At 59.3% G+C, this 47,524-nt stretch carries 42 protein-coding genes and 2 tRNA genes; 19 read left to right on the top strand and 25 right to left on the bottom strand.

Annotation, left to right across the window (positions count from 1 at the left end):
• Window positions 1–110 precede the first annotated feature (110 nt).
• A tRNA-Val gene (locus G5229_RS19930) sits at window positions 111–187 on the top strand.
• A gap of 170 nt (window positions 188–357) precedes the next feature.
• Here G5229_RS19930 and G5229_RS19925 read toward each other — a convergent pair.
• The 6 genes from G5229_RS19925 to fadR form a co-directional block, all read right to left on the bottom strand.
• Entirely contained in the window at window positions 358–2,193 is a 1,836-nt protein-coding gene (locus G5229_RS19925; RefSeq protein ID WP_421210180.1) for a sigma 54-interacting transcriptional regulator, read from the bottom strand.
• 283 nt (window positions 2,194–2,476) lie between these two features.
• Window positions 2,477–2,941: a hypothetical protein gene (locus G5229_RS19920; RefSeq protein WP_421210178.1), complete on the bottom strand. Its 465-nt coding sequence runs from the start codon at window positions 2,939–2,941 to the stop codon at window positions 2,477–2,479.
• Between the two features lie 265 nt (window positions 2,942–3,206).
• On the bottom strand, window positions 3,207–4,091 hold the full coding sequence (locus G5229_RS19915; RefSeq protein WP_421210176.1) for an AEC family transporter: 885 nt from the start codon (window positions 4,089–4,091) through the stop codon (window positions 3,207–3,209).
• Window positions 4,092–4,103: 12 nt separating this feature from the next.
• On the bottom strand, window positions 4,104–4,661 hold the full coding sequence (locus G5229_RS19910) for a YaeQ family protein (RefSeq protein ID WP_005352343.1): 558 nt from the start codon (window positions 4,659–4,661) through the stop codon (window positions 4,104–4,106).
• 187 nt (window positions 4,662–4,848) lie between these two features.
• Window positions 4,849–4,989 (bottom strand): TIGR02808 family protein, encoded by a 141-nt coding sequence (locus G5229_RS19905; RefSeq protein ID WP_005345965.1) that lies wholly within the window; start codon window positions 4,987–4,989, stop codon window positions 4,849–4,851.
• Between the two features lie 265 nt (window positions 4,990–5,254).
• Window positions 5,255–5,968, bottom strand: coding sequence for a fatty acid metabolism transcriptional regulator FadR (fadR, locus tag G5229_RS19900; RefSeq protein WP_026034983.1), 714 nt, complete (start codon window positions 5,966–5,968; stop codon window positions 5,255–5,257).
• 333 nt (window positions 5,969–6,301) lie between these two features.
• On the opposite strand from fadR, the gene nhaB reads away from it, so the two are divergent.
• Together nhaB and dsbB are read left to right on the top strand one after the other, a co-directional pair.
• Entirely contained in the window at window positions 6,302–7,882 is a 1,581-nt protein-coding gene (gene nhaB / locus G5229_RS19895; RefSeq protein WP_421207301.1) for a Na(+)/H(+) antiporter NhaB, read from the top strand.
• Between the two features lie 98 nt (window positions 7,883–7,980).
• A complete protein-coding gene (gene dsbB, locus G5229_RS19890) occupies window positions 7,981–8,502 on the top strand; it encodes a disulfide bond formation protein DsbB (RefSeq protein ID WP_005336895.1) in 522 nt (173 codons plus the stop codon).
• A gap of 79 nt (window positions 8,503–8,581) precedes the next feature.
• Here the strand turns inward: dsbB and G5229_RS19885 are convergent, their stop codons facing one another.
• The 3 genes from G5229_RS19885 to uvrB form a co-directional block, all read right to left on the bottom strand.
• Window positions 8,582–9,229 (bottom strand): DedA family protein, encoded by a 648-nt coding sequence (locus G5229_RS19885; protein WP_040069761.1) that lies wholly within the window; start codon window positions 9,227–9,229, stop codon window positions 8,582–8,584.
• Between the two features lie 178 nt (window positions 9,230–9,407).
• Entirely contained in the window at window positions 9,408–9,665 is a 258-nt protein-coding gene (locus tag G5229_RS19880) for a YkvA family protein (protein ID WP_005360976.1), read from the bottom strand.
• Window positions 9,662–11,674 (bottom strand): excinuclease ABC subunit UvrB, encoded by a 2,013-nt coding sequence (gene uvrB, locus G5229_RS19875; protein WP_421210173.1) that lies wholly within the window; start codon window positions 11,672–11,674, stop codon window positions 9,662–9,664. The genes G5229_RS19880 and uvrB overlap by 4 nt, the downstream gene beginning before the upstream one ends.
• A 133-nt stretch (window positions 11,675–11,807) precedes the next feature.
• Here uvrB and G5229_RS19870 point away from each other — a divergent pair.
• A tRNA-Asn gene (locus tag G5229_RS19870) sits at window positions 11,808–11,883 on the top strand.
• A gap of 772 nt (window positions 11,884–12,655) precedes the next feature.
• Window positions 12,656–14,341, top strand: a complete 1,686-nt coding sequence (locus G5229_RS19865; protein ID WP_005345980.1) for an aspartate:alanine antiporter — start codon at window positions 12,656–12,658, stop codon at window positions 14,339–14,341.
• A gap of 304 nt (window positions 14,342–14,645) precedes the next feature.
• On the opposite strand, the gene fabB is transcribed toward G5229_RS19865, so the two are convergent.
• Window positions 14,646–15,857 (bottom strand): beta-ketoacyl-ACP synthase I, encoded by a 1,212-nt coding sequence (gene fabB, locus G5229_RS19860; RefSeq protein WP_216978860.1) that lies wholly within the window; start codon window positions 15,855–15,857, stop codon window positions 14,646–14,648.
• Window positions 15,858–15,947: 90 nt separating this feature from the next.
• Between fabB and mnmC the strand changes: the two genes are divergently transcribed.
• Window positions 15,948–17,966, top strand: a complete 2,019-nt coding sequence (mnmC, locus tag G5229_RS19855) for a bifunctional tRNA (5-methylaminomethyl-2-thiouridine)(34)-methyltransferase MnmD/FAD-dependent 5-carboxymethylaminomethyl-2-thiouridine(34) oxidoreductase MnmC (protein WP_421210169.1) — start codon at window positions 15,948–15,950, stop codon at window positions 17,964–17,966.
• A 109-nt stretch (window positions 17,967–18,075) separates the two neighbouring features.
• Here mnmC and G5229_RS19850 read toward each other — a convergent pair whose 3' ends face one another.
• Entirely contained in the window at window positions 18,076–18,672 is a 597-nt protein-coding gene (locus tag G5229_RS19850) for a DUF922 domain-containing protein (protein ID WP_216953506.1), read from the bottom strand.
• 183 nt (window positions 18,673–18,855) lie between these two features.
• A complete protein-coding gene (locus G5229_RS19845; RefSeq protein WP_421210168.1) occupies window positions 18,856–19,320 on the bottom strand; it encodes a hypothetical protein in 465 nt (154 codons plus the stop codon).
• 195 nt (window positions 19,321–19,515) lie between these two features.
• Between G5229_RS19845 and dcuC the strand changes: the two genes are divergently transcribed.
• The 5 genes from dcuC to G5229_RS19820 all read left to right on the top strand — a co-directional run bounded on the left by dcuC (window position 19,516) and on the right by G5229_RS19820 (window position 25,960).
• Window positions 19,516–20,868 (top strand): anaerobic C4-dicarboxylate transporter DcuC, encoded by a 1,353-nt coding sequence (gene dcuC, locus G5229_RS19840; protein WP_421210166.1) that lies wholly within the window; start codon window positions 19,516–19,518, stop codon window positions 20,866–20,868.
• 91 nt (window positions 20,869–20,959) lie between these two features.
• A complete protein-coding gene (locus G5229_RS19835) occupies window positions 20,960–22,606 on the top strand; it encodes a bifunctional metallophosphatase/5'-nucleotidase (RefSeq protein ID WP_421210165.1) in 1,647 nt (548 codons plus the stop codon).
• Between the two features lie 187 nt (window positions 22,607–22,793).
• Window positions 22,794–24,437, top strand: a complete 1,644-nt coding sequence (locus G5229_RS19830) for a hypothetical protein (RefSeq protein ID WP_421210163.1) — start codon at window positions 22,794–22,796, stop codon at window positions 24,435–24,437.
• Window positions 24,438–24,581: 144 nt separating this feature from the next.
• Window positions 24,582–25,085 (top strand): M48 family metallopeptidase, encoded by a 504-nt coding sequence (locus G5229_RS19825; RefSeq protein WP_139407751.1) that lies wholly within the window; start codon window positions 24,582–24,584, stop codon window positions 25,083–25,085.
• Between the two features lie 65 nt (window positions 25,086–25,150).
• Window positions 25,151–25,960, top strand: coding sequence for a DUF2927 domain-containing protein (locus tag G5229_RS19820; protein ID WP_421210184.1), 810 nt, complete (start codon window positions 25,151–25,153; stop codon window positions 25,958–25,960).
• 177 nt (window positions 25,961–26,137) lie between these two features.
• Here G5229_RS19820 and G5229_RS19815 read toward each other — a convergent pair whose 3' ends face one another.
• Window positions 26,138–26,389 (bottom strand): DinI family protein, encoded by a 252-nt coding sequence (locus G5229_RS19815; RefSeq protein ID WP_005333426.1) that lies wholly within the window; start codon window positions 26,387–26,389, stop codon window positions 26,138–26,140.
• A gap of 74 nt (window positions 26,390–26,463) precedes the next feature.
• Window positions 26,464–28,890: a DNA polymerase II gene (locus G5229_RS19810; RefSeq protein WP_421210161.1), complete on the bottom strand. Its 2,427-nt coding sequence runs from the start codon at window positions 28,888–28,890 to the stop codon at window positions 26,464–26,466.
• A gap of 166 nt (window positions 28,891–29,056) precedes the next feature.
• Between G5229_RS19810 and G5229_RS19805 the strand changes: the two genes are divergently transcribed.
• The 3 genes from G5229_RS19805 (at window position 29,057) to G5229_RS19795 (ending at window position 31,339) form a co-directional block, all read left to right on the top strand.
• Window positions 29,057–29,548, top strand: coding sequence for a prolyl-tRNA synthetase associated domain-containing protein (locus tag G5229_RS19805; RefSeq protein WP_421210159.1), 492 nt, complete (start codon window positions 29,057–29,059; stop codon window positions 29,546–29,548).
• Between the two features lie 208 nt (window positions 29,549–29,756).
• Window positions 29,757–30,995, top strand: a complete 1,239-nt coding sequence (locus G5229_RS19800; protein ID WP_219296629.1) for a GGDEF domain-containing protein — start codon at window positions 29,757–29,759, stop codon at window positions 30,993–30,995.
• A complete protein-coding gene (locus G5229_RS19795; protein WP_421207272.1) occupies window positions 30,995–31,339 on the top strand; it encodes a hypothetical protein in 345 nt (114 codons plus the stop codon). Before G5229_RS19800 ends, G5229_RS19795 begins: the two co-directional genes overlap by 1 nt.
• Before the next feature lie 241 nt (window positions 31,340–31,580).
• Here the strand turns inward: G5229_RS19795 and G5229_RS19790 are convergent, their stop codons facing one another.
• The 4 genes from G5229_RS19790 to G5229_RS19775 all read right to left on the bottom strand — a co-directional run bounded on the left by G5229_RS19790 (window position 31,581) and on the right by G5229_RS19775 (window position 36,020).
• Window positions 31,581–32,441: a PA4780 family RIO1-like protein kinase gene (locus G5229_RS19790; RefSeq protein ID WP_216978870.1), complete on the bottom strand. Its 861-nt coding sequence runs from the start codon at window positions 32,439–32,441 to the stop codon at window positions 31,581–31,583.
• Window positions 32,442–32,636: 195 nt separating this feature from the next.
• Window positions 32,637–33,632 carry a lauroyl-Kdo(2)-lipid IV(A) myristoyltransferase gene (locus tag G5229_RS19785; protein WP_216978871.1) on the bottom strand — a complete coding sequence of 332 codons (996 nt, stop codon included), beginning with the start codon at window positions 33,630–33,632 and terminating at the stop codon, window positions 32,637–32,639.
• Between the two features lie 150 nt (window positions 33,633–33,782).
• Entirely contained in the window at window positions 33,783–34,772 is a 990-nt protein-coding gene (gene lpxM / locus G5229_RS19780) for a lauroyl-Kdo(2)-lipid IV(A) myristoyltransferase (protein WP_216953494.1), read from the bottom strand.
• 255 nt (window positions 34,773–35,027) lie between these two features.
• Window positions 35,028–36,020 (bottom strand): TDT family transporter, encoded by a 993-nt coding sequence (locus G5229_RS19775; protein WP_158112510.1) that lies wholly within the window; start codon window positions 36,018–36,020, stop codon window positions 35,028–35,030.
• Between the two features lie 102 nt (window positions 36,021–36,122).
• On the opposite strand from G5229_RS19775, the gene G5229_RS19770 reads away from it, so the two are divergent.
• Window positions 36,123–37,028 carry a LysR substrate-binding domain-containing protein gene (locus G5229_RS19770; RefSeq protein ID WP_040068074.1) on the top strand — a complete coding sequence of 302 codons (906 nt, stop codon included), beginning with the start codon at window positions 36,123–36,125 and terminating at the stop codon, window positions 37,026–37,028.
• 95 nt (window positions 37,029–37,123) lie between these two features.
• Here G5229_RS19770 and nfo read toward each other — a convergent pair whose 3' ends face one another.
• The 5 genes from nfo to G5229_RS19745 form a co-directional block, all read right to left on the bottom strand.
• Window positions 37,124–37,966: a deoxyribonuclease IV gene (nfo, locus tag G5229_RS19765; protein WP_005333444.1), complete on the bottom strand. Its 843-nt coding sequence runs from the start codon at window positions 37,964–37,966 to the stop codon at window positions 37,124–37,126.
• Between the two features lie 317 nt (window positions 37,967–38,283).
• Window positions 38,284–38,613, bottom strand: a complete 330-nt coding sequence (locus tag G5229_RS19760; RefSeq protein ID WP_005333445.1) for a YbaB/EbfC family nucleoid-associated protein — start codon at window positions 38,611–38,613, stop codon at window positions 38,284–38,286.
• A gap of 114 nt (window positions 38,614–38,727) precedes the next feature.
• Entirely contained in the window at window positions 38,728–41,319 is a 2,592-nt protein-coding gene (gene dnaX / locus G5229_RS19755) for a DNA polymerase III subunit gamma/tau (RefSeq protein ID WP_421210156.1), read from the bottom strand.
• Window positions 41,320–41,491: 172 nt separating this feature from the next.
• Window positions 41,492–42,037: an adenine phosphoribosyltransferase gene (apt, locus tag G5229_RS19750; protein ID WP_005352403.1), complete on the bottom strand. Its 546-nt coding sequence runs from the start codon at window positions 42,035–42,037 to the stop codon at window positions 41,492–41,494.
• A 134-nt stretch (window positions 42,038–42,171) separates the two neighbouring features.
• A complete protein-coding gene (locus G5229_RS19745; RefSeq protein WP_064335934.1) occupies window positions 42,172–42,549 on the bottom strand; it encodes a YbaN family protein in 378 nt (125 codons plus the stop codon).
• Between the two features lie 123 nt (window positions 42,550–42,672).
• On the opposite strand from G5229_RS19745, the gene dusC reads away from it, so the two are divergent.
• The 3 genes from dusC to G5229_RS19730 all read left to right on the top strand — a co-directional run bounded on the left by dusC (window position 42,673) and on the right by G5229_RS19730 (window position 44,949).
• Complete coding sequence (gene dusC / locus G5229_RS19740; protein WP_421210154.1) at window positions 42,673–43,617, top strand: tRNA dihydrouridine(16) synthase DusC; 945 nt, start codon at window positions 42,673–42,675, stop codon at window positions 43,615–43,617.
• A 97-nt stretch (window positions 43,618–43,714) separates the two neighbouring features.
• On the top strand, window positions 43,715–44,083 hold the full coding sequence (locus G5229_RS19735) for a TraR/DksA family transcriptional regulator (RefSeq protein WP_421210152.1): 369 nt from the start codon (window positions 43,715–43,717) through the stop codon (window positions 44,081–44,083).
• A gap of 158 nt (window positions 44,084–44,241) precedes the next feature.
• A complete protein-coding gene (locus tag G5229_RS19730) occupies window positions 44,242–44,949 on the top strand; it encodes a substrate-binding periplasmic protein (RefSeq protein WP_421210182.1) in 708 nt (235 codons plus the stop codon).
• Between the two features lie 136 nt (window positions 44,950–45,085).
• Here the strand turns inward: G5229_RS19730 and yjjG are convergent, their stop codons facing one another.
• Both yjjG and G5229_RS19720 read right to left on the bottom strand, forming a co-directional pair.
• Window positions 45,086–45,766, bottom strand: a complete 681-nt coding sequence (gene yjjG, locus G5229_RS19725) for a pyrimidine 5'-nucleotidase (protein WP_421210150.1) — start codon at window positions 45,764–45,766, stop codon at window positions 45,086–45,088.
• Between the two features lie 22 nt (window positions 45,767–45,788).
• A complete protein-coding gene (locus tag G5229_RS19720; protein WP_266135690.1) occupies window positions 45,789–47,279 on the bottom strand; it encodes a M17 family metallopeptidase in 1,491 nt (496 codons plus the stop codon).
• Window positions 47,280–47,325: 46 nt separating this feature from the next.
• Here G5229_RS19720 and G5229_RS19715 point away from each other — a divergent pair.
• On the top strand, window positions 47,326–47,524 hold a 199-nt coding region (locus tag G5229_RS19715; RefSeq protein WP_421207280.1), incomplete at its 3' end, for a hypothetical protein.

Genomic DNA, 47,524 nt, shown 5'->3' with positions numbered 1-47,524 from the left:
TATAGCTCAGTTGGTTAGAGCACTACCTTGACATGGTAGGGGTCGTTGGTTCGAATCCAATTAAACCCACCACTTCTGCATAAAGAAATAAAAGTCGCATTGCGCACCCTGCGTCCTTAGCTCAGCTGGTTAGAGCATCACCTTGACATGGTGGGGGTCGGTGGTTCGAATCCACTAGGACGCACCAGATTTGAAAAGCCCGCTCATCGAGCGGGCTTTTTGCATTCTGCCATGTAGCCACTCCCCTGCCCCGCCAATCTGTTCATCACCGACCGGGCAATGGCGCAGAACCTTGTTCCCATAAAAAACCCGTGCCATCCGATAAACGACACGGGCCGGATAGATGCCGCCAGCGCCTCAGCTCTGCACGGCAATCTCGTACTTCTTTATCTTGCGATAGAGGGTGGCAATCCCAATCCCCAGCGCCTGTGCGGCCAGTTTTTTGTTGCCGAGCCGATGCAGGGTCTCTTCTATCATCTGTTTCTCCATGCTCTCAAGGCCACTCTCACCCGGAACGGGTTCGGGTAGTTTCTCCGGCGTGGCGGCGAGCGGAGCGGCGGCAGCCACATTGAACGATGCATCCAGGTTGGTCACCGGGATCGACTGGGCGGTGACGCGATGGGGCTCCTGATTGCGGATGATGTTGGGGGGCAGCAGACTGGCGTCAATCACCTCGCCCGCCTGGCTGACGTTGACCAGATATTCGATGAGGTTGCTGAGCTCGCGCACGTTGCCCGGCCAGCGATACCCCTTGAGCAGCGCCATCACCTCGGGTGCCAGACCGGGATAGACGATGCCGATCCGGCAGGTGTGGAGGTTGAGGAAGTAGTGGGTCAGCAGCTCCACGTCCCCTTCCCGCTCCCGCAGCGGCGGCAGGTTGAGAGGGATGACGTTGATGCGGTAATAGAGATCTTCACGAAACTTCCCCTCGGCGATGTATTGATCGAGATGCTGGTGAGTAGCGGCGATGATGCGAATATCCACCGGCACCGGTCGGCTGGCCCCGATGGGGGTCACCTCCCGCAGCTCCAGCACCCGCAGCAGCTTGGCCTGCATGGTGAGCGGCATGTCGCCAATCTCGTCAAGGAACAGGGTGCCCTGATGGGCCGCCTGGATCAGACCCTGTTTGCCACCGCTGGAGGCACCGGTAAAGGAGCCCTTCACATAACCAAACAGCTCGCTCTCCAGCAGTTGTTCGGGAATGGCGGCACAGTTGATGGCGATGAAAGGCTTGTCCTGACGGGGACTCAGGCGATGGACAGCGCGTGCCACCACCTCTTTACCGGTGCCACTCTCGCCACAAATCAGCACGCTGGAGGGACTCTGGGCGATGCGGTGCAGCAGTCGCTTGAGGGTGCGCATCGGCTTGCTCTCGCCGATCAGCTGATCGATCCGCACATCCGGATCCGGCTCCTGAACCTGACCGGAGTGGGACTGGTGAAACGCCATCAGAAAGAGCTGCTGGCCCTGCACATGATGTAGCTGGCCGATGATCAGCTCCTGACGACCTTCAAAAGTGATGATGTGCTGAAGATGACCACTCAGCCCCTGCTGGGAGAAGGTGAGCGGGCGGATCCCCACTTCGCGCCCCTGCAGCTGTTCCTGCTGGCAACCCAGATGATGGAGTGCCGCCTCGTTGGCGTAGAGCAGTTGACTCTTGTCATCGAGCAGCAGGCAACCCTGATCCATATTGGTCATCAGATTGAGGAACACCTTGTTGACCCCGTCCGACAGCCCGCGTGAATCGAGCAACTTGGCCACAAAGATAGTGGAAATGTGGCGCACATAGTCGCACACATCCTGCAGATTGTTGTTGAGGCGCGCCTGCTGCTCGTCGCTGAAGGCCACCAGACTGATCACCCCTATGCAGCGCTCGTCCACCATGATGGGCACCCCGAGGAAGGCGCGCTCACGGCAGCTCTCCTTGCAGGTACAGCCGTCACACACGGGATCATCGCTGGTGTGGGTAACGATCTTCTCCCGCTGATTATCAATCACATAGCGCAGCAGGCGGGAATCCCCCTCCAGCTGACGTCCGAAGAACTTGCCATAGGGCCCGGTGCCAGCCACCCGAACCATATCAGCATCCACAATTTCGACTTCAAGCTGCAGCACACTCGCCAGCATCTTGGCAAAGCGCAAGATGGTCGGCTGGATCTGCATCAACAGACACTGGTTGCTCACGGATCTCATCCATCATTCCTTTTTGTTCTTGTTATCCTCCCCCTAAAGGGAGTCATGCTGGCCAGATACTAAGGGATATCAGGGGGAACTACTTCGGGGGGGATCACGAAAAGGGAAAATGATCCGCATCCTCCGCGACTTCAGAGGTACAGATAAAATTCAATAAAAACATAAAGATGAAAACACATGCAGTGAGATAAACCACTCGGGTCAGCCAAGCCTGCTGATCAGTGAACCCCATCGACAGATCATGCTGACTGTGGGGAAAGCGACCTCTGATATGACACTTGGCTCACGCGCCACGTACCAGTTTCAAGACTTGGCACTCATGGTCGAAATCCGCTTTATCTTGCGGCTGAATGTAACTTTGCCAGCGGGCAAACAGCTCGGCCGTCGGATAACGATGCAGACGAATACCGGTGCGATAGAGTTTGGGAAAAAGTGGGTCTGGCTGGGATCTCACGACCAGACCGCGCAGCTTCTCGCCAGAGGGAATGGCAATCACCAGCTCATCCCCCTCTTTCAACCGTATGGCCCCCAGAATACCGATGCCGCCGATGGCTATGTCGCGCACCACCACATAGGGTACCGGGTTGAGCAACTCCAGAAACCAGTTGCGACGGCGACATTCCGCCTTGTAACCACCGCCACTAAGGATAAAACGGCGGTGTCTACGCCAGTCATAACCGGTAGGCAATGCCGGGTCATAACGCGATTTTGCCTGCCCCACAGGATCAGATTGCTCACTTGTGCTCATCCGGTTTCCCTCACTGGCATTGGTTAAACAGTGTCAGTCAGCTCTTTTTCATACTATAGCTGTCGCCGTTAGGCCCGGGGCTCAGGGTTAGATAGGGGGACGACAGATTTATCACGGAGGCAATGATGGACAGAGATGGCATGGAAAAGCTTGCTGATCCTGATAGGCTAACTTTCCCCTGCAAGGATGAGATGCGAACGACTGTGACTCGGTTCGATCAAGCAATTGGCCAGTGAGTCGCACCGCCGCAGCGATGCAATCTGACTTAGCCAGGCAGATGAAGTGCCAGCCAGACCGCCAGCGGGATCACCAGCACAGAGAGGGCATTGCCGCCGAGCACGATACTGGCCACCTTGTCCGGCTGACAGTGATACTGCTCGCAGAGCATGTAATTCAAGACCGCAGGGGGCAAGGAAACCGACAACATCAACAGCGGGATCCACTCCGTCTTGAGCGGCAACAGCCAGATCGCCAGCAGCAGCGACAATCCCCCCGCCAGCAGATAGAGCAGGTTGCACTTGAGCGCGAGGCCAAGGTGATCAAGCTCCCCCTCCATCAGGCGAATGCCCAGCGCAAAGAGCATCAGGGGCACCGAGATCTGGCCGAGCAGCGAGGCCGTGGTCACCACATATTCCGGCAGCTCAATGTGCAGGTTGGCCACCAGCAAACCGGCCAGCGCGGCCCACAACACAGGGCTGCGCAGCCACAGCCAACGGGAGGTATTGGCCGAGAGGATAAACATGCCGACCGAAAAGTGCAGCAGATTGGAGAGCACAAAGAGGATCACGATGGCCCCCAGTTGCTGCTCGCCAAACGCCAGCACCATCAAGGGGATACCGAGATTGCCGGTATTTCGGAACATGGCGGGCAAGATCAGCGCTGCCCGCTCAATTCCTTTGAGTTTGAGCAGTGCGAGCAGCAGACCGGGTAACAGAATAACCAGCGCCCCCGCCGCAATCAGCGGCATATGCTCCGCCAGTGCCAGCGGAAACTTGACCAGCGCGGAGAAGACCAGCGCCGGGGTAAACAGCTCGATATTGGCTCGATTGACGTAACCGAGCGCAGCCCCCGGTCGCAATCGCCCGTAGAGGGCGCCGAGCCCGACCACACCGAACACCGGGATGACGATATTGAGCAGGGCGCTGAACATGGGCGGCGTCCGTTACAGTTCGCGGGCCGGTTTGCCCATCAGCACCACCGGATCCAGCGTCACTTCCAGCGCGCCGTTGCTGACCCAGAGCTGACCATCGGAGATAGTGCAGGTGAGCTGCATGGTGCGCTCGACCATGGCGGTCAGCGGCAGAGTCTGGCTGTCGGAGAGTTCGATGATACTGAGGTTGTCATGCTGGCTCAGCTTGCCCTGGTTCTGCTTCCACCAGACGGCTGTACCACGACCGCCGTAGAGATAGAGCACCACCTGACGGGCGCGGTTGCAGGCTTTTTTGAGCCGTTTTTCATCGGGTTGGCCCAGCTCGATCCAGAGCTCTATTTCGTCCGAGTAGTTCTTGCACCAGAGCTCGGGTTCATCATCGGCGCTCAATCCCTTGGTGAATTCCAGTCGCTCGGCAGCGTGCCAGGCAAAGGCCGCCAGCCGGATCATCATCCGCTCATCGGTTTCGGAGGGGTGGCGCGCCAGCGTGAGGGAGAAGTCCTGATACAGATTGCGATCCATATCAGACAAACTGATCTGGGCCTTGAATACGGTTGCCTTGAGAGCCATAGAAAACCTTGAACACCTGATAAGAGAAGGGTGAGTGGGAAATACGGGCGCCAGTGTAATCAAAATCGGCGGCAGGTTCGACCATACTGACCAAAGATTTCCCCTTCACTGCCGGGATAAGTGCTTTAAAAGACACAAAAAACAAATGCCAGTCCGAAGACTGGCATTTGGCGGCATGAGAAGCGACTCACTTCTCGGCGGACTGTACCCCGAACGCGTTCAGCAGCATGCAACAGGTCACTGCCACCGCCACGAATCCGCTCAGAAAGATAAAGGGCATGGCCCCGTATCCCAGTACTGTCCAGATGGTGTGTTCAAGAAGACTCATTGTTGTGTCCTTCATCCGGTGAAAGGTGTGTTCCTTCTGGCGGATATTGGCTCCGCTCTTCATGCCTCCATTTGACCTCAATCAGCGGTTGGGCCCTATGCCACCAAAGTGATAAATGCAGGGTTCATTTGCGCTGGATCAAGCTTTTTGGCCAAATATCCATGCAGTTCAAGCAATTACCATCACCAATCTAGGATAGACACAAACACGGCAGAATAAAAAAACGCGCCGGATGGCGCGTTTCTTGGAAAGCACAGACAAGGGATCAGTTGTCGCACAGATCGCTTGGCATGTCCTGACGCAGGCGGGTCCAGAGCTTGCCGGACTCGATACCGTACTGACGCACCGTCATGAACACGGCTTCGTGGTTCTTGGTCTCCGCCAGATTGAGCAGGGTCTTGTAGTAGGCATCTGCGGTCTCGCGGGCCTGCTTGTCGGAGAAGTAGTAGCTGCCGACCCGGCTGTACAACCCTTTGAAACCGTTCAGGATCAAAGCATAGATCGGATTGCCGGAAGCAAACGCCAGCTGGTGGTGCAGGCGATAATCGAACTCGGCATAAGCCTGGGCGTTGTTCTCGACCCCATCGGCGCCACGCAGGATCTCGGCGGCCTGTTCCGGATTGTGACGGATCGCCCCGCGGATAAAGATGGTGCAGATGTGGGTACGGGCGGAGAGCAGCTGAGCTATCAGATCAGGTACCTTGTCCTGATCCAGACGAGCCAACGTCTCCAGAATATTGAGGCCGGAGGTTTCCCAGAAATTGTTCACCTTGGTCGGCTTGCCATGCTGTATGGTCAACCAGCCATCACGGGCCAGTCGCTGCAGCACTTCGCGCAAGGTAGTCCGGGTCACCCCGATCAACTCGGATAATTCACGCTCGGCGGGCAGAATAGATCCGGGAGGAAAGCGATTGTTCCAGATGGACTCGATGATGTATTCCTCGGCAAACCCAGCTGGGCTCTGCGCTTTTATAACCATGAATTGACTCTGTTGTAATGCGTAAAAAGGCTGACGAATGATATCAAAGCGATGATGGCTGGCAAGCATAAGGTCAGTCCTCTGCTCACATATGGCAAATATAGTGTTGGGAATATGTATCTAATCGCCGCAGGGGAGCCAGCCAACCCCGACAAGGTGGTTATAAAACAGACACATGGGCAGAGATCCATCGGCTATCATTTATAATCGTCACGCTTTTTGATTAAAATCACGAGGAATCAGACAGATAAAGGCCAACATCCGGAGGCACAGGTCGAATCATCCTTGACTGCATAGAAGCAGATCCTAACAACAAAGTTGAGACCCATTATCATGCCAATAAGCCTAGGGCAGGCATTCGCCAAGAACTTCTTGGGCAATGCACCACAGTGGTATAAAAGCGCCATCTTGCTATTTCTGGCGATCAATCCGGTCGCTTTCTACCTTGATCCTTTCATTGCGGGCTGGTTACTGGTCGTTGAGTTTATCTTCACCCTGGCCATGGCCCTCAAGTGCTACCCCCTGCAACCGGGTGGCCTGCTCGCGATCGAAGCCGTGTTGATCGGCATGACCTCCGCCGATCAGGTCAAGCACGAGCTGGTCGCCAATATCGAAGTGCTGCTGCTGCTGGTGTTCATGGTGGCAGGCATCTATTTCATGAAGCAGTTGCTGCTTTATGTCTTCACCAAGCTGCTGATCGGCGTTCGCTCCAAGATCCTGCTCTCCCTCTCCTTCTGTCTGGTCTCCGCCTTCCTGTCAGCTTTTCTCGATGCACTGACGGTCATTGCCGTGGTGATCAGCGTTGCCACCGGTTTCTATGCCATCTATCACAAGGTCTCTTCCGGCAAGGAGTTTGGTCACAGCCATGACCATACCGACGATAAGGAAGTGGCTGAGCGCAATCGCCAGGATCTCGATGATTTTCGCGCCTTCCTGCGCAGCCTGATGATGCATGCCGCCATCGGTACCGCGCTGGGTGGTGTCTGCACCCTGGTGGGCGAGCCGCAAAACCTCATCATCGGCGAGCAAGCCAGCTGGAACTTCGCCGAATTTGCCATTCGTATGTCACCCGTCACCGTCCCCGTCTTTATCTGCGGTCTGCTGACCTGCGTGCTGGTAGAGCAGTTCCGCTGGTTTGGCTATGGTGCCCGCCTGCCGGACACGGTGCGTGCCATCATGGAGGAGTACAATCGCTACGAAGAGGCAAAACGCAGCCCGCAAGACAAGGCCAAGCTGATCGTTCAGGCGTTGATTGCGGTCTGGCTGATCGTCGGCCTGGCCATGCACCTGGCAGCCGTTGGCCTGATTGGCCTCTCGGTTATCGTGCTGGCCACCTCCCTGACCGGGATCACCGAGGAGCACTCGCTGGGTAAAGCCTTCCAGGAGGCACTCCCCTTCACCGCCCTGCTGGCAGTCTTCTTCAGCGTGGTCGCCGTCATCATCGATCAGCAGCTGTTCAAGCCGGTGATCCAGCTGGTACTGGCTGCCAAACCGGAGAACCAGCTGGCCCTCTTCTATCTGGCCAACGGGGTGCTCTCCATGGTCAGTGACAACGTCTTTGTCGGCACTGTCTACATCAATGAGGTGAAGACGGCCATGCTTAATGGTGCCATCGACCGCGCCCAGTTCGATCTGCTGGCGGTAGCCATCAACACAGGTACCAACCTGCCGTCGGTCGCCACTCCCAATGGTCAGGCCGCTTTCCTGTTTATGCTCACTTCGGCATTGGCGCCGCTGCTGCGTCTCTCCTATGGCCGCATGGTCTGGATGGCGCTGCCCTACACCCTGGTGCTGGGGCTGATCGGCTTTTTCTCTGTCGAATTGCTGCTTGGTCCTGCCACCGAATGGTTCTATCAGCACGGATGGCTGGTGATGGAGAGTGCGCTGCCAGCGGTACAGCCGGCGCTGCATTAATCCATTGAGATGGTTTCCGAGGGCCCTTTCAGGGCCCTTTTCTTTTCTGCCCCGCTCTGCTCTAATTCAGCCACTGTTTTTTCTGAGAGATCAATGAGATGATCGAGTTTCTCCGCCGTATTGCCGCCCATCGGCTGGCTTGGGGCCTGTTGGCAGCATCAGCCCTGTTCCTCGAGTTGTGCGCCCTCTTCTTCCAGCATGTGCTGGGCCTCTCCCCGTGCGTGATGTGCGTTTACGAACGGTTGGCGACCCTGGGTGTGCTGGCCGCCGGTCTGCTCGGCATGGTGGCGCCGGATAAATGGTATGTTCGCTGGAGTGCCATGTTGCTTTGGGGCTACAGTGCCTTCCGCGGCTTCCAGCTGGCCCTCAAGCATGTGGACTATCAGGTTAACCCCTCCCCGTTCAACGTCTGCAGCCCGTTTGCCGACTTCCCGAGCTGGGCTCCGCTCGATCAGTGGCTCCCCTGGCTCTTTATGCCGGAAGGGGATTGTGCCCAGATCACCTGGCAGTTCTTCGGTTACTCCATGCCCCAGTGGCTGGTCGTCATCTTCGCCGCTTACCTGTTGGTCTTCACCGTAGTGGCCATCGGCAATCTGGTGAAAGGGCGTTGCTGCAACTGATCATCATGGCCGTGTGGAGATAAAAGGGGGGAGCCATTATGGCTCCCCCCTTTCTCGTTCTGGCTGACCGTATTTCTGGTTACGCCCTGGCAGTGCTCATCTTGGCCTTGACCGCGCCAATTACCATGGGCAACAGGGAAATACCGATGATGCCGAAGATCAGCAGGGTAAAGTTGTGACGCACCACCGGCAGATTGCCAAAGAAGTGGCCGGCATAGACGAAGGAGAGTACCCACAGCAGGCCTCCAACCAGGTTGAACGCCAAAAAGCGCGGATAGGTCATGGCCCCCATCCCTGCCACAAACGGCGCAAACGTACGCACAATAGGCAGGAAGCGGGTGATGATGATGGTCTTGCCACCATGCTTGGCATAGAAAGCGTGGGTCTTCTCCAGATAGTCGCGGCGGAAGATTTTGGAGTCCGGGTTGCGGAACAACTGCTCGCCGAAGAAGTGACCAATGGTGTAGTTGACCACGTTGCCCAGCACGGCAGCGATGATCAGCACGGCCGCCAGGGTATGGACGTCCAGCACGCTGCCCACGGTAAGCGCACCGGCGGCAAACAGCAGGGAGTCACCCGGCAGGAACGGCGTCACTACCAACCCGGTTTCACAGAAGATGATCAGAAACAGGATGGCGTAAACCCAGACGCCATAGTTCTCGAACAGCTCTTTCAAATGCACGTCAACGTGCAGAATAAAGTCGATTGCAAAGAGGATCAGATCCATTTTTTCCATACCCATAAAGTGAACGGCGTGGAGTCTACGCCAATGCCATTCGGGCGACAATCACCGGCCAGCCTCTTTTTCATCCTGCAGAGCCCACCTTCAAATGAAACCGTTTTTCCGCTTCCTTCGAGGGTGGGAGCGCACAGAGTGATGTCGAGCGTGGTGTTGAAAAGGTGAACTAGGAGGCCTGTTCCAGATCGCTGCGCACTGCGGGGGGAAGACAACGCTCCCAGCCCCATAGCAACACCAGCAGCAGGGTCACATCATCGAACCAACCCAGCAAGGGCACCACGTCGGGGATAAGATCCACCGGACTGATGCCATAGAGCAGGATAAGGATCACCAGTCCCCTCGCCCACCATGGGGTACCGGGATGGCGAAAGCCCTGATAGAGACGACGAAGTCGTTGCCAAATCAGCCAGCGTTTACGGCTCATGATTCGATCAACTCGCTGCGCAAATGCTGAATCTGATCCCGCAGTGCCGCCGCCTGTTCGAACTCCAGATCCCGGGCATGCTGGAACATCTGCTCCTCCATCCGCTTGATCTCTTTGGCAATCTCGCTGGCTGAGAGGACATGGTATTCCCCTTGCTGCTCGGCTGCCTTGCGCATCCCCTTGCCTGGTTTGCCTGCCGTGCGGCTGCCGCCCATGTCCATCACATCGCCAATGGATTTGTTGAGCCCTTTGGGGGTGATCCCATGCTTGAGGTTATGGGCATGCTGCACGGCGCGACGCCGCTCGGTCTCCTCAATGGCGACCTTCATCGAGTTGGTGATGGTATCGCCGTAGAGAATGACCTTGCCGTTGAGGTTACGCGCCGCCCGGCCTATGGTCTGGATCAGCGAGCGGGTCGAGCGCAGGAAGCCCTCTTTATCCGCATCCAGAATCGCCACCAGCGACACCTCCGGCATGTCGAGACCTTCCCGCAGCAGGTTGATGCCCACCAGCACATCGAACTTGCCAAGGCGCAGATCGCGGATGATCTCCACCCGCTCGACCGTATCAATATCGGAGTGGAGATAGCGCACCTTGACGTCGTGCTCCGCCAGATACTCGGTCAAGTCTTCCGCCATCCGCTTGGTCAGGGTCGTGACCAGTACCCGCTCCTCCACCGCCACCCGCTTGCGGATCTCGGAGAGCAGATCATCCACCTGAGTAGTCACAGGACGGACCTCGATCTCCGGATCGAGCAGGCCGGTTGGGCGCACCACCTGCTGCACCACATCGCCGCCGGACTTCTCCAGCTCGTAGGGGCCCGGGGTGGCCGAGACAAACACCGTCTGCGGCATCAGCGCTTCAAATTCGTCGAACTTGAGCGGCCGGTTGTCCAGCGCCGAGGGGAGCCGGAAGCCGTACTCCACCAGGGTCTCCTTGCGGGAGCGGTCCCCTTTGAACATGGCGCCGATCTGCGGCACCGTAACGTGGGACTCATCGATGATGAGCAGGCCATCCCCCGGCAGGTAGTCAAACAGGGTGGGCGGCGGCTCCCCCGGCGCACGGCCGGAGAGGTAGCGGCTGTAGTTCTCTATGCCGGAGCAGTAACCCAGCTCCTGCATCATCTCCATGTCGAACTGGGTGCGCTGGCTGATGCGCTGCTCCTCCACCAACTTGTTGAGAGACAACAGTTGCTCGCGGCGACTGCGCAGCTCCTCCTTGATATGCTCTATGGCCCCCAGAATGGTCTCGCGCGGGGTGGCGTAGTGGGTCTTGGGGTAGATGGTGTAGCGCACTACCGTCTGCTCGATAGCGCCGGTCAGGGGATCGAACTGGGAGAGGCGCTCCACCTCTTCATCAAACAGCTCTACCCGCAGCGCCAGCTTGTCAGATTCGGCAGGGTAAATATCGATGACTTCACCGCGCACCCGGAAGGTGCCGCGCTGGAACGCCATGTCGTTACGGGTGTACTGCAGCTCGGCGAGACGGCGCAGGATATCCCGCTGGTTGATCACATCCCCCACTTTGAGATGCAGCATCATGCTCAGATAAGCTTGGGGATCCCCCAGACCATAGATGGCCGACACCGAGGCGACGATCACCACGTCGCGCCGCTCCAGCAGCGCCTTGGTGGCCGACAATCGCATCTGCTCGATGTGATCGTTGATCGAGGCATCCTTCTCTATAAAGGTGTCGGTGGTCGGCACATAGGCTTCGGGCTGGTAGTAGTCGTAGTAGGAGACGAAATACTCCACCGCGTTGTCGGGGAAGAACTCCTTCATCTCGCCATAGAGCTGGGCGGCCAGGGTCTTGTTGGGAGCCAGGATCATGGTCGGGCGGTTCAGGGTGGCGATGACGTTGGCCATGGTGAAGGTCTTACCCGAACCGGTCACCCCTAGCAGGGTCTGATGAGCCAGCCCCGACTCGATGCCATCCAGCAGTTGGGCAATCGCCGTGGGCTGATCCCCGGCGGGTTGAAACTGGCTGGCTAACTTGAACAATTTGCTCATGAACACTCCCGACACAAAACAGCAGAGGAGCAGTGTAACCGAGGGGCTGGCAGCGGTACACCTGCGCCATCATCCCGCGAATGGCTTGACCACCTCGGACACCTTCTGTATGATGCTCCTCCTTGCCTGATGTTCCCCCGTAGTTCAGTCGGTAGAACGGCGGACTGTTAATCCGTATGTCACTGGTTCAAGTCCAGTCGGGGGAGCCAAATTCCTCGCCATCTCGGTGCAAGTTATCCACTTTAGTGCCCTCTCCTGCCAATTTTAATGCACAAGATACTTCTTGCTGCTGACGCTCCCTTTTGTGACCCGTTCCGGCTCGACAGAGTTTTCTCCTGCCGCATCTAACTATTTGATTTTTATACAAACATTTTTCTTCCGGTATTTTTTGAACAGCCCTTGCATCCCAGTACTGGCGCGGCTTTCAGGGCGATGAACAAGTTTCATAAACAGGGTTATCCACAGATTCTGTGGGTAAGTGCAGCAAGCCCTGTCAGGACGCGGGATTGCCTGTTATCCCCTGCAACAGGAGACCATTTTACAGGCTAACCTGATTTTATTCTGTTTTGTCCCACCCTCTGTAACTGTTGATTAACAGGCTCTATTGGCACTTTCCGGAGATATCTTTTTGCCAGCCCTTTCCCCATATGGGAATGACGCTAGTATCTCGTCATTTGACTCTTTTACGACCAAGAGAGCCCCAGGTTGAATCTGCTGAAACCGATCTGTGGCGAAGCGCTAGACAGCAGAATCTAAAATCTCACCCATGAGAGTGCAAGCCCGGCTGCAACCAGCATGTTTCACTAATTGACAACGGGAAGGAGAGCAAAAATCACCTGCTTTTTTCCGATGCTCCCCTTATCCCGCCGCCTGCTCATTAAATAGCGTCCGATAACGTCCGATTAATCCCCCTTATGCTTCTTTATTAGTGATAGATACGGCACAATATCGGCCCCACTTTTTTCCTCGGTTTTTCCGGGCATGACTATAGATTTTGTGACACTGCTGCATCAAAGCGACTCCCTGCTGCTCTTCGTGGTATTGGCCTTCGGCCTGCTGCTTGGCAAAGTGCGGATTGGCAACTTCCAGATTGGCAACACCATAGGTGTGCTGTTTACCGCCCTGCTGTTTGGCCAGATGGGCTTCGAGTTTACTGCCACCACAGAAAACGTCGGCTTTATGCTGTTCATCTTCTGTGTGGGGATTGAGGCTGGCCCCCACTTCTTCAGCGTCTTCCTGCGCGATGGCATCCACTACATCACCCTGACTCTGGTGATCTTGCTGACAGCTCTGCTGCTGACAGTGGGGCTGGCCAAGTTCTTCAATCTGGGGCCGGGCATGGCGGCGGGGATCCTGGCGGGTTCCCTCACATCGACCCCGGCGCTGGTGGGTGCACAGGATGCCCTGCGCAGTGGTCTGCTCAACCTGCCCCATCAAACCGATATGCAGGCGGTACTCGACAACATGGGCATCGGCTACGCCCTGACCTATCTGGTGGGTCTGGTGGGTCTGATGCTGGTGGTGCGCTATCTCCCGTCACTGGCACGACTCGATCTCAATACCGAAGCGCAAAAGATCGCCCGTGAGCGGGGTCTCTCCGACAGCGACAGTCGCAAGACCTATCTACCCATCATCCGCGCCTATCGGGTTGGCCCCGAACTGGCAGCCTGGATCGGTGGCCGTACCCTGCGGGAGACCGGCATCTACCCCCATACCGGCTGCTATGTTGAGCGGATCCGCCGCAACGGCATTCTCGCCAGTCCCGATGGCGATGCCGTCATTCAGGAAGGGGACGAGATCGCCCTGGTGGGCTATCCCGAGAGCCACGAGAAACTGGACGTCAACTACCGCAACGGTAAAGAGGTATTTGATCGCAACCTGCTCGACCTGCAGATCGTCACCGAAGAGATAGTGGTGAAAAACGACGCCGTGGTCGGCCGCCATCTGGTGGAGCTCAACCTCACCGAGAAAGGGTGCTTCCTCAACCGGGTGGTACGCTCCCAAATCGAGATGCCGTTCGATCGCAACATCATGTTGCAAAAAGGCGATGTGCTGCAGATCAGCGGCGAGAAACAGCGGGTCAAACTGCTGGCCAACAAGATCGGCTTTATCAGTATCCACAGCCAGACCACAGATCTAGTGGCTTTCACCACCTTCTTCGTGCTCGGCTTGCTGATCGGCTCCGTCTCGCTTGTGTTCGGCCAGATTGAATTTGGCCTCGGCAACGCCGTCGGTCTGCTGTTGGCTGGTATTCTGATGGGGTATCTGCGGGCCAACCACCCCACCGTGGGTTACGTACCGCCCGGAGCCCTGCGACTGGCCAAGGATCTCGGTCTTGCGGTCTTTATGGTGAGCACCGGCCTCAAGGCGGGTGGCGGCATTCTGGATCACCTGAGCGAAGTGGGTGCCGTAGTGCTCTTCTCCGGCATGTTGGTCACTACCCTGCCGGTGCTTGTCGGTTATCTGTTCGGGGTCTGGGTATTGAAAATGAACCCGGCGCTGCTGCTCGGCGCCATCACTGGTGCCCGTACCTGCGCCCCCGCCATGGATGTGGTCAACGAGGCCGCCAACAGCTCCATTCCGGCGCTTGGCTACGCAGGTACCTATGCGGTGGCCAACGTGATGCTGACGCTGGCAGGCTCCTTTATTATCGGCTTCTGGTTCTAACCAGTAACCATCAAATTACCGCTAACAAAGAAGGGAGCCTCAGGCTCCCTTCTTGCTATCTGCCTTTCTCCCAAGATGCGAAGCAGGCTTATTGGTGTGATCTCACCTGACACCAACCATCAGCGCTGAACTCTGCCCCCTATCCTACAATGGTTGACGCTCTGCTCTGCTCTGCTCTGCTCTGCTCTGCTCTGCTCTGCTCTGCTCTGCTCTGCTCTGCTCTGCTCTGCTCTGCAATGAGTGATGGCAGATCACGGAAACAAAAAAAGCGCCCTGAGGCGCTTTTTTCATATCAACCGGATAATCATGCTTTGAACTTGCTGAACACCAGGGAGGCGTTGGTACCGCCAAAGCCGAAGCTGTTGGACATGACGGTGTTGAGCTCGGCCTCTTCGTACTCGCGCACGATGGGCAGACCTTCGGCCTTCTCGTCCAGAGTCTCGATGTTGATGCTGGGAGCGATAAAGCCGTGCTCCATCATCAGCAGTGAGTAGACAGCCTCGTGCACGCCGGCAGCGCCGAGCGCATGGCCGGTCATCGCCTTGGTGGCAGAGATCTTGGGACCGTTGGCACCAAACAGAGTCTGGATGGCTTCCAGCTCCTTGGTATCGCCAACCGGGGTGGAGGTACCGTGGGTGTTGATGTAATCAACCTTGCCAACCCCCTGCATTGCCATCTTCATGCAACGCACCGCGCCTTCGCCGCTCGGCGCGACCATGTCATAGCCATCGGAGGTAGCACCGTAACCGGTCAGCTCGGCATAGATGTGAGCACCACGGGCCAGCGCATGTTCCAGCTCTTCGATCACTAGGATGCCGCCGCCACCGGAGATAACGAAACCATCGCGATTCGCATCATAGGTACGGGAGGCTTTTTCCGGCATGTCGTTGTACTTGGTGGAGAGGGCCCCCATAGCGTCAAACTGGATGGTAGAGGACCAGTCCAGCTCTTCACCGCCACCGGCGAAGACCACATCCTGTTTGCCAAGCTGGATCAGCTCAAGCGCGTGACCGATGCAGTGAGCAGAGGTGGCGCAAGCTGAACTGATGGAGTAATTGACACCCTTGATCTGGAACGGGGTCGCCAGGCAAGCAGAGGTTGTGGAGGACATAGTGCGCGGCACCATGTAAGGGCCCACACGCTTGACCCCTTTCTCGCGGGCGATGTCCACAGATTCCGAAGTGTTCTTGCCGGAGGCACCACCTGAACCGACCACCAGGCCGGTACGCTCGTTGGAGACCTGATCTTCCGCCAGACCGGCATCTTCAATGGCCTGCTGCATGGAGAGATAGGCGTAGGCCGCAGCGTCGCCCATGAAACGCATGACTTTACGGTCGATCAGTTCAGACGGATCGAGTTTGATGTTACCCCAGACACGGCTGCGCAGATTGTGCTGCTCGAACTGCTCGGAATAGGTGATGCCGGATTTACCTGCTTTCAGGGAGGCCAGCACTTCTTCCTTGTTGTTGCCGATACTGGAGATGACGCCGATACCGGTGATCACTGCTCTTCTCATTAATTCATCTCGTCTGGAAAAACTGGCGCCAAGTCTACCCGCTTTCGGCTGCCAAACTGGTCTGCTTTCACGTAGAATGCCCGCGATTTTGTGACGCGAGCCGAGGAAAACGTGAGTCAAACATCCTTACATCATGCCCGATTGGACTGGAATGAAGCGGGAACTCCTGTCTCCAGTGACTTCGGGGATGTGTACTTTTCCAATGATAACGGTCTAAGTGAAACCCGCTACGTCTTTTTGCAGCAAAACCGGCTACCTGCGCGATTTTCGCACCACGATAGTGACAGTTTCGTGATAGGTGAAACAGGTTTCGGCACAGGTCTTAACTTTCTGGCGACAATGCAAGCCTTCCTGGAACAGGCGCCCCAATCCGGTAACGGCTCCCGTCTGCACTTCATCAGTTTCGAGAAATACCCCCTGACCCAAGACGATCTGCGCAAGGCGCTGGCCGCCTGGCCTGAACTTGGCCACTTGAGCCAGGATCTTGTCGCCCAGTGGCCACTGCCGGTTTCCGGTTGCCACCGCCTGCATTTTACGGGTGGCCGCATTCGCCTCGATCTCTGGTTTGGCGACATCAAGGATATGCTGCCGCAAGTGCCTCACCGGGCAGAGGGGCTGGTGGATGCCTGGTATCTGGATGGTTTCTCCCCAGCCAAGAACCCGGAGATGTGGACACAGGAGCTGTTTGATAGTCTCGCTCGCCTCGCCCGTCCCGATTGCTCCATCGCCACCTTTACCTGTGCCGGTTTTGTCCGTCGCGGCCTGATTGCCGCCGGTTTTGCCATGAAGAAGGTGAAGGGCCACGGTAGCAAGCGGGAGATGCTGGTGGGGGATCGCACCGACAAGCAGCCGCAGCAGACCATAGCCCCCTGGTATGCCCGTCCTGCCGGACGCGCTGGCGAGGTAGTGATCATCGGCGGCGGCATTGCCTCGGCCATGACGGCGCTCTCTCTGGTGGAGCGGGGCCGCAAGGTGACGTTGTTGTGTGCAGATGGCGAACCGGCCACCGGCGCCTCCGGCAACCGCCAGGGCGCGCTCTATCCGCTGCTCAACGGCGAGCACGATGCCCTGTCACGCTTCTATTCGCTCGCTTTTGGCTATGCCCGCCTACGGCTACTGGCGTTGGCCGCGCAACATCCCATCGCTTTTGCACTGTGCGGGGTAACCCAGCTCGGTTATGACGACAAATCGGCAGCCAAGCTGGCGAAAATGAGCCAGGGCCCCTTCCCCCCCGAGCTGATGTATCCCCTCTCTACAGCAGAGGTAGAGCAGGTGGTTGGCCTGCCCTGTGGCCACAGCGGCGTCAGTTACCCGCTGGGAGGCTGGCTCTGTCCGGCCGATCTCACCCACGCAGCTATCAAAGAAGCGCAAGCCAGCGGGCTGCTTGAGGTGGCGTTCAATACCGAGGTGGTCGCTATTACTGAACTGGCCGATGGCTGGCAAATAAAAAGCCAGGATGGCCGCCACTGGCAGGCCCCCAATCTGGTGGTCGCCGCCGGTCACCAGTTGCCATCACTGCTCCCCTTTGCCGAGCTGCCGCTCTATCCGGTACGCGGTCAGGTAAGCCATGTGCCGACCTCAACCAGCCTGAGCCGGCTTAATACCGTGCTCTGCTACGATGGCTACCTCACGCCAATGCACAACGATCAACACTGTATTGGTGCCAGCTATGGCCGTAACCAGAGCAGCCTTGAGTTTCGTGCCGAGGAGCAAATCCAGAATCAGGTGCGGTTGCAAGCCTGCCTGCCGGAGCAAACCTGGCCCGCCGAGGTGGATGTGAGCGGCAACGAGGCGCGCGTGGGGGTGCGTTGTGCCAGCCGGGATCACCTGCCGGTGGTGGGGCCAGTGGCCAGATTGCAAGGTCTGGCGGATCATTATGTGCAGCTGCAGCATGAACAGCACAACGCCCAGCCGCTCCCCCTTCACCCCGGCCTCTATGTGCTGGGGGCGCTCGGTTCGCGGGGTCTCTGCTCGGCGCCGCTCTGTGGCGAGCTGCTCGCCAGCGAGATCTGCGGTGAGCCCCTGCCACTGGCCGCCGATCTACTGGAAGCGCTCCACCCTGCCCGTTACTGGGTGCGCAAACTGCTCAAAGGCAAGGCGCTGGTCTAAACATGGCGCTGTCTGCAATGAAATGGCCGCCCGGTGGGGCGGCCATTTCAGATGTTGAATCGTGCCATATTGACCGGGTTTGGCAGGGCTTCGCACCTCCAGACAGAGTTCACTTGGGCCAATGCACCCCGAGCTGTTCGCCATAACCCGTCTGACGCTGGAAATCGTCTACCCGTGCCTTCACCTTGTTCAATTCGCCACTGCCCGCAGCCCAGGCGGCATAGCGCAACGCCTGGCAATCTGCATGGCCTGGTAGTGCCGCAATCGCCCCGCCCACCTGATTTCCGCCTTGCAGCACCATCTCTTTGAAACGGGATTCATAGTCAAACATGCTGGAGAGCAGCCGACCCCAGCGCTGGCGAGCAGGGTCACTCCCCTCCGAACTCTGACGCCAGCGGGGCAACAATACAGTGGCATGAGTCGTTACCGTTACCCGTTTGAGCTGGCAACGCCCCGGCAACTGGTCGGTTTCCAGCTGCCAGTCCACCTGATAACTCGCCTTGCCGAGCACAGGCTTGCCATTCACCTTGGGGGCACTCTGAGCAATGGCGCGTGCCAGTTGATCTGGCTGGGCAGCACTTACCTCATAAAAACGGACATTGATGCGGGACTCTGGCACCACTTGCGGCCGGCTCGGCTGAGCCTGACTCATCAGGGGCAACAGCAATAGCACGCTCCCCACTACTCCATAAACCTTGCTGACCATGCCAGACTACCTTCCTTGATTGCACGGGCGGAGTACCAACCTTGGTGAAACCCACCGCCACACAGATGACGGGTATAGCCTATGTGTGACCAAGAGGCGGCGCAATACAATGATGAGCCCAGAAATCAGAGCAAGCTCACAGGTTGCGTGAGCAAAGTATGGCACAAGGATGAAACTGTATTTTTATTGAGCAGTACGACTGATGCGCTGCCAGTCGAGGTGATAGTTTTTCACATTGATGTCATGACCATCTATCTGAATGAAATGATCATTTTTAAGACGGTTGGCAAAAAAGTCCTGATCTGCCCCCTCATTGAGCCACAGCTCGCAAAGTCCCCGTTTTCCCTCTTTGGCATAAAATCTCGGGGTGACCAGCAACGCGACCCCATCTACCCGGATGGCATGACGGGCCAGGCAGTTTGCTTCCGTGGTTTTGGATGCCAGCGCGGCAAAACGGGGTCTGTTCCCCTCGGCAACCACCAGTACGCCGTAAGAGTGAGGAGCCATGAGACGCCGCATGGCGACCGCCTGATGAGGACCGGTTTGATGAAAACCGTCATTGGTTACCGCAAACACGCAAGTAGGTGAAAATAGCATCGCGAGCAGGAAAAGAGAGCGTTTAATGCCTGAAAAATCACCAATCACCATATAAAAGCCTCAAAAGACAACCAAGGCTGGCAAGGGTAGGTAGCCAAACCCGCTGGGTAAAGTACCTTTACCTTTCTTTAATTCTGTTCATGGGGTTAAACGTTGATTTAGCTCACACAACATCCTGTTTCCAGTCGCCACTCTACCCCTATCGGAATAGACTCCTTCCACTCTCATCCAATCAGAAGGCAACATATGCTGGAACTCATTGTTGGCACCCTGGTCACCCTGGTGGTGGGCCGTGCCATTTTCAAAGGATACTCCGCAACCGGGGTGCTGCTGAGCGGCGGCTTGCTGCTGCTGATCATCACCGCCATGATGGGCAAGCCGGTATTGCCGAGCAAGGTGGTCAGCACCGGTTATCTCGCAACCGATATCTTCGAATACGTCCGCTTCCTGCTCAATGATCGTGGCGGTGGACTGGGGATGCTGATCATGGTGCTCTGTGGCTTCGCCGGCTACATGAGCCACATCGGCGCCAACACCATTCTGGTCAAGCTGGCCAGCAAACCGCTCGGCATCATCAAGTCCCCCTATATCTTGCTGGTGGCTGCCTATCTGGTGGCCTGTGCCATGTCGCTGGCGGTGAGCTCCGCTACCGGCCTCGGCGTGCTGCTGATGGCCACCCTGTTCCCGCTGATGGTCAACATGGGGATCTCCCGTGGCGCGGCGGCGGCCGTGTGCGCCTCGCCAGCCGCCATTATTCTGGCACCAACCTCAGGGGACGTGGTGATGGCCGCTCAGGCCGCCAACATGCCGCTGCTGGACTTTGCCTTCAAGCTGACCCTGCCCATCTCGCTGGTGGCGATCGCCTGTATGGCGGTGACCCACTTCTTCTGGCAGCGCTACCTTGACCAGAAATCCGGTGAGCACAACGAGCCGGTCGCCCCGGGTGATCTGGTGACTACCGCCCCCGCTTTCTACGCCATCCTGCCCTTTACCCCCATCATCGGGGTGCTGGTGTTTGACGGCAAATGGGGTCCGCAGCTGGATATCGTCACCATCATCGTCATGTGCATGGTGCTGGCCAGCCTGCTGGAGCTGGTGCGTATCCGCAATGGCAAGGAGCTGCTGGACGGTCTCCAGGTCTGCTGGCGCAACATGGCTGACGCCTTTGCCGGTGTGGTCATGCTGCTGGTCGGTGCCGGTGTCTTCGCCCAGGGTCTGATGACCGTCGGCTTTATCGACACCCTGCTGGCTCACGCGCAGGATCTCGGTTCGGGTGGTCTGATCATGATGCTGTCACTGGTGGTGATCACCACCCTGGCCGCCTTCACCACCGGCTCGGGCAATGCTCCCTTCTACGCCTTCGTGGAGTTGATCCCCAACCTGGCCAGCAGCCTTGGCATCAACCCGGCCTATCTGGTGATCCCAATGCTGCAAGCCTCCAACCTGGGTCGCACCATTTCTCCGGTCTCCGGGGTGGTGGTCGCCTGTGCGGGGATGGGCAAGCTCTCGCCGTTCGAGGTGGTCAAGCGCACCAGTATGCCGGTCGCCGTCGGCCTGCTGGTGGTGATCGTCGCCACCCAGATCATGGTACCCGCCTGATCGCTGACCAGCCCGGCACCCTGCCGGGCTGGTATCCTCCCCCTCCTTTGCAGTAGACTCGGTGCTCATTTTCCCCCTAAGGAGGACCGAGATGAGTATTACGGTTCAACTTGCCCATTTCAGTGATTGCCACTCCCACTTCGATGGCGCGCCCATGAGCTTCTCCCCTGTCGGTGAAGGCCAGTGGCGCACCCAGTGCGGCGGTTATGCCCGGATCCTGACCCGACTGACCCAACTGCGTGCCAAAGCCGCAGCAGCCGGCCAGCGTTTTCTATTTCTGCACGGTGGCGACTCCTTTCAGGGTTCGCTCTATTTCAACCGCTTCAAAGGGCGCGCCAACGCCGACCTGCTCGCCATGCTGGCCCCCGATGCCATGGTACTTGGCAACCACGAGTTCGATCTGGGCAACGGCCCGCTGGTGGAGTTCTTGCGCCAGCTCGATTTTCCGGTGCTGGCCGCCAATCTGGACAACAGTCAGGAGCCAGCCGACACGCCGCTGGGGCTGTGGGATATTCCCCACCTCTACGACGCCCATCAGCCCTGGCATCGCCGGGTGATCGACGGGGTTCCCTTTGCACTGCTCGGCATCACCCTCGCCCAGATGGCTGCCATCGCCAACCCGGATCCCCACACCCGTTTCCACGCGGTCGCCGACACCCTCACCAGGGTGTTGCAGGAGATCAAGCGCGAAGGGATCCAGCATATCGTGCTGCTGAGCCACCTCGGGCTGGATCAGGACAAGCTGCTGGCCGAACGCTTCCCCGAGCTCAGTCTCATCATCGGCGGCCACACCCACAGCCTGCTCGGCGATCTCGCGCAGCTGGGTCTGCCAAGCGAAGGCAGTTATCCGCTGATGAACAACGGGGTGGCTATTTTGCATGCTGGCCACAGCGCCCTCTGCCTCGGTGTCTGCGAGCTCACCTTCGATGAGGCGGGCCGCGTCGTGCAGAGTCAGGGTCAGCTGGAGTGGCTCCCCTGGCAGCCCTGGCCGTACGCCTCCACGCCACCTGTCGGGCTCACCTTCTGTGAGCCGGACCCACAGCTTGAACAACATCTGGCCAAACGCTACCGGCCGGAGATTGAAACCATGAGCCAGCGCATCGTCACCCGACTGGCGGCGCCACTTCCCCATCAGCGGCTGCCGGATGCCACCCAGCCCCACGGCAGCCAGCTCGCCCCGCTGGTGGCCCGCGCCATGCTGACCGCCGCCCGTGAACAGGTAGGCGAGGTGGACTTTGCCCTGCACAATGCTGGCGGCGTGCGCTGCTCGCTGGAGCCGGGCCCCCTGAGCGAAGCGGATATCGCCGGTCGCCTGCTGCCGTTTGCCATTCCCCTCACCCTCTATCGGGTGCACGGTCACGAGTTGGCGGAGGCACTGGAGAATGCCATCGACAACGCCACCAACAACGGCGTGGTCGGCAATGGCAACGGCAGCTTCCCCTACACCGCGGGGGTGCGATTCACCTATCAGGCCGATCGGCCCAAGGGCCAGCGCATCACCCGACTGGAGTGGGAAGCCGCCCCCGGCCAGTGGCAAGCGGTCAATGCCGAACAGGTCTATCGCGGAGTGTCGAGCGCCTATACCGCCTCCGGCAAGGAGGGCTACACCGCACTGGCGCGTACCCTGACCCAGCACAATCAGGAGCTCGGCATCACCCTGGCCGACGCCTTTATCCGCTGGGCCCGTCACCTGCCGACACTGGAAGCGCAGCCGCCCCTGCTTGAGTACCTCAGTTGATGCAGAGGGGGGATGGCTTGCTACATCCCCTGACGGCCAATATTGCCGCAGCCAGCGCCCGGTTCCCTGCAAGAACCGGGCTTTTTCGAGAATATTTGCCCCACACGGGCCCGCCCCATTGCATCGCACTCACTAGCTCGGCAAGATAGGCCCGCTTTCAAGACCAGCTGCAGGAACAGGCGACTTCATGAATCACTCCATCCGTTTCACTCCCCCTCGCGTCAACCCGGGCATCAAGCCAGCCATCGTGCTGCTGACCGCCCTGCTGGCGCTGCTCTTCTGTCTGCGCAACCCGCTTGTTTACGCCATGGCGCCGGGCTTTGATGCCTCGCTGTTCGCGGTGATGGGCAAGATGTGGAGCGAAGGGGGTGTGCTCTATCGCGACATGATCGACATCAAGGGGCCGATGATCTTCGCCCTCGACGCGCTGGGCTATGGAATGGGTGGTTTTGTCGGGATCTGGGCGCTGGAGTGGGTGCTATGCTGGCTCGGACTGCTAGCCAGCTGGCAAGCCTTTGCCCAACTTGGCCTCTCGTTCAAGGCGCGGCTCGGCGCCATGCTGGCAGTGCTGGCTCTCTACGGTACCCGTTACTATTACGGCAACATGACCGAGGACTGGACCTTCCACCTCGCCCTCATCGCCCAGTGGGCTTTCATTACCCTGCTGCTGGACAAGGGATTTCGCTGGTGGCCGGCGCTGGTGGCGGCACTCACCTTCGCCATCGTCGCCTGGATGCGCACCAACAACGGCGCCTTCTGGGGGGCCTGGTATCTGGTGCTGTTCTGCCACTGGTGCCTGCACGAGAAGTGGCGCGACGCTATCTTGCTGCTCATCTCCAGCCTGCTGGGGCTGGCGCTGATTGGCGGCCCGCTTTACGCCTACTTCCAGCAGCACGACCTGCTGGCGGCCTTCAAATACTACGCCTTCGACATCTTCTTCGAGGGGAGCTATGGCAACGGCTTCTCTCCCATGGTGGGCGCCGTCGGCCTGCTGCGCACAGGCCTGGTGATGCTGCTGCCCGCCTTCATCATTCTGATGCTGAGCCGCCGTCAGGAGTGGTATCTGCCCGCCCTGCTGGCGACCCTGTTTGGGGTGCTGTTTACCCTGATCGCCAACTCGGTCTCCGGCCATGTGTTCGATCACTACGACGTGCTCTATCTGCAACTGGCAGTGCTGCCGCTGGCGGTATTGCTGGATCGCAGCGAACAGCAGGCAGATGCGATCGGCCTGCTCTGCATCTCGCTGGTGGTACTCACCGCCAGCTGGCTGCTGGCCCAGCAGCTCGCCTTTGGCTGGAGCACCAAGGAGTGGTCCCTCGAGCGGGTCAACGAGGTGCTCGGCACCAGCCTGCTGTGGGCGCTGCCGGTGCTGATCCTCATCCCCCTCTGGCGCGCCTGGGATGTGCGCAGTGCCACCCCCTGGCTGGCGACGCTGGCCATGCTGCTGCTGATGATCAACAACGCCTGGGAAGGGACCCTCAAGGGTCGCCCCTTCAATCCGGCGGCGCAGGTACGGGTCGATCGCATCAAGGCCGAGACCAGCCCGAGCGACAAGATCTGGGTCGATGGCATCCAGCCGCAATATTATCTCTGGACCGATCGCCAGCCGGCTTCCGCCTACCTCTTCTTTGCCAACGTCAATCCGCCCTATGACGTGCGTGAGCGGGTGCTGGCCGATATCCAGCGCCAGACTCCGAAGTTCATCATCGCCAAGCCGGACCGGGTGAGCGAGGAGCTGAAAAAACCGAGCTCCCCTTCCCATCTCGCCTTCTATCAATACCTGACCAGCCACTACGAAGAGGTGGATCCGGGTCTCTATCGCCGACGCTGATTGTCAATACGCCCCGCAGGGCGGCCATTGTTGCAATGGCCGCCCTTTTTCTTGCGCCAGAGCCCCTTGCAGCAGCGGCCCGTAGTAGGCAAGCCCGCCCGAGATAACTACAATGACGCTCTTTTTGATGTAACGAGTGACACCATGGCGGAACTGACTTATCTGGGCGGCTATCCCGACCCTCTCAAGGCACAGGTACAGCAGTTGATTGCGGCAGGCAAGCTGGGGGAGATGCTGGCCAAACGCTACCCCGAAAGCCACCCGATCCAGAGCGATAAGGCGCTGCTTGCCTACACCATGGAGCTGAAGAACCGCTACCTCAAGAGCTCGGCCCCCCTGTCAAAAGTGGTGTTCGATGGCAAGATCAACGTGATCAAGGATGCCCTCGGCCTGCACACCTACGTCAGCCGGGTGCAGGGCAGCAAGCTCAAGGCCAAGAATGAGATCCGCATCGCCGCCCTGTTCAAGGAGGCGCCTCCCCCGTTCCTGAAAATGATCGTGGTGCACGAGCTGGCCCATATCAGAGAGAAGGATCACAACAAGAGCTTCTATCAGCTCTGCCAGCACATGGAGCCGGACTATCATCAACTGGAGTTTGATCTCAGGCTCTGGCTCACCTGGCGCGATATCGACAAGGCCAGCCGCTAGGCTGACACCCGTTTCAGGGAGGAAACATGTCATTTGCCGCCACCCGCTTTATTGCCACTTTGGTAATGACCAGCTTGGGCCGCGCAGCCCATCCCCGCTGCGCCTCACGCGGGCTGCTGGCCCTGCTACTTCTGCTCGCGGGACACAGCGCCCGGGCCGATGAGCGCTGGCAGAGCGACAGCTATCTCACCGAGAGCTTTATGGCCATCGCCATGGAGCGGGAGTATGGCGAAGCCAGGCAGACCCGTTTTGCCCGCTGGCAACAGCCGATCCGGCTGCTGCTTGTCAACGAGTCGGGCGACAAACCCCTGCAGGCCGATGTGGTGAAGGTACAGGCGGCCCATCTGGCCCGCATCACCGGCCACCCCATCAGCATGGTGACCGCAAAGCCCAACCTTACCCTGATCATGACAGACTACAGCAAGATGAAGAGCTGGGCCAACCGCACCATGGGGGGCGATCCGTCGGTCGGGATGGCACTCAAGGAGGGACTCTGCCTGGCCAACTTTGCAACCAATGCAAAACACGAGATCAGCCGTGCCACCATCATCATTCCGGTAGACTACAGCCGGGCCAAGGGGCGCTTTCTCGACTGCGTGGTGGAGGAGTTCACCCAGGTGATGGGGCTACCCAACGACTCGGACAAGGTGTTTCCCTCCATCTTCAATGACAACAGCATCGACAGTTTCCTGACCGGCCTCGACTATGTGCTGCTCAAGCTAGCCTATCACCCAGCCCTCAAGGCCGGGATGAGCAGCGATGAGGTACGCGCAGCCCTGCCGATCGCAATCAAGGATCTGCGCGCCAAAGGGGAGATCCGCGAAGCCAATCGCCGGGTGCAGCAGCAGAGCCTGAAAAGCTGGGCGGGGTTGTAACGGGCCTGGCTCACCCCAGAGCCAGACAAGCCACCGCGAACCTCTCACCACCCACAAAAAACGCAGCCACCTGGCTGCGTTTTTTGTTATCCGAGGATCAACGGTGCGTTATCGGGCATGCACGTTTATACGCCGCCCATGTATCCAACGCCCGTGTTATCCACTGACCGAGCGGGATCAGGATGCGACATTCTCTTCCGGCATCCAGCTCTCGGCGTTCTCCCACACCTCCTGCACCATGGCTTCGGCCAGCTCTTTGTCTTCCTTACTGGCACGGCTGACGGTCAGAGCCATGGCACTGCCCGGCGCGACCCGCACATGGATGTCGGGGAATTTTTCACCAAGCTGCTTGAGCAGCTCCTGACGCAGCGCCTCCATGGTCGAGGTCGGGATCTGATGTTTTCTGTCGATGATGATTTCAAGACGCATAGGAAACTTCTCCATGATTTATAACTGTATTTTTATACAGTATTCATGGGAAGTAAAGTGCCATCTTGCACCAATCAGAAAAGATCCAGCTGCTGACCACAGATCCGGTCGAACGACTCGCCGATAAAGGGCAGAATGGCATCGGCAATGGGCCGCAACTGCTTGTCTATGTAGTGTTCGTAATCGATGGCGCTGCGCCGGTACTCCAGCGGCTCTGGGCCATTGAGGGTCATCAGATAGGCGATGGAGCCCCGATGCTGATAACGCAGGGGCAAACCGCGACGCAGGTTCTCCTCATCGGCCAGCCGCGCCGCCCGCACATGGGGTGGCACGTTCTTCTGATACTCCTCGAGCTTCTGGCGCAGCCGTTTGCGGTAGATGAGCAGATCGTCGTGACGACCGGCGCGAGTCTCATCCACCATGGTGCGCACATAGCCGCTGGGATCTTCATCGTGAAACACCAGCTCATAGAGGCGGGTCTGGAATTGCTTGGCCAGCATGGTCCAGTCGGTACGCACCGATTCGAGCCCCTTGAACACCAGCTGTTCACTCCCCTCGCTGGCCTTGCCAACCAGCCCCGCATAGCGCTTCTTGCTGCCCTTCTCCAAGCCGCGGATGGTGGGCATCAGAAAGCGGCGGTAGTGGGTCTCGTACTGGATCTCCAGATAGCTCGGCAGATCGAACTCGCGCTTGATCAGTGCAGCCCAGTTATCGTTGATCATTTGCGCCAGTCGCTGACCGATCTCGTCCGCCTCATCGGGGCTGGTCTCGCGCCCCAGATGAACGAAAGTGGAGTCGGTATCGCCATAGATCACCTCGAACCCCTTCGCCTCAATCCACTCGCGGGTCTGCTGCATGATGCTGTGGCCACGCAGGGTGATAGATGAGGCAAGGCGCGGATCATAGAAACGGCAGCCACCCGACCCCAGCACGCCGTAGAAAGAGTTCATGATGATCTTGATGGCCTGGGAGAGCGCCTTGTTGCTGGCGGCCTTGGCCCGATCCCGCGCCGCCCACAAGGTAGCGATGAGCTCCGGCAAGAAGTGCCGCTCGCGGGAGAACATGGCGCCGCGAAAGCCCGGAATAGCGTGCTCGGGATGCTGCAGCCCCTCGATGAGCCCCATGGGGTCGATGCAGAAGGTGCGGATGATGCTGGGATAGAGGCTCTTGAAATCGAGCACCAGCACATGGCGATAGAGACCGGGTTTGGAGTCCATCACATAGCCACCTGGGCTTGCGAGCCCACCGTCGGCTGGCAGATTGGGGGCCACGTATCCGCCGCGATGGAGCCGCGGCAGATAGAGGTTGGTAAAGGCCGCCACCGAGCCCCCCACCCTGTCCAGCTCCAGGCCGGTGAGGGAGGCGCGTTCAATGGCAAACGGGATGAGGTGGCAGAAATCGAAGATCTCCCACACCAGCTTGCAATCTTCCAGGTTGTAGCGGGCCAGCGCCTCCTTGTCGGAGTGGAACAGTTCGGTGATCTTCTCCCCCCGATTGGCCACATCTTCGATATCCTTGCCACGGCCGAGCAGTTCGCTCGCCACCGCATCCAGGCTATAGCTGGCAAACTGCCAGGTGGCGCTTTTCAGGGTATCGATGCCATCGAGCACCATGCGCCCGGGGATAATGACGTTGCCAGTCTGGGGATCGCCCCGTGACGAGCGCCAGAAGCAGAGCTCGCGCCCCCGCCCGAGCCGCAGTCGCCGCTTGTTAAGTTCGGCGCGGCGCAGCAGCAGACGAAAGTCAAAATTAACCACGTTCCAGCCAATCACCAAGTCGGGGTCATGCAGACTGAACCAGCTCTCCAGCGCACTCAGCAGGGTGCCCTCGTCCGCCACCCACTGGACCTGGGTTCCCCAGCTCTCGGCATCCGCCTCCGGGGTGCCGATCATGATGACCCGCGCATCCTGCTCGCTGTAAAGGCCGACCGAGAACAGCGCCCCGTCCATGGCGCACTCCACATCCAGCGACACCCAGGAGAGGGTTGGCGTCACCGCCTGCGGCGCGCAGCGCGCCTCGTTCACCTCCCAGTAGCCCTGCTTGCCCCCCTTTTTTACCGCCCGGCCATCGAAGCGCACGCCAGCTGTGATGAAACGCTCCATCAAGAAGCGCTCTGGCAGCCGGATATCCGCCTCGAAGTGCTCCAGCCCGCGAATAAGCAGCAGCTCGATGGCGCGGTGAAAGGCACTCAGGGTGGCGAAATAGCAGCCCACCACAGGGCGGCCATCGAAAGTGTGCATCGGCAGGCGGCGAAACCGCCCGCTCACCCCGGCCCCTTTGAATAGCTCGGCGGCTTCTGCCATATGGCTCTGTGGCAAAAAGAACACCGGCTCCTGCCCCGGCACCACCACCCGCACCGGCCCCTGCGCGCTCCAGAGCCACATCACGATTTCGGTGGTTGCAGCCTGCCCGTTGCGACCGCGCACGTCCCGACCGTGGCGGGTCAGGATAAAACCGTCGAGCGGCGGAGTGGCGGGTACAGTGGGCTGGGTTGCAGTCATGAAGCGTAAAGGGGCTGTCCGAGAATAGCACCATTGTACGTTCATACAGTACCTGCTCGCAATCGTCACGCTGGCTGCGAGGCGGGAGTCAAACTGGTAAGCTCGATCCGGTCGTTATTCCCGCCCATCCCGTTCTGACCACTCTTCGCCGACAAAAGGAGTCTTTGTGGCAATCTATTCCCTGCTGGATCAGCTGGCTATCCCCTACCAGCGTGTTGAACATCCCCCGGTGTATACCTGTGAGGAGGCGAGCAGGCTGCTGCCCGACCTGCCCGCCGCCAAGACCAAGAACCTCTTTTTGCGCGACCCGAAAAGCGAGCGGCTGTTTCTGGTGGTGAGTCCGGAGGAGAACCGGGTCGACCTCAAGGGGCTGGCAGCCATGCTCGGGGTCAAACGGCTGAGCTTTGGCTCCCCCGAGCGGCTCGATGCTGTGCTCGGCCTTACCCCGGGCTCGGTGACCCTGCTCGCCATGGTGCGCGACAGGGAAAAAGCGGTAGAGCTGGTGGTGGACGAGGCCATCTGGCAGGCCGAACAGGCGCAGTGCCATCCGCTGGTCAACACCGCTACTCTGATCATCCGCCTCGACGATGTGCGCCGCCTGCTGGCCCACCTCGGTCGGGAGGCCAACGTCATGCGGCTGCCGGTCATTATTGACTGACCCAAGAGTGTGGGAAGCATAAACGCTCCGGCGTCATGCCCCGCCCCTGATTAATCGAGTCAGCAGCCCTCTTGTGGCGGTTGTTGCCGCGATCGTGCCCGGATCACTTGAACCATTGCTCAACGGCGCAATTCATGCTGTGATCCGGCCCAGTCACCCGGCCCTGAGGTCGCTGCGCCGTTCCCGGCAGGAAGAGCCCAAACCCTTGATGCAGAGTCTGTTTTCCTCGGCCCAGTTGCTGAGTCTGGTGCTGTTCGTCAGCCTGTCGCACATCGGGGTCGCGGCCATTTTCGCCTACCTGTGGCATACCCAGCGACAGCTGCGCTCCCTGCTCTACTGGTCGGCCAGCGAACTGGCCATCGCCGCCGCCTTTGGCTGCCTGCTGCTGCGACCCCTTACGGGAGAGATCTCCCTTGCCAATATCCTGCTTACCAATCTGCTGATCATCGCCACCCCGCTACTCTATGAGCGGGGGCTGCGCCACTTCTTCCGGCGCGAGGCCGACCGTTTCGGCTGGCTCTGCCCGCTCCTTGCCCTCGCCGGCTTCCTGCTATTCGCTGTCACCGCCACACAGCTACCGCAGGATGACATACACAGCCGGATCGTGGTGCTATCCGGGGCCATCTCGCTGCAAATGTGCCTGCTGCTGTGGCAGCTCTGGCGCTATCAGCGGTTGGCCCCCGCCTACCGGGTGCTGCGCTTTGCCATCTTGCTGCTTGCGCTGCAACTGGCCCTGCAACTGATCAGGATGGCCAAGCATCAGTGGTGGCCTGAGTCGGCTGCCTCCAGCCTGACCGATCCCCTGCTCGGCCCGGTGATCCTGCTCAGCCTGCTCTTTACCATTGCCCGCAGCTTCATTTTGCTGAGCCTGGTGCACACCCGTCAGCAGCAGGCGCTGCTCGCCACCCAGCGCGAGCTGGAGCGGCGCGCCAACCTGGATGCCCTGACCGGACTGGACAGCAGACACTATTTCGAACACCAGGTGGCCCTGCGTGCCCGCGAGATGGCTAGCCCCGGCCAGCTGCTGCTGATCGATCTGGACAACTTCAAGCAGATCAATGACCGCCACGGTCATCCCGCTGGCGACGCCATGCTGCGGGCGGTGGGACGGGTGATCCGGGAGAGCCTGCCGACGGCGGGGCTAGCCGGGCGCCTTGGCGGCGACGAGCTGGCGCTGCTGGTGATGGAGACTTCGCAAACGCTGCCGGCCTGCTGCCAGACCCTGCAGCAGCGGGTCGCAGACGCCACTCGGTCGCTGGCCGGTGGCCCCATCAGCCTCAGCATAGGGCTCACTTCGCTGCAGCAGGGCGAGAGCTTTGAGCAGGCCTATTCGCGCGCGGATCGGGCACTCTATGCCGCCAAACAGGCTGGCCGCCAGCGCGCCTGCATCCAGGAGCCACACCACAGCGAACCCTGGCCGCTGTGGCCTCTGGCCACCCAGACCTGATGCAACCCCTCATCGAGTGCCGGGCCGCTCGGCTGACCGACGCCCCCGCCTACCGCCGCTACGAGGCCGAATGTGGCGCCGCCGGGTTGCCGCTCTATCAGGTGGCGCAATTCGGCTCGACTCAGTGGCTGCAGGAGTTGCTCGCCCATGCCAATGGCCTGCATCTGCCGCCGGGCTACCTACCGACCACCACCTATTTTGCCCTCGAAGGGGAAGCGCTCCTCGCCACCTTGCGCCTGCGCCACGGCGACAAGCCAAGCCACCCACCAGTGGCTTGGCTATATCGATTACGAGACCATCCCACCCGCCGGGGTGAAGGTGCCGCCCGCATCCTGCTCGGTTGAGTGCAGCGCCATGTGCTCAGCGAACCTGTGCTCATCAGCTGTGACAAGACAAATCCCGCCTCGCTCAAGGTCATTGAAGCTGCAGATGGACAATGGCTGGATCGCCGCTATCATACCGGCGATCTCTGCTGGGTCCGGTTTTACCGGCTGGCCCCGGCCAAGAGGCCAGGGCTGTGCGGCAGACAATAAAAAAGAGCACCACTAGGCGCTCTTTTTCCATTGACCACGGCCACCAACAAGATCAGTAGCTGTCTTCCTCTTCGGCCTTCATCCTGGCCTGACGAGCCAGTGCCTCCTCCTGGGCGCTCTCGATCTCGTGCAATACAGAATCGAGATCCACCTGCTCGCGGCTCTCCTCGAACAAGCCGGTCAACTCGCTGTCGGGGGTCAGTTTGCCATCTTCATACAGGGCCCACATCTCCCGGGCGTAGCGGGTCTTGAGCAGCTCGGGGGCATACATGCCGTAGTAGTTGCGCATGTTGTTGACGTCCCGCTCCAGCATCGCCTTGGCCTGGTTGTTGGCGGCGGCATCCACCACCTGGGGCAGGTCGATAATGACGGGGCCCTGTTCATCCACCAGCACATTGAACTCGGAGAGATCGCCGTGGATAAGACCGGCGCAGAGCATCCTCACCACGTAACGGATCACCTTGGCATGGTCGATGACCGCCTGCTCGGGGGTAAGCGCCACATCGTTGAGGCGCGGCGCGACATTGCCATCCTCATCGGTGATAAGTTCCATCAAGAGGACGCCATCGAGGCAGACATAGGGCTGCGGCACCCGCACACCGGCCGCCGCCAGCTTGAACAGGGCGTCGACCTCGGTGTTCTGCCACACCTCTTCATGCTGTTTGCGGCCGTACTTGGAGCCCTTCTCCATGGCGCGAGCATCGCGACTGCCGCGCACCTTGCGGCCTTCCTGATAGACCACGGCCTGCTTGAAGCTGCGCTTGGACGCTTCTTTATAGACTTTGGCGCAGCGGATCTCGTCGCCGCAGCGCACCACATAGACGTCGGCCTCTTTGCCGCTCATCAGCCGGCTGATGACGTCATCGACCAGGCCGTCATCCACCAGGGGTTGGATTCGATTTGGAATTTTCATGGCCGCCCTTTTACCCTATTTCCGCTCTCGAAGATAGCTCCGCGCACGCTCACTTGCCTCTCCCTGTCATAAGACACCCTGTTATCCTCTGTTTGCGCTGTTTTTGTCCACCCGTTCGCCTTAAAAACCACCCGCAACAGACCAAATACGAAAGGCTCCTCTGCCAACAAAATTGGCCCGCATGCGGGCCAATTTTCAAGGTTCGGGCGGCAAGCCCTGACGAATACGCTGGATCCCCGCTTCATAGAGTCCGTCATCCCCCTCCTGATGCTCCAGGGTTTCAAAGATCTTGAGAAACCACATGTACTGCTCGGGATGGCGCGCCACCTGCATCTCCACCACCCGGTTCATGGCGTTGACGTCTGCCAGCAGATCGGCGGTGGGATAAGGGTCAAACGGCGGCTCGATCTCCAGCAGATAGCATCCCTCATCCTCGTCATAGCTGGCGAAGATGGGCACGGCTCTGGCACCAGTCAGTTTCACCAGCTTGGGCAACGCTGGCAGGGTTGCTTTGGGACGACCGAAGAAGGGAACAAACACGCTCGCCTCACGGCCGTGATCCTGATCCGGCAGATAAAAAAAACTGGCGCCAGCGCGGATCGACTTGATCGCCGGCTTGATACCGACACTGCGCTCATAGACCTTGCCCCCTTTGGCCCGCTCGCGGTTGATGTACCAGTCAAAAACCTGATCTTTCGGGCTCTTCATCATGGTGCACATCTCGATGCCCATCATGGAGAAGTAGCGGCCAATCATGTCGACCGCCCAGGTATGAGGCACCACCAGGATCACCGGACGGCCCGCAGCTTGCTCCGCTTGCACATGCTCCCAGCCGCTCACCTTGACGCGGCGGGTCAGGCGCGCCTTGCTGCGCCAACTGAGCTCGCCAAAGCCCATAAAGGTCTTGAGCCCGACCCGGATCGATTTGAGCAGCAGCGCCTGACGTGCGGCGGCATCCAGCGTTGGAAAGCAGATCTTGAGGTTGGTATCGGCAATATAGGCCTGCTTTTTCGAAAAACGCAGCAGGGTCGGTGAGACCAGATCGGCAAAGCGATCCCGCAACCTCGCAGGAGTAAATGCCAGCAGGGAGAGCAGGCCCAGTGCGAACCAGCTGCCCCACCATTTGGGATGCAGCAGGCGGCTATGAAATGAGGTATCAAATACCGGATCTAACGCAGACATGGCGACCATCAAGTCATCAAAAACAAGCGGTTATTGTAATTATCCTGACATTTTTTTCTACCCTGAGGAGGCTTGCTATCGACCTGCAAGGCACAGATCAGACTAGTTATCATAAAAAATGGCCCACCTGGGGCCATTTCAATCAATCTTAATTCAGGGTCAGCCGTGGGGCGACAATCCCTTGCGGATCCGCTGGATCCCCGCCTCGTAGAGGCCATCCGGCCCCTCCTGATCTTCACGGGTATCGAAGATCTTGAGGAACCACATGTACTGGCCCGGATGGCGCGTCAGCTGCTGTTGCACCATATCGTTCATCCGACAGGTATCGGCCATCACATCCTCGGTGGGATAGTTGTCAAACGGGGCATCTATCTCAAGCCGGTAACAGTGGTTCGCTTCGTCATAGCAGGCGAGCAGCGGCACCGCCTTGGCGCCGCTGACCTGAACCAGACGGGGCAAGGCTGGCAGGGTCGCCTTGGGGTGGCCGAAGAAGGGAGCAAAGATGCTCTTCTCGCGACCGTGATCCTGATCCGGCAGGTAGAAGAAGCTGCGACCACTCTTGATGGTTCTGATCACCGCCTTGATCCCGGCGCTGCGCTCGTAAACGCGGCAACCGTTTTTGGCCCGTGCACGGTTGAGGTGCCAGTCAAACACCGGATTGCGTGCCCGTTTCATCATGGTGCACATGGGCACCCCGCGCTGGGTGAAGCAGTAACCGGCGGCATCCACCGGCCAGGTATGGGGCACCACCAGGATCACCGGACGACCGGCAGCCCGCTCCGCCTCGATATGCTCCCAACCGATCACCTGCATCCGGCTCATCAGATAACGCTGACTGCGCATGGTGAACTCGCCAAATCCCAACAGACTCTTGAGGCCGACCCGGATCGAGGTCAGTGCAATGGCATCCCGCTCTTCCGGGCTCTTGTCCGGGAAGCAGATCTCCAGATTGGTTCTGGCGATATAGATCTGTTTTTTCGAGATACGAAACACCAGCGGTGCCAAGGCTTCGGCCAAACGGTCGCGCAATCGCACCGGCACAAAGGCCAGCAGCATCAGCACACCGAGCGCCAGCCAGCTGAACCAGTAGCGGGGATGCAGAAAACGGGCTTCAAAAGAGGAGTCAAATACGGGATCTTGGGACGACATGTATCGGGGTCGAGCGAAAAAGTGGTGCTGCATTGTAGTCGTCCTGACAGGTAATACCAGTTAAATCCATGTCAAATAGCCCGCCACTGGCGCCACATCAAAAAACCATAAAAAAATGCCCCGCACTGCGGGGCATTTTGCTCGTTACACAACCAGGGTGGAGGCTCTTTGTCCATCCATCGTATGACTGGTCGTTTATCCCGTCGCTCTCGGAGCGCACTGCTTATCCATTTCCCGATGTCACATCATCAAGGTTTATCGGTGAGCCCCTTGGCGAGCCATGCCGTTATTCATTTCGGTATTACGCTGCGGCAGAAAAAACATCAGGTAACGCAGTGCCACATACCCGACGATCACGGTAGCCACCCCCAGCTCGAAGTGAGCCAGCAGTCTGATCTGCTCGACGTAGTGACTCCCTTGCGCAAACCCTTCAACCAGATGAGCCACTTTGAACAGAGCGGTGGCACCGATCACCAGCGGGAAGGTGAAGGCGGCATAACCCGGCGAGAAGGGCAGACGCAGCAGTTTGATGAAGGCCAGATAGATGATGCCGGTCATCAGGATGGCGATCCCCAACAGCACGGCCACCAGCAGCAGTGACGGCTCCTGACTGACAGTCAGGTAACCGGCCAGAGAGAGGCTGGCAGGGGCAGCCAGAATGGCAATGGTCGGTTTGGCGGCATCCGGCACTTCATGGCTGAAGATCAGGCGGTAGAGCATCAGCGGCAGCATCAAGCCGTAGCAGATGATCCCGAACCAGAGCAGACCGTTGGCCAGCGGGGCAAACTGACCACCCGGGAAGGCGACGTCAGCCACGATGATCCCCACCGGCGGCACGAACCAGCTCGGCACCATGTGGTGGATTTCAAACTCTTTGGCGCGATGCCAGATAAAGGTGGCCAGGAACAGCAGATGAACCGCCACGGCAAACAGCCAGAGGGCCTCGCCCGCTTGCGGCGCAATCATACCGAGCGCTTTGGAGACCACCATGGTGCCCATGGCATAGGTCGGTACCACACTGCCCACCACGGGGTGAGCGAGATCCAGCAACAGCAGGCGGGGGTGAAGCAGAAACTTGAAGGTCAGGATCACTAGCAGCACGGCCGCAATGGCAGCACCCAGCAGTTGCATCCGGCCATCGAAGTGACCGGCATTTTCCCAACACCAACCAAGGCTGGCGATGCCCAGCGCCAGACCCGCCATGGGGGTTGGGGCGGCAGCCAGTGATTTACGGGTTCTTGCGATCATGATGACACCTTTCTATTGATGACTATGGCGATAGGATAATGGTCCCTTATCGTTTACGATATCTAAATGAATTAAATCAATCATTCAGGAAAACCAAACACGATGAAACTGACCCTGCAGCAGCTGAAAGTGTTCGCCACCATTGCCCGTTATGGAAACCTTGGCCTTGCCGCCAACGAGCTCTGCCTGAGCAAGGGGGCCGTCTCCCAGTCGCTACAGGAGCTGGAGCGCCAGCTCTCCACCCCGTTGTTTGACCGCATTCACCCCAGATTGCAGCTCAACAACGAGGGGCGCCTGCTGCAACCGGCCGCCGAAGAGCTGCTGACACGGATGCAAGATATCGAGAACCTGTTCAGCCCCGATGCCGAGCCGAGCGGCCAACTGCGCCTTGGTGCCAGCCAGACCATCGGCAACTACCTGCTCCCCACCCTGCTCGCCAGCAGCAAACAGGAGCTGGGGCTCCCCCCCAAGGTGACCATCAACAACACTCACCTGCTCTGCCATGCGTTGGCCAACTTCGAGCTGGATATGGCACTGATCGAGGGGGAGAACCACCACCCCGACCTGCTCGCCGAACCCTGGCTGCAGGACGAGATGCTGGTGGTGGCCCCACCCGGTCACCCGCTTGCCAACAAGAAGGAGCTCTCCCTCTCCCGTCTGGGGGGCGAAACCTGGGTATTGCGTGAAGCACAATCGGGCAGCCGCGAGCAATTTATCCAGCAGATCCAGCCCGAGCTGCCCCGCTGGCAACCAGGGCTTGAACTCAACACCCTGGAGGCGGTGATGCTGGCGGTGGAGAAGGGGCTTGGTATCTCCTTTATCTCCCGGCTGGCAGCCTCGGATCGCCTGGCAGATGGGCGGCTGATCGCCCTGCCCCTCTCCCGCCGCTTCCCGCGCCAGCTCTCCCTTATCTGGCACAAGCAGAAGTACCACTCCACCTCCCTGCGCCACTTTATCCACTTCTGCCGGGCTCAGGTGAAGGATGCCGAGGTGAGCCGCGCAGAGTAACGCGCGCTCGGAGCGCCGCTGACAGGCCCGCCCGCTAATGATGGAAAAAGCAGAGAGGGAGCCACGGCTCCCTCTCTTTGATTCGCTTCTGAGTATCACTTCGCCAGACTGCGCAACCAGCTGATCTCCTCGCCCCAGATGGACTCGTCTATGGTCTCGAGGATCAGCGGAATGCGATCGAAGCGATCATCATTCATGATGTGGTGGAAAACAGCCTCCCCCAGATTGCCCTCCCGCAAGCTGTGGTGGCGATCGACCCGGCTGCCGAAGGTGCACTTGGCGCCGTTGATATGCATCCCCTTGAGATAATGAAAACCCACCGTGCGGTCGAACTCGGCAAAGACGGCAGCGCAGCTCTCGGCGGTGCGCAAATCGTAGCCAGCGGCAAAGGCGTGGCAGGTATCGAAACAGATCCCGACCCGGCTCTTGTCCTCCACCCCCTCGATGATGGTGGCGAGGTGCTCGAACGACCAGCCGAGGTTGGTCCCCTGCCCGGCGGTATTCTCGATCACCGCCGTCACCCCTTCACTTCGCTCCAGCGCCCAGTTGATGGACTCGCTCACCAGCTTGAGGCTGGCAGCCTCTGGGATCTGCTTGAGATGGCTACCGGGGTGGAAGTTCAGATAGCAAAGCCCCAGCTGCTCGCAGCGCTTCATCTCATCGAGAAACGCATCGCGGGATTTGGCCAGACCATCGGGATCCGGGTGGCCCAGATTGATGAGGTAACTGTCGTGGGGCAGGATCTGCTCCGGCAGAAAACCGGCCTTGTCACAGGCCGCCTTGAAGGCGCGGATGGTGGCATCCGACAAGGGGGCGGCCTGCCACTGACGTTGATTCTTGGTAAAGAGGGCAAACGCGTTGGCCCCGATGGCCTGGGCGCGGGCGATGGTATTCTCCACCCCGCCGGCCGCACTGACGTGGGCTCCGATATATTTCATACAATCTCCTCGATACGGCAAGCCGCCATTATGCCGATCCCGCCCGGCCACGCAAAACCGGGATATCCGATAGCGGGTATCGACAAATAGCGCCACCTTGGCAAGGCGGCTGCGTTTCATGGCTCAATCGGCCTTCGCTGTGGCAACCTCTCCGCAGAAGGGATAGTTAGAGCCCGTCCACGCCAGCATGGCGCCCATAAAAAACGCAGCGTATCGCCTGAGCAATAACGCTGCGTCTTTGGGTCTCTCGGCCGTCCCCCTTGCCGTGGCCCGAATGGCCAGCGACAAGGGAGCAAGAATGCGCGGGGAGAGTCGCCTTAGAACGGCATCTTGAAGCCTGGCGGCAGTTGCATGCCACCGGTCAGCTCGCCCATCTTGGCCTTGTTCTGCTCTTCCACACGACGCACGGCATCGTTACAAGCGGCGGCGACCAGATCTTCCAGCAGCTCCTTGTCATCTTCCATCAGGGAGGGGTCGATCTCGATGCGACGGACGCTGTGGCTACCGGTCATGGTGACCTTGACCATGCCAGCACCGGCTTCACCGGTCACTTCCATCTGAGCCAGCTGCTCCTGCGCCTTCTGCATACGCTCTTGCATCTGTTGGGCCTGTTTCATCAGGTTCCCCATTCCACCTTTACCAAACATATGTCGTCTCTCGTCTTGAAATCCGGCATCCAGCGCCGGGCTGTGGGCTTGTCTGTCCTAGATGGGGACAGCCAAACTGCTTTTCAACCGGAAGCAAGCTCCCGGCCACGGAATTTAGCGGTTGAGGGGCTCGATGCTCTCGTGATGGAGCACGGCACCAAACCGCTGAACTAAAAACTGTACGTTGGGATCCTGCTCCAGATCCCGGGTCACCTGCTCGCGCACCCCGAGATAAAGGCGATGTTCGATCTCGAGGGGGGTCTCCTGGTCAGGCACCACGCCGAGCGTCACCTCGACCTGCACCGGTTGACCCAGCGCTGGCCCGATGATCTCGGCCAGATCGGCGCGCGCCTTGTCGCTCACCAGATGGCGCTGCTCGGGCTTGAGGGTTAGCAGTACCTTGTCCCCTTCCCGCGTCATCACCGAGTTGATGGCCAGCTGGCGCAGCCGCCCTCCCACCTGAGTGTGAGCGATCAACTCGGCCCAAGGGTCGCCGCAACCATTGAGCAGCGAGGAGGGGATAAGGCGAGTCGCCTCTCCCTCTTGCGGCTCGCTGTCGCTCTCGAGCTCATCCCAGTCGATGGTCTCCATCACCGGCTGAACGGGCTCATCCTGCGTCACAGGGGTAGCAGCCACCGCCGTGGTGGCAACGGGTGGCTGGGTCGCTGGGGCAGGCGTCACCGCAGGCGCCGCAGCGCTGCGCTCGCCGGGTCGATAGCTCGGCTGCCCGTCGAGATCCCAGGGGGGCAGATCGGTTGGCTGGGCCGGTGCCGTGACAGGGGCGTGGCTCATCACCTGAGTCTGCTCGGCAAAGCCCTGATTGAGGTACTCCTCGTATTCCCCGTTGTCACCCTGCGGCTCGTAACCGTCGCCATAGAGATCCACCGGCGGCAGATCATCATAGTGACCCATCGCCGCCATCCCCTGCCCGACCGATTGGCTGACCGGAGCAGGTTGTTGGGTGACGGCCGGTGCAGCAGCGGGCGCAACAGGGCGAGCTGGCGCAACCGGCACCGCGCGCGGCGCGGGCGCCGCCGGGGCATCCTGACCACGCTGGCGGCTGCGCAGCATGTTTCGCTTGCCAAGCAGGCTTTGCATGCTCGACACCGCCGAAACAGCTTCAGGAGCGGTAACCGGCGCAATTGTCGGTTCGAGCGCGGGCTCGAAGGGGGCAGTCAGCGACTCGCCACGGGAATGGTCCGCGTAGGCTGCGGCAGAAGCTTGTTCATCAGCATCTGCGGGCTGTGCAGCTGAGTGCGCAGACACATCGGGTTGCGCATGGGTCAACGCGGGCTCGGGTTGATACCCCATGCCTGCGGCTTCACGCAGCAGTTCATCCTGCTGGCTGAACAGCTCGGCGGCTTTTGCCTCCTCCTCGCTGTCGGCGGGGTTGCCGATGTCATCCACCATCGCAGGCAGGGAGACATCAACAGCGGGCACGGCACTGTTAGCAACAGGGCTGGCTAGCGGTGCAGGCACGGCGCCGCTGATCGGTGCCAGTGCGGCCGATTCAGCGGCCGGGCGCTTTCCCGGCAAGGAGGCTACCGGCGTGGCACTGCTCGCCGCACTGCTCGTCATTGACGGGGGCAACGCGGTGAGGCTGGCCGGATACAGGGCATCGCGCCTTGGCGAGAAGGCGAGCATCCGCAGGCAGGTCATCTCCAGCGCAGTGCGGCCATCGGGGGCCCAGGGCAGATCTTTACGGCCACCCAGCACGATCTGGTAGCAGAGCTGCACCTCTTCCGGGCTCATCGCCTTGGCCAGTTGCAGCAGGGAATCGGCATCCGCCCCCTGCTCCTGCACGCTGGCAGGCAGCAGCTGCGCCATGGCGATGCGATGGAGCAAGCCTTCCAGCTCGGCGTGGAGCTGATCAAAATCGGGGCCCAGGGTGGCGATCTCGGTGATCTTGGCCATGGTCGCGGGGGCATCTTGCCGCAAAATGGCTTCCAGCAGCTGGTGCAGATGGCGGTGATCGAGCGTGCCCAGCATCGCCAGCACACTCTCGAGGCGCACGCTACCATTGCCGTGGGCCAGCGCCTGATCGGTCAGGCTCAGGGCATCTCGCATACTGCCGTCGGCGGCTTTGGCCAGGGCCAGCAGGGCGCGTGGTTCGAAGGGCTGCCCCTCCTGATCCAGCACCCATTCGAGCTGCTTGGCGATCTGGGTCTGATCCAGACTCTTCAGATGAAACTGCAGGCAGCGCGAGAGAATGGTAATGGGCAACTTCTGCGGATCCGTGGTGGCCAGCAGAAACTTCACATAGGGGGGCGGCTCTTCCAGGGTTTTCAGCAGCGCGTTGAAGCTGTGGCGCGACAACATGTGCACTTCATCGATGAGGTAGACCTTGAAGCGGCCGCGGGCCGGACGGTACTGCACGTTGTCGAGCAGCTCGCGGGTATCTTCCACCTTGGTGCGGGACGCCGCGTCAATCTCCAGCAGGTCGACAAAGTTGCCCTGATCGATCTCGCGGCAGGTATCACAGACGCCGCATGGGTGGCTGCTGATCCCCTGCTCGCAGTTGAGGCTCTTGGCCAGAATACGGGCGATGGTGGTCTTGCCGACCCCGCGGGTACCGCTCAGCAGATAGGCGTGATGCAGCCGTCCCTGATCCAGGGCGTTGGTCAAGGCGGTCAGCACATGTTGCTGGCCTACCACTTGTTCAAACGTATGGGGGCGCCATTTACGCGCCAGAACCTGATAGCTCATAAATCCATCATGCAGGGAAGACAGGGCATTGAGGCCGGATGCTAACACAAATGGCGGGCTGGCTGTATCGGCTATCGGTCAGAGCGGGAGGGATCGCTTGATTTTCAAACCGATGCCCGCAAGGGCACCGGTTCAATGCAGGCCCGATGCAGAGGATCGGGCCGAAGAGGCATTACTCGCCGGCCAGCTCGACCAGTGAGACTACCTTGATGCCAGCAGCAGTCAGGCGGGCATCGCCACCCAGAGACGGCAGGGAGATGATGAAGGCCGCATCGGCAACTTCACCACCGGCACGGCGGATCAGCTTGACGGTCGCATCAACGGTACCACCGGTCGCCAGCAGATCGTCCACGACCAGCACCTTGTCACCAGGCACGATGGCATCGGTGTGCAGTTGCAGGGTGTCAGTGCCGTACTCGAGGGCATAGGACTCCTCGATCACTTCGCGCGGCAGCTTGCCCGGCTTGCGGACCGGTACGAAGCCCAGCCCCATGGCATAGGCAACCGGCGCGCCAAAGATGAAGCCGCGAGCTTCGGTGCCAACAATCTTGGTGATCCCTTGATCACGATAATGATTGGCCAGCAGATCGATGGTGGCCTTGAAGGCCTCGGCATTCTCGATCAGGCTGGTGATGTCACGAAACAGAATGCCCGGCTTCGGATAGTCGGGAATGGTCTTGATGCTTGCTTCGATAAATTTCAGGGTTTCCGGATTCATGTGTTGACCGCTTATTTTTTTGACCCAGGGGTGGCCATTTTTTCTCAATTCCCTTCTGCGGGAAATAAAAAAGCCTGTCACGCAAAAATGACAGGCCGACTCCATAGCATTATTGCTGCAATAGCTTAGGGACTTCACTTCACCATTGCAACTGGCTCCAGCACCGGCAGACGCATTAACCAGGTGAGCAGGATCACCATTATGATAACCAGCAACCCCTTGACCCACAGCAGTGGCACCACCGCCAGCGACACCGAAAAGGTGAGCAAAATGAAGATAATGGCGCGCCGTCTGGCCTGACGACGAATGCCGCGATACTGTTGCCAATCCACGATGGGCGGGCCAAACCAGGGATGGGTCAACAGCCAGCGATGAAAACGGGGCGACGAGCGGGCAAACAGGGCGGCAGCCAGCAACATGAAGGGGGTAGTCGGCAAGAGCGGCAGCACAATGCCCACAATACCAGTGGCAAATGCCAGCCACCCGAGCGCCATCAGACACCAACGCTTCATTCCTTCTCCTTGCGTGATTTATCTCCCTCTAGCCTAACAGAGTTTGAGCGGGTGCTGACAGCGGGCCGCAACCCCACTACAATCTGCGCTCTTTTTTCTCCCCACTCTCGTCGGAAAGCCGTTATGCGCGTTATTTTGGCCCCCATGCAGGGGGTACTGGATCACCTGATGCGGGAGGTACTCACCTCCGTCAATGATTACGATCTCTGCGTGAGCGAGTTTATCCGGGTCGTCGATCAGCTGCTGCCCGCCAAGGTGTTCTACCGCCTCTGCCCTGAACTGCTGCAAGATGGCAAAACCCGCGCAGGCACCCCGGTGCGGGTACAACTGCTGGGGCAACACCCCGAGTGGCTGGCCGAGAACGCCGTGCGCGCCATCGAGCTGGGCTCCCCCGGGGTCGATCTCAACTTCGGCTGTCCCGCCCCTACGGTCAACAAGAGCAAGGGCGGTGCGGTGCTGCTCAAAGAGCCCGAGACCATCTACCGCATCGTCAAGGCGGTGCGCGAGGCGGTGCCCGCCCATCTGCCGGTGAGCGCCAAAATTCGCCTCGGTTACGACGACAAGGATCTCTATCTGGAGAACGCCCAGGCGGTCTTCCAGGGGGGCGCCAACGAGCTGGCCGTTCATGCCCGCACCAAGCGCGAAGGCTACAAGGCACCCGCCCACTGGGAGTATGTGGATGCCATTCGCCGCGCCCTGCCCATCCCCGTCACCGCCAACGGCGAGATTTGGGATCATAAAGATGCCCTCGCCTGCGCCCGCGTCTCCGGCTGCAATGCCCTGATGGTCGGGCGCGGCGCCATCTCCCTGCCCAATCTGGCCAACGTGATGAAAACCGGCTGCCCGCACATGAGCTGGGCCGAGGTACTGCAGTTGATGGTGAGCTATACCGAGCAGGATCTGGCCAGCGAAAAAGCTGACTACTACCCCAGCCGCATCAAACAGTGGTTCAGCTATCTCAAGCGGGAATATCCCGAAGCGGACCTGCTGTTTCAGGAGATCCGGGTGCTCAAAGAGACGGATCCCATCCGCGATGCCCTGCTGCAAGCAGCCAAAAGCCACGGCTAACCACGTTTAACTTGACGCATATCATCTTGATAGAGTTATCGGATCCCTATACTGCCCCGAATCTGTCGTCTGTCCTGTGGGGGATAATGTGTGTGAAATGACGCATGCACAGTTGACTGTCTGGCGTAATCGCCTGCTGTCAGACTGGGCCCAAGTACGAGAAACGCTGATCGGTCAGCTTAAAGCTTGCCGCCGTGACGAGTGGGCCGAACAGGTCGGTCACTGCGAGCAGGATCAACTGGTGGAACTGACCAGCCGGCTGGATCTGCCGAAGGTTGAGCAGAGCGTGGCCCGCCTCAAGCGGATCGATGCGGCACTCTGTCAGATGGATCTTGGCCTCTATGGCCTCTGCTCCGATTGTGAAGAGCCGCTTTCCATCGAACAGCTGGAACAGGATCCGACCCTGCAACGCTGCCCGCGCTGCGAAGCCCGCTATCGCAAGGGATTCCACGCCCACGAACTGTGATGGATGCACCTCTGTGCATCCACTCACCCCTCTTCTCTACTGGTTAGTCCGTCATTCCTGTCCAATACTCAACCCTATCAGCCGATCCGGGGGGATAAGGTGTGTACAGAGTCTTGCTGATATGGTGTTTATGCTGCCAAGCAATAGCACAAGAGCCCCTGGTTGTAGGCTGGACAGAGTGGCAACCCTTCAGTTTTCGCGATAAGCAGCAACAGTTGCGGGGGCTGGACGTTGAGCTGGTCCACGCCATCTTCCAGCGAGCCGGTTATCAGGCCAGATTCAGCGAAATGCCTTGGTCTAGGGTGCTTCATGAACTGCGTTTTGGCACGGTACAACTTGCCATGTCTGCCAATATCACCACCGAACGACAACAATATGCGCGATTCACCCATCCCTACCGGGAAGAGCAGGCCGTTATTATTATCCGCCGGCAGGATGAGCAACGCTGGCGCGACATTACCTCGCTGGCATCGCTGCGCGAACGAGCTGACTTCAATATTGGTGTACTCAAGAATTTTGATTACGGCAATGCCTTTCGCCAGCTGATGACCGAACCCGAAATGCAACCACGCCTGCAGATACGCCTGAGGCTGGATCAGCTGTTGAAGATGCTACGGGCTGGGCGAGTTCAGGGGCTCGTGCTAGACCCCCACGGGATGCAGGGGTTGAGTGATGATGGAGATATACTTTCCGAATTCAAGATCCAGCTGCCGCTCGAGCAGACACCAGTACACCTGATGCTGAGCAAAGAGAGCACCACAGAGGCGCAACTGCACCGGATCAATCAGGCCATCCATCAGTTGAAACAGAGCCCCGACTATCAGCAGATCCTCGACCGCTACCAGTTCAGATCACTGCAACCATAACAAAACACTCAATGAGCAAGGGGAGCATCCGCTCCCCTTGCCGTCTCAAGCAAACCCTATCTTGTCTCAAACTAACCTTGTTGCGACTTGCCAAGACGATTTGGCCACCGATGACATGATGGGTTACCTCTGCCCGTCAGCATCCCAGCACAATGTCAGCAAGATGGGCAAAGTGGTGGATCTCGTGGGTCGCATCGCATTCGCCCGAGTGCCGCCTCGGGTTATACCAGCAGGTGGCCAATCCCTGTGACGCAGCCCCGGCAATATCAGTTTTCGGATTGTCCCCCACCATTAGCACTCTGGCCGGATCCGGCTTCCCCATCAGGGAGAGGGTGTGCTGGAAAATAGCCGGCGCCGGCTTGGTCACCCGGATCTCGTCAGAGATCACCAGGGGCTCGAACCACTCGCTCCAGCCCAGTTTTCCAAGTCTGCCACGTTGGGGGACGCTGAAACCATTGGTGATGATCCCCATCCGCACCTTGCTGCGCAATTGCTGCAGGGTCTCGACCACCCCTTCGAGGGGCATGCTCAGGGCGACAATCTGCTCCAGAAAGGTGTTGTTCATCTCCATGGGGTCGGCGGCAACTTGCTGGGCAAAGAGGGAGAAGCGGGTCTGCTGCAGCACTGTCGCATCGATCTCGCCATCGTTGTACTGCTGCCAGAGCTCATGGTTGATAGCGTGGTACTGCGCCATGCTGGCGTCATCGGCCTCCACACCATAGATCTGCAGAGTTTGCGCCAGCGCGGCGGTGACCGGGAAATCGAGCAGGGTTTCATCCAGATCGAACAGCACCCAGTCATAGCTTGGTTGTTTCACAGAAATCCTTTTATCAGTCAGATTATTCGGAAGCTGAGTGCCCCACTCGACCGAGTGGGCCAGCCAGCAGATCCAGCGTGAACCGCACACCAAAGCCGGTCACTTCGCTGGAGACCACCCCATTGCCCCCCTTGTTGCGAAAACCGCTCAGGTCGAAGTGCAGCCAGGGCGTCTGCTCGGGGATAAAATGGGCAAGAAAGCGGGCCGCATCAATGTGATCCGGCGAACTGCCTGGTGCACACTGCAACAGATCGGCCCACTCGCTCTCGATATTTTCATCGTAATCCTCATCGAGCGGAAAGGGCCAGACTCGTTCACCGCTGTGCTGACCCAGCTTGACCAGCGATGCCAGCCATTCGTGGCGATTGGTAAAGACGCCGCTATAGCGACTGCCCAGTGCCCGCTTGCAAGCGCCGGTCAGAGTCGCATAATCGATCAGCAGATCCGGGGTATCCTGCGCCGCCATCGTCAGAGTATCGGCCAGCACCATTCGTCCCTCCGCATCGGTATCCACCACTTCGATGGTGAGACCATTCATCGCTGTCACCACTTCACCCGGACGATAAGCCTGGGGACCGATATGATTCTCGGCAATCGCCAACCAGCAGTGAACCTCATAGGGCAGCTGAGCCCGACTGATGGCATAAAGGGTACCCAACGCCACCGCACTGCCCCCCATATCGAGATGCATGCCATACATGCTGCCGGATACCTTGAGGTTATAGCCACCTGAGTCATGGCAGATCCCCTTGCCCACCAACGCAATGCGGCGTACCGGCTTGGACGGGTAGTAGCTGAGCTTGACCATGGCCCCCTGATTATCTTCCGAACCGCGGGCTACCGCCAAAAAAGCCCCCGCTCCCAGCTCGGCCAGCTGCGCCTGATCGTAGTGATGGCACTGCCAACCTTCATCCTGAGCCAGCTGGCTGACGAACTCGCGATAGCTGGCCGCAGTCAGCTCCGAGGCGGGTAACACCGCCAAATGACGAGCCAGCCCATTGCCCCCTGCTTCGCTGTAGATACGAGCGAGATCCAGCACTACAGCAGGAGAGACCGACACATGCTGATAGTTCCAGCCACTTTCGCTACGGCTTTTGCTGGTCGGCAACGGTAGATTGGCGGCCAACAGAGCCGACAACATCAATTCAGCCAGCATCACCCGCTCTGAGGGGGAGAACCCCTCCAGATGCAGCCCGAGCCGCTCTACCTTGAGCCCGGAGAGCGGGGCTATCCAACCTCTGACCTGCTTATAAAGACGGTGATCCCGCGTCACATTGCCGGTCACCAATATGACCAGCAACAGGGTGGAACCATGCATCAGGGTGAAAGGTGCTTTTTGCCCAAGCGCCAACTGGGTGTTGATCCCCGACAGGGCCGGTAGCGACAGCAATGCCTCCTTTTGCTCTTCGGCGATCAGCAGCAGTTGCAATGGCAAGCCCTGTGAAAGGGTCTCGGTCAGCGTGGCATCCCGGCTTTCAATAGCAGGAGGAAGATAGGTAAAAGGAGTGATCACAGGCGCGTGCCTCATCCATGAAGAGATATCTGATGATACCTAACAAATGGTCGAGACGACCAGTTATGGTCTTGAAAAAGCGCAGGAAACAGCATTAATCGCCATCGGTTGCATACCCGATGGAGATATATTCAATGTAATGAGGGGGAAAAGAAGAAAACTATCAGGAAGTTGGTTGCGGGGGCCGGATTTGAACCGACGACCTTCGGGTTATGAGCCCGACGAGCTACCGAGCTGCTCCACCC

Source organism: Aeromonas sp. 602396 (assembly GCF_049173735.1).
GTDB classification, from domain to species: Bacteria; Pseudomonadota; Gammaproteobacteria; order Enterobacterales; family Aeromonadaceae; genus Aeromonas; species Aeromonas veronii_A.
The sequence above is the reverse complement of the archived record's forward strand: the minus strand, read 5'-3'. Positions and strand labels throughout refer to the sequence as shown.

What these genes read in the sequence shown, in the direction of transcription:
- G5229_RS19885 (WP_040069761.1), bottom strand. Translation starts at nt 9,229, where the DNA reads ATGGATCTGATCCTCTTTGCAATCGACTTTATTCTGCACGTTGACGTG.
- G5229_RS19850 (WP_216953506.1), bottom strand. Translation starts at nt 18,672, where the DNA reads ATGGTCAGCAAGGTTTATGGAGTAGTGGGGAGCGTGCTATTGCTGTTG.
- dnaX (WP_421210156.1), bottom strand. Translation starts at nt 41,319, where the DNA reads ATGAGCTATCAGGTTCTGGCGCGTAAATGGCGCCCCCATACGTTTGAA.
- G5229_RS19795 (WP_421207272.1), top strand. Translation starts at nt 30,995, where the DNA reads ATGCAACCCCTCATCGAGTGCCGGGCCGCTCGGCTGACCGACGCCCCC.
- G5229_RS19925 (WP_421210180.1), bottom strand. Translation starts at nt 2,193, where the DNA reads ATGAGATCCGTGAGCAACCAGTGTCTGTTGATGCAGATCCAGCCGACC.
- G5229_RS19835 (WP_421210165.1), top strand. Translation starts at nt 20,960, where the DNA reads ATGAGTATTACGGTTCAACTTGCCCATTTCAGTGATTGCCACTCCCAC.
- dusC (WP_421210154.1), top strand. Translation starts at nt 42,673, where the DNA reads ATGCGCGTTATTTTGGCCCCCATGCAGGGGGTACTGGATCACCTGATG.
- dcuC (WP_421210166.1), top strand. Translation starts at nt 19,516, where the DNA reads ATGCTGGAACTCATTGTTGGCACCCTGGTCACCCTGGTGGTGGGCCGT.
- apt (WP_005352403.1), bottom strand. Translation starts at nt 42,037, where the DNA reads ATGAATCCGGAAACCCTGAAATTTATCGAAGCAAGCATCAAGACCATT.
- G5229_RS19790 (WP_216978870.1), bottom strand. Translation starts at nt 32,441, where the DNA reads ATGAAAATTCCAAATCGAATCCAACCCCTGGTGGATGACGGCCTGGTC.
- G5229_RS19735 (WP_421210152.1), top strand. Translation starts at nt 43,715, where the DNA reads ATGACGCATGCACAGTTGACTGTCTGGCGTAATCGCCTGCTGTCAGAC.
- G5229_RS19810 (WP_421210161.1), bottom strand. Translation starts at nt 28,890, where the DNA reads ATGACTGCAACCCAGCCCACTGTACCCGCCACTCCGCCGCTCGACGGT.
- G5229_RS19745 (WP_064335934.1), bottom strand. Translation starts at nt 42,549, where the DNA reads ATGAAGCGTTGGTGTCTGATGGCGCTCGGGTGGCTGGCATTTGCCACT.
- G5229_RS19820 (WP_421210184.1), top strand. Translation starts at nt 25,151, where the DNA reads ATGACCAGCTTGGGCCGCGCAGCCCATCCCCGCTGCGCCTCACGCGGG.
- G5229_RS19830 (WP_421210163.1), top strand. Translation starts at nt 22,794, where the DNA reads ATGAATCACTCCATCCGTTTCACTCCCCCTCGCGTCAACCCGGGCATC.
- lpxM (WP_216953494.1), bottom strand. Translation starts at nt 34,772, where the DNA reads ATGTCGTCCCAAGATCCCGTATTTGACTCCTCTTTTGAAGCCCGTTTT.
- G5229_RS19845 (WP_421210168.1), bottom strand. Translation starts at nt 19,320, where the DNA reads ATGGTGATTGGTGATTTTTCAGGCATTAAACGCTCTCTTTTCCTGCTC.
- G5229_RS19905 (WP_005345965.1), bottom strand. Translation starts at nt 4,989, where the DNA reads ATGAGTCTTCTTGAACACACCATCTGGACAGTACTGGGATACGGGGCC.
- G5229_RS19915 (WP_421210176.1), bottom strand. Translation starts at nt 4,091, where the DNA reads ATGTTCAGCGCCCTGCTCAATATCGTCATCCCGGTGTTCGGTGTGGTC.
- fabB (WP_216978860.1), bottom strand. Translation starts at nt 15,857, where the DNA reads ATGAGAAGAGCAGTGATCACCGGTATCGGCGTCATCTCCAGTATCGGC.
- G5229_RS19865 (WP_005345980.1), top strand. Translation starts at nt 12,656, where the DNA reads ATGACTATAGATTTTGTGACACTGCTGCATCAAAGCGACTCCCTGCTG.
- nhaB (WP_421207301.1), top strand. Translation starts at nt 6,302, where the DNA reads ATGCCAATAAGCCTAGGGCAGGCATTCGCCAAGAACTTCTTGGGCAAT.
- nfo (WP_005333444.1), bottom strand. Translation starts at nt 37,966, where the DNA reads ATGAAATATATCGGAGCCCACGTCAGTGCGGCCGGCGGGGTGGAGAAT.
- G5229_RS19760 (WP_005333445.1), bottom strand. Translation starts at nt 38,613, where the DNA reads ATGTTTGGTAAAGGTGGAATGGGGAACCTGATGAAACAGGCCCAACAG.
- G5229_RS19910 (WP_005352343.1), bottom strand. Translation starts at nt 4,661, where the DNA reads ATGGCTCTCAAGGCAACCGTATTCAAGGCCCAGATCAGTTTGTCTGAT.
- G5229_RS19815 (WP_005333426.1), bottom strand. Translation starts at nt 26,389, where the DNA reads ATGCGTCTTGAAATCATCATCGACAGAAAACATCAGATCCCGACCTCG.
- G5229_RS19825 (WP_139407751.1), top strand. Translation starts at nt 24,582, where the DNA reads ATGGCGGAACTGACTTATCTGGGCGGCTATCCCGACCCTCTCAAGGCA.
- uvrB (WP_421210173.1), bottom strand. Translation starts at nt 11,674, where the DNA reads ATGAGCAAATTGTTCAAGTTAGCCAGCCAGTTTCAACCCGCCGGGGAT.
- dsbB (WP_005336895.1), top strand. Translation starts at nt 7,981, where the DNA reads ATGATCGAGTTTCTCCGCCGTATTGCCGCCCATCGGCTGGCTTGGGGC.
- G5229_RS19785 (WP_216978871.1), bottom strand. Translation starts at nt 33,632, where the DNA reads ATGGTCGCCATGTCTGCGTTAGATCCGGTATTTGATACCTCATTTCAT.
- G5229_RS19920 (WP_421210178.1), bottom strand. Translation starts at nt 2,941, where the DNA reads ATGAGCACAAGTGAGCAATCTGATCCTGTGGGGCAGGCAAAATCGCGT.
- G5229_RS19770 (WP_040068074.1), top strand. Translation starts at nt 36,123, where the DNA reads ATGAAACTGACCCTGCAGCAGCTGAAAGTGTTCGCCACCATTGCCCGT.
- G5229_RS19800 (WP_219296629.1), top strand. Translation starts at nt 29,757, where the DNA reads ATGCAGAGTCTGTTTTCCTCGGCCCAGTTGCTGAGTCTGGTGCTGTTC.
- G5229_RS19775 (WP_158112510.1), bottom strand. Translation starts at nt 36,020, where the DNA reads ATGATCGCAAGAACCCGTAAATCACTGGCTGCCGCCCCAACCCCCATG.
- G5229_RS19880 (WP_005360976.1), bottom strand. Translation starts at nt 9,665, where the DNA reads ATGAGCCGTAAACGCTGGCTGATTTGGCAACGACTTCGTCGTCTCTAT.
- fadR (WP_026034983.1), bottom strand. Translation starts at nt 5,968, where the DNA reads ATGGTTATAAAAGCGCAGAGCCCAGCTGGGTTTGCCGAGGAATACATC.